The sequence below is a fragment of the Parabacteroides sp. MSK.9.14 genome, from assembly GCF_019041495.1.
GTDB lineage: Bacteria > Bacteroidota > Bacteroidia > Bacteroidales > Tannerellaceae > Parabacteroides > Parabacteroides merdae.
This window is the reverse complement of record NZ_JAHPXO010000040.1, coordinates 1-40,891: the sequence shown is the minus strand read 5'-3', so window position 1 is coordinate 40,891 and position 40,891 is coordinate 1. Positions and strand designations below refer to the sequence as shown.

Annotated in this window: 41 protein-coding genes and 1 pseudogene; 30 read left to right on the top strand and 12 right to left on the bottom strand. The window is 41.8% G+C overall.

Annotation, left to right across the window (positions count from 1 at the left end; translation table 11 throughout):
• A partial coding sequence (locus KTG12_RS21885; protein ID WP_254189047.1) for a DUF4121 family protein occupies positions 1 to 478 on the bottom strand: 478 nt, incomplete at its 3' end.
• 233 nt (positions 479 to 711) lie between these two features.
• Between KTG12_RS21885 and KTG12_RS17840 the strand changes: the two genes are divergently transcribed.
• Positions 712 to 2,010, top strand: a complete 1,299-nt coding sequence (locus KTG12_RS17840) for an ATP-binding protein (RefSeq protein WP_216945501.1) — start codon at positions 712 to 714, stop codon at positions 2,008 to 2,010.
• Between the two features lie 280 nt (positions 2,011 to 2,290).
• Here KTG12_RS17840 and KTG12_RS17835 read toward each other — a convergent pair whose 3' ends face one another.
• Entirely contained in the window at positions 2,291 to 2,593 is a 303-nt protein-coding gene (locus tag KTG12_RS17835; RefSeq protein WP_005828804.1) for a helix-turn-helix domain-containing protein, read from the bottom strand.
• A complete protein-coding gene (locus tag KTG12_RS17830) occupies positions 2,590 to 2,889 on the bottom strand; it encodes a helix-turn-helix domain-containing protein (RefSeq protein ID WP_216945500.1) in 300 nt (99 codons plus the stop codon). Before KTG12_RS17830 ends, KTG12_RS17835 begins: the two co-directional genes overlap by 4 nt.
• A 408-nt stretch (positions 2,890 to 3,297) precedes the next feature.
• Here KTG12_RS17830 and KTG12_RS17825 point away from each other — a divergent pair, with 408 nt between their 5' ends.
• Together KTG12_RS17825 and KTG12_RS17820 are read left to right on the top strand one after the other, a co-directional pair.
• Positions 3,298 to 3,591 (top strand): helix-turn-helix domain-containing protein, encoded by a 294-nt coding sequence (locus KTG12_RS17825; RefSeq protein ID WP_005864565.1) that lies wholly within the window; start codon positions 3,298 to 3,300, stop codon positions 3,589 to 3,591.
• A gap of 56 nt (positions 3,592 to 3,647) precedes the next feature.
• Positions 3,648 to 4,370 (top strand): NYN domain-containing protein, encoded by a 723-nt coding sequence (locus KTG12_RS17820; protein ID WP_216945499.1) that lies wholly within the window; start codon positions 3,648 to 3,650, stop codon positions 4,368 to 4,370.
• Between the two features lie 22 nt (positions 4,371 to 4,392).
• Here the strand turns inward: KTG12_RS17820 and KTG12_RS17815 are convergent, their stop codons facing one another.
• From KTG12_RS17815 to KTG12_RS17775, 9 genes are all read right to left on the bottom strand, one after another.
• A complete protein-coding gene (locus KTG12_RS17815; protein WP_216945498.1) occupies positions 4,393 to 5,184 on the bottom strand; it encodes a PRTRC system ThiF family protein in 792 nt (263 codons plus the stop codon).
• Entirely contained in the window at positions 5,181 to 5,882 is a 702-nt protein-coding gene (locus KTG12_RS17810) for a prokaryotic E2 ligase family D protein (protein WP_216945497.1), read from the bottom strand. Before KTG12_RS17810 ends, KTG12_RS17815 begins: the two co-directional genes overlap by 4 nt.
• A gap of 31 nt (positions 5,883 to 5,913) precedes the next feature.
• Positions 5,914 to 7,041, bottom strand: coding sequence for a hypothetical protein (locus tag KTG12_RS17805; RefSeq protein ID WP_216945496.1), 1,128 nt, complete (start codon positions 7,039 to 7,041; stop codon positions 5,914 to 5,916).
• A gap of 42 nt (positions 7,042 to 7,083) precedes the next feature.
• Positions 7,084 to 7,305 carry a PRTRC system protein C gene (locus KTG12_RS17800; RefSeq protein WP_005828787.1) on the bottom strand — a complete coding sequence of 74 codons (222 nt, stop codon included), beginning with the start codon at positions 7,303 to 7,305 and terminating at the stop codon, positions 7,084 to 7,086.
• A 19-nt stretch (positions 7,306 to 7,324) separates the two neighbouring features.
• Positions 7,325 to 8,395, bottom strand: coding sequence for a PRTRC system protein E (locus tag KTG12_RS17795; protein WP_216945495.1), 1,071 nt, complete (start codon positions 8,393 to 8,395; stop codon positions 7,325 to 7,327).
• 249 nt (positions 8,396 to 8,644) lie between these two features.
• Complete coding sequence (locus KTG12_RS17790; protein ID WP_177796420.1) at positions 8,645 to 8,857, bottom strand: hypothetical protein; 213 nt, start codon at positions 8,855 to 8,857, stop codon at positions 8,645 to 8,647.
• Between the two features lie 311 nt (positions 8,858 to 9,168).
• Positions 9,169 to 10,929 (bottom strand): DNA topoisomerase, encoded by a 1,761-nt coding sequence (locus KTG12_RS17785; protein WP_216945494.1) that lies wholly within the window; start codon positions 10,927 to 10,929, stop codon positions 9,169 to 9,171.
• A 71-nt stretch (positions 10,930 to 11,000) separates the two neighbouring features.
• On the bottom strand, positions 11,001 to 11,276 hold the full coding sequence (locus tag KTG12_RS17780) for a DUF4099 domain-containing protein (protein ID WP_008778582.1): 276 nt from the start codon (positions 11,274 to 11,276) through the stop codon (positions 11,001 to 11,003).
• Positions 11,277 to 11,330: 54 nt separating this feature from the next.
• Positions 11,331 to 13,166: a DUF3945 domain-containing protein gene (locus KTG12_RS17775; protein WP_122141071.1), complete on the bottom strand. Its 1,836-nt coding sequence runs from the start codon at positions 13,164 to 13,166 to the stop codon at positions 11,331 to 11,333.
• 855 nt (positions 13,167 to 14,021) lie between these two features.
• On the opposite strand from KTG12_RS17775, the gene KTG12_RS17770 reads away from it, so the two are divergent.
• The 27 genes and pseudogenes from KTG12_RS17770 to KTG12_RS17640 all read left to right on the top strand — a co-directional run.
• The gene (locus tag KTG12_RS17770) at positions 14,022 to 15,245 is read left to right on the top strand and encodes a site-specific integrase (protein ID WP_007219033.1); all 1,224 of its coding nucleotides are present in this window, start codon (positions 14,022 to 14,024) and stop codon (positions 15,243 to 15,245) included.
• Positions 15,246 to 15,736: 491 nt separating this feature from the next.
• Entirely contained in the window at positions 15,737 to 16,285 is a 549-nt protein-coding gene (locus KTG12_RS17765) for a UpxY family transcription antiterminator (protein WP_034754716.1), read from the top strand.
• Between the two features lie 24 nt (positions 16,286 to 16,309).
• Positions 16,310 to 17,416 carry an MraY family glycosyltransferase gene (locus KTG12_RS17760; RefSeq protein WP_007219035.1) on the top strand — a complete coding sequence of 369 codons (1,107 nt, stop codon included), beginning with the start codon at positions 16,310 to 16,312 and terminating at the stop codon, positions 17,414 to 17,416.
• A gap of 24 nt (positions 17,417 to 17,440) precedes the next feature.
• Positions 17,441 to 18,235, top strand: coding sequence for a polysaccharide biosynthesis/export family protein (locus KTG12_RS17755; protein WP_007219036.1), 795 nt, complete (start codon positions 17,441 to 17,443; stop codon positions 18,233 to 18,235).
• Between the two features lie 41 nt (positions 18,236 to 18,276).
• A complete protein-coding gene (locus tag KTG12_RS17750) occupies positions 18,277 to 20,643 on the top strand; it encodes a polysaccharide biosynthesis tyrosine autokinase (protein ID WP_057256635.1) in 2,367 nt (788 codons plus the stop codon).
• 59 nt (positions 20,644 to 20,702) lie between these two features.
• Positions 20,703 to 21,407, top strand: a complete 705-nt coding sequence (locus KTG12_RS17745) for a tyrosine-protein phosphatase (RefSeq protein WP_007219038.1) — start codon at positions 20,703 to 20,705, stop codon at positions 21,405 to 21,407.
• A 78-nt stretch (positions 21,408 to 21,485) separates the two neighbouring features.
• On the top strand, positions 21,486 to 22,694 hold the full coding sequence (gene wecC, locus KTG12_RS17740; RefSeq protein WP_007219039.1) for a UDP-N-acetyl-D-mannosamine dehydrogenase: 1,209 nt from the start codon (positions 21,486 to 21,488) through the stop codon (positions 22,692 to 22,694).
• Positions 22,695 to 22,746: 52 nt separating this feature from the next.
• A complete protein-coding gene (locus tag KTG12_RS17735; RefSeq protein WP_007219040.1) occupies positions 22,747 to 23,877 on the top strand; it encodes a glycosyltransferase in 1,131 nt (376 codons plus the stop codon).
• Positions 23,859 to 24,863, top strand: a complete 1,005-nt coding sequence (locus KTG12_RS17730) for a glycosyltransferase family 2 protein (RefSeq protein ID WP_007219041.1) — start codon at positions 23,859 to 23,861, stop codon at positions 24,861 to 24,863. The genes KTG12_RS17735 and KTG12_RS17730 overlap by 19 nt, the downstream gene beginning before the upstream one ends.
• The gene (locus KTG12_RS17725) at positions 24,847 to 26,274 is read left to right on the top strand and encodes a lipopolysaccharide biosynthesis protein (RefSeq protein WP_007219042.1); all 1,428 of its coding nucleotides are present in this window, start codon (positions 24,847 to 24,849) and stop codon (positions 26,272 to 26,274) included. The genes KTG12_RS17730 and KTG12_RS17725 overlap by 17 nt, the downstream gene beginning before the upstream one ends.
• Positions 26,271 to 27,215 (top strand): glycosyltransferase family 8 protein, encoded by a 945-nt coding sequence (locus KTG12_RS17720; protein ID WP_007219043.1) that lies wholly within the window; start codon positions 26,271 to 26,273, stop codon positions 27,213 to 27,215. Before KTG12_RS17725 ends, KTG12_RS17720 begins: the two co-directional genes overlap by 4 nt.
• Positions 27,216 to 27,217: 2 nt before the next feature.
• Positions 27,218 to 28,399, top strand: a complete 1,182-nt coding sequence (locus KTG12_RS17715; protein ID WP_057256637.1) for an acyltransferase family protein — start codon at positions 27,218 to 27,220, stop codon at positions 28,397 to 28,399.
• Between the two features lie 16 nt (positions 28,400 to 28,415).
• A complete protein-coding gene (locus KTG12_RS17710) occupies positions 28,416 to 29,717 on the top strand; it encodes an O-antigen ligase family protein (RefSeq protein WP_007219045.1) in 1,302 nt (433 codons plus the stop codon).
• Between the two features lie 2 nt (positions 29,718 to 29,719).
• Positions 29,720 to 30,874, top strand: coding sequence for a hypothetical protein (locus KTG12_RS17705; RefSeq protein ID WP_034754611.1), 1,155 nt, complete (start codon positions 29,720 to 29,722; stop codon positions 30,872 to 30,874).
• A gap of 12 nt (positions 30,875 to 30,886) precedes the next feature.
• On the top strand, positions 30,887 to 31,678 hold the full coding sequence (locus tag KTG12_RS17700) for a polysaccharide deacetylase family protein (protein WP_057256640.1): 792 nt from the start codon (positions 30,887 to 30,889) through the stop codon (positions 31,676 to 31,678).
• Positions 31,679 to 31,860: 182 nt separating this feature from the next.
• Complete coding sequence (locus KTG12_RS17695; protein WP_057256641.1) at positions 31,861 to 32,391, top strand: TIR domain-containing protein; 531 nt, start codon at positions 31,861 to 31,863, stop codon at positions 32,389 to 32,391.
• On the top strand, positions 32,384 to 33,256 hold the full coding sequence (locus KTG12_RS17690; RefSeq protein WP_034754614.1) for a macro domain-containing protein: 873 nt from the start codon (positions 32,384 to 32,386) through the stop codon (positions 33,254 to 33,256). Before KTG12_RS17695 ends, KTG12_RS17690 begins: the two co-directional genes overlap by 8 nt.
• A gap of 3 nt (positions 33,257 to 33,259) precedes the next feature.
• Complete coding sequence (locus tag KTG12_RS17685) at positions 33,260 to 33,790, top strand: TIR domain-containing protein (protein WP_007219050.1); 531 nt, start codon at positions 33,260 to 33,262, stop codon at positions 33,788 to 33,790.
• Between the two features lie 19 nt (positions 33,791 to 33,809).
• Positions 33,810 to 34,868, top strand: a complete 1,059-nt coding sequence (locus KTG12_RS17680; protein ID WP_007219051.1) for a glycosyltransferase family 4 protein — start codon at positions 33,810 to 33,812, stop codon at positions 34,866 to 34,868.
• 50 nt (positions 34,869 to 34,918) lie between these two features.
• A complete protein-coding gene (locus KTG12_RS17675; RefSeq protein WP_172679981.1) occupies positions 34,919 to 35,293 on the top strand; it encodes an acyltransferase in 375 nt (124 codons plus the stop codon).
• Positions 35,294 to 35,297: 4 nt separating this feature from the next.
• Positions 35,298 to 35,795 (top strand): serine O-acetyltransferase, encoded by a 498-nt coding sequence (locus KTG12_RS17670; RefSeq protein ID WP_007219052.1) that lies wholly within the window; start codon positions 35,298 to 35,300, stop codon positions 35,793 to 35,795.
• 346 nt (positions 35,796 to 36,141) lie between these two features.
• Complete coding sequence (locus KTG12_RS22340; RefSeq protein ID WP_005840881.1) at positions 36,142 to 36,264, top strand: hexapeptide transferase family protein; 123 nt, start codon at positions 36,142 to 36,144, stop codon at positions 36,262 to 36,264.
• A 6-nt stretch (positions 36,265 to 36,270) separates the two neighbouring features.
• Positions 36,271 to 37,464 carry a glycoside hydrolase family 88 protein gene (locus KTG12_RS17660; RefSeq protein WP_005636881.1) on the top strand — a complete coding sequence of 398 codons (1,194 nt, stop codon included), beginning with the start codon at positions 36,271 to 36,273 and terminating at the stop codon, positions 37,462 to 37,464.
• A gap of 12 nt (positions 37,465 to 37,476) precedes the next feature.
• Complete coding sequence (locus KTG12_RS17655; protein WP_005656920.1) at positions 37,477 to 38,175, top strand: WecB/TagA/CpsF family glycosyltransferase; 699 nt, start codon at positions 37,477 to 37,479, stop codon at positions 38,173 to 38,175.
• Positions 38,176 to 38,186: 11 nt separating this feature from the next.
• A complete protein-coding gene (gene wecB / locus KTG12_RS17650; RefSeq protein WP_007219053.1) occupies positions 38,187 to 39,347 on the top strand; it encodes a non-hydrolyzing UDP-N-acetylglucosamine 2-epimerase in 1,161 nt (386 codons plus the stop codon).
• Positions 39,348 to 40,242: 895 nt separating this feature from the next.
• Positions 40,243 to 40,551 carry an Arm DNA-binding domain-containing protein gene (locus KTG12_RS17645; protein WP_005636892.1) on the top strand — a complete coding sequence of 103 codons (309 nt, stop codon included), beginning with the start codon at positions 40,243 to 40,245 and terminating at the stop codon, positions 40,549 to 40,551.
• Between the two features lie 24 nt (positions 40,552 to 40,575).
• Positions 40,576 to 40,891, top strand: a pseudogene (locus KTG12_RS17640) (helicase); the annotation flags it as partial.

Here is a 40,891-nt window from a genome sequence, read left to right as displayed (position 1 = left end):
ATTTGATGCCCTTCTTATCCCGGGACACGAATGGGACACGGGAGAAATTCCGGAGCACAATGTTATCTCCATACACGGCATCTACGAAGAACGGCCGGGAACGTTCACCGTATCCAGAAATAAAGAACAGGCTGTCACCTGTACGGGGATATCGGTTGGAACGTGTTTTTTCGATGCGTTCCACCATTGTGTTCACTTTCTCTATGTCTTCCCGGACAAGCCCGTGTATCCGGTCATACCAGTAGTTCAGACGGATGAATGTTTCCTTGCAATACTTGTTTTTTGTTTGAATCATGATCTTTTTTATTTTATGGTTAAACATGCCCGGCTTTGGTAAAGCCGGTATTTCTTTTCTTACATGCATCCGTTTGTCTTTTGCCCTGATTGTGCAAGGCTTGGCGAAAAAATACCGCAGCGAAGCGAGGATGATTTTTTCAGCCAACCAGTCCGAAGGACCGCCTTGCACGATCAGGGGCAAAAGGCTAGTTTTGCAGGTAAGAAATAGAAATGCGGAACATTGCTTGATTCCAAGGTGGAAAAACTTTAACCCGCTAACCTGATATATCGATCAAAAATTCTTTGCTATCCTATGAAAAATGTAATATTCCCCTCGGATTATCATCGAAAAAGTGTGTTATATATTGGTTTATATCCTCGAAAAAATGTATCTTTGCAAGAAACAAGTGAATAATTCTTATTTTAAAGGAATCGATGAAACGGAAGATTATACAACAGTTGAAACTTTGGAAAGATAATCCTGCGAGAAAACCTTTGATACTGTTGGGTGCTCGTCAGGTTGGTAAAACTTGGGTGATGAAACATTTTGGTCTGACTGAGTTTGAGAATGTAGCCTACATCAACTGTGATGTCGAGCCACTGGCCAAGGAGTTATTTGCAGCCGACTATAACATCCCCCGTATTTTGCTGACACTTCAGGCTATCACAGGAACGAAGATTGAAGCAGGAAAAACGTTGATTGTATTCGATGAGTTGCAGGAGGTGGAACGGGGATTGCATAGCTTGAAATATTTTCAGGAAAATGCGCCTGAATATCATGTGATGGCGGCTGGCTCCTTGTTGGGAATTACTTTGGGGAAAGGTCAGTCCTTTCCGGTGGGTAAGGTAAATGTAATGCGTCTATATCCGATGGATTTTGAAGAATTTCTGATGGCTGCCGGTGAAACTGATTTGTGCGATTTGTTGCATCAGCCCGATTGGGAAATTTTAAAGATTCTCAGTTTAAAATATATTGCTTTACTTCGCCAATACTACTATGTAGGTGGCATGCCTGAAGTGGTGGATTGTTTCTTTCAGCATCAAAACTTGCAGGAAGTACGTGACAAACAGACTGAAATCCTTGATGCTTATCGGCGGGACATCTCCAAGCATACGACACCTACTGAAAGTATACGTATCGGACAAGTGCTGCAATCCTTGCCTTCGCAGTTGGCCAAGGAGAACAAGAAATTCATCTATAATGTGTTGAAGAAAGGAGCCAGAGCTACGGAATATGAACTCGCCATTCAGTGGCTGATGGATGCAGGTCTGGTACATAAAGTCAGCCGGATAAAAGAACTGCAGATGCCTGTCAAATTTTACGAAGATCTGGGTGCCTTCAAATTATTCCTGCTTGATTGCGGTCTTTTAGGTTGTATGACCGAGGCGCCCGCCAGCCAGATGCTGGTAGGAGATAATGTATTCAAGGAGTTCAAGGGCGCTTTTACCGAACAGTTTGTCTTGCAGCAATTAGTGGCCCAAGGCTTTTCGCCCTATTATTGGAGCAGTGACAAAACACCTGCGGAGATTGACTTTGTGGTACAGACGGAGCATCGCATGATACCGGTGGAAGTGAAAGCCGAAGAGAATGTACGTGCGCGTTCCATGTCGGAATATATTAAAAATCATCCCGATTATCAGTTGAAAGGACTGCGCGTCTCCATGATGGGGTATCAAGATCAGGAATGGATGGAGAATATTCCGTTATTTGCCATTACGAAGTTCTTTGGATAAATGGCACTTTCATGGATATGAGATACACATATGAAGAACTTTGGAAGTCATGGGTGTATAAAAACAAAAAGCTCGCCAAATCCCTATTCTCGGATTTGGCGAACTCATTTTTTAGGACTCAATCGAAAGGGATCTGAAAAAGTTCTTATTTTTCAGTGCCCTCTCGAAGTGAGGATGATTTTTCTGCAACCGGTCCAAAGGACCGCCTTGCGCAACCGGGGCAAAAGGTGGCCTTTGCGGGTAAGAAATAGGAATATGACACTAGTGGCCACAGACAGGATCATCTATAATCAAAAGCCTCCATCCTGTTTCTTTCCAACAGCACGAGGATATCCTTTTCCTTGTACAATAATTTGCCTCCCACTTTGTAATAAGGCAGTTTACCTGTTATCCTGTACTCGGCCAGTGTCCTCCGTGTCAGTTTCAGGTGTCCGGCCAGCTCGCTGTCGGTCATATAACGTTCGCCGTTCAGAACCGGCCGCATCTTTTCCGCCTGTGTGTCCAGTATTTCGGACAGGCTCTCAATATTCCGGAAAAAGCGTATGATTTCCGGACTTTCCTTGGTCAGCATGGATTGGATCATATCATTCGATTTAGAGGTGTCACCCGATGAATTTCCGCCTCCATAAAGCGGATGATATCCTGCCGTTTGTAATATACTTTACGGTCTATGTAACTGTAGGGGATGGACCCGCTTCTCCGGAGTTGTAACATTTTTCTTGGCGAGACATCCATAAGCGTACATGCCTCCTGGTTGTCGATCCACTCATCCATGCCCTGCGTGCTTCCTCCGCATGTCTCATGTACTCTTCTGGCGATGGCTTCCAGGGCCTCGTTCATTTCCATGAATGTCTTGGCCTCGATACACACAAATTCCATAAGTCTTTCCTTTTTTCGATTTGATACGAAAGTATGGAGAGGGAGACTCATATCCAAAAAGGTGTCCGCAAACGTCATCAGATGTCATCAGATGTCAGATATACATTGGTTTATGATATTTTTAGCCTGTTCCTCGGAAAGATAAGGCATGGCGGTAGCGGATGGCCGGTAATATGTAAAGTTTACAATCCGTATTTTACAGTTTTACACTTTACCTGTTTACACCTGTTACATTCGAAAAGGAAGAAAAATATAATTTATGTCTAATTATCAATATGTTATAATGCTGCTTAAAAGACATAAAGGAGGTATGGCATACATTTTTCATAATAAAATGGTATATACTCTTATAGTGCGCACCGGGGGTATTTCAGTAGTAACCTTTAAAAAATACAGGAGATACATGCCATGATGTATATAGATAATGAAGTGCTCGAGAAAATGATAATGACCATAGTGGAAGGATTTGACCGCATAGAGAAGAAACTGGATAGGATGGGCCGTGTGAAGGAGTTCTTGAACGGTGACGAGCTTCTGGACAACTATGACATAGCCAGGCTGCTCAACGTGTCGCTTCGGACCGTGGCCCGTTACCGGGAAAAAGGACTGATCCGTTATTACCAGACGGATGAGAACGGCAAGAATTTCTACAGGAGTTCGGATATACAGGATTTTTTGCAGAAACGGGGAAAGAAAAACTGAACGGGGCAATGTGGATATGCGGAAGTTATGCTAACTTTGTCTTATAAACGGTTGTTATGAAGACAAATACCAATTCAAAATATCTCATTGCGGTTCTGATTGACGGTGACAACGTGTCCTTTGAGAGGATGGAGGATATCATGGGCTTTGTTTCCCGTTATGGGGATGCCGTTATCAGACGGATATACGGTGACTGGACGAGGAAAGCTCTTTCCGGATGGAAGGAGACCGCCCGGGAATATGGGTTCAGGTTGGTGCAGGCCTCCTCCTATGCTTCAGGAAAGAACACTACGGATATCGCGTTGGTCATAGACGCCATGGACATTCTCCGTGATGGCCGGGTGGACTGTTTCTGTCTGGTCGCCAGTGACGGTGACTACACCCCGTTGGCGCAACGGATACGGGAGGCGGGATTGAAGGTACTGGGATATGGGGAGGGCAAGACTCCCGTATCGCTGATACGTTCCTGTTCCGTATTCCTGTATGCCGACCGTAAGGAAAACAAGACCTTGGAGAACACTCCGGATTTTTTTATCCGAAGGGATATGGAGTTTTTTGACAAGGCTTTCCAGCAGGCGGCTGACGGCAAGGAGGAGGTCTCCCTTTCCCTGATAGGCAGCTCGTTGAAGAAAATGATGCCCAAATTCAAGGTCAAGAGATACGGATGCAAGACATTGGGCAAGCTCTATGAAAGGTTGGAACGGTACGAGCTGGTCATGACGGAAAAGGGAGTGGCGAGTGCCGTACGGATGAAAGGTCGGACCGTACGGCAGGAATGACCGGGAATAAATCCACGTCCGTTTATACCGAAATGGGATTTACCCGTAGCGTGTCAAGGTTGAGATAGGCCCCCCGGTAGAATGTCCTCCCTTCTCTGAACATGCGCCAGAGGATGTCGCAACCGATTTGTGCCAGCATGGAGTTGATGAACAGATCCTGCTTGCGTAACGCCTCCGTGAGTGAGCAACTCGGGCCTGAGTCCTCCTCACGGATGGTGGAGTAGCTGACCTCCTCGGTGATGACATTCATCCTGGGCATGGGAAGGTATTCGCTGGATGCGGGCTGGCTTATTTTGCTCCGGATATTGCCTACCAGGACTTGCCCGGTGGTTTGGGCGTTCCCGAAATCCATCCAGTATATCGGCGCTTTCTCATCGTTATTTTTATATTCCCTGTATTTCTTCAGGAACCGCCACAGATCGAGCCGGGAACGGGTGTTGTCCGTACAGGTGATGATGATGTTCGCCAGCGGGACGTTTTTATCCCCTTCTTTGGTTATGATCGGATAGCGGCATTCCCTGGCCTCCCACGTGTAACCGAAAAAACGGTTGACGCGGGTGACAAGCGCCGTCGCCTTGTTCAACCCCAGTTCCGTCTCGCTGAACAGCTGGCGACCGATGTTTGCTTCCGTGACAGTGTCGGGGTCGAAAGCCGTCAGGTGTAGCCCCGGATGTCCCAGAGCCTGTAATGCCACGCTCATGCGTGCCAGGCTGGTTATTACCTGCGATCCGGTTCCACCCGCCCCGGCTACCAGGACGGTTACGGGGTGATAGGGACTGAGCAGGTTCTTGTCTGTGAAATGGATCTTTCTCATGGCAGGATGTCTTTCAATCGTTTGTTGATCGGTTGGAGTTCGTCGTTGTCGAACGGCTGTTCACGCATCCGCTCAGTAACCAGGACCAGATTGTTTCTTGTCGGGTTCTTCCCTCCTCCAAGATGGGAAAATTCACTGAGCCAGAAACGTTTCTCCCAATATTCCAACAGGGTATGAAAATCCAGGCTCTCCGGTTTCTCCAGTGTGGAGTTTCCCAGGCATACGCTTCCACCGGTCACGTTAAAAAAAGGGGCCAGATAGAGCGGTGTCCTCCCGTCCGGTTTTTTCCCCTTGTAGGCGAAGATGTCCATCCTTTCATTTTTAATGATATAAATGACTCCCGGCACGTGGAACATTCCATCCCCGATGTTCAGGTCGTTCTTGAAAAACATCCGTCGTTTTCCCGGCAGATTATACCACACATAGCTTTCATGCCCCCTGCGGGTATCGCACCACAGCATGTTGGGTGGCAGCAACCCGTGCGGGATACGCCGGTTCCCGTCCGAATAGGATTCCACCAGGGAGTCCATGAATTCATATGTAACCGGAATGCCGGCTTCCATTCTTCCCTTTTTGTTGATAGGGCGTAGTTCCAGGTAGTGACTTCCGCTTGCGTAGTGACCTTCCTGGTACTCATAGGCGATCAGCGCCGCTTTGGGCACCATTATCTCTTGCAGTTGCTTGGTAAGTTCGTTCATATCCTGTATTTTTTTGTTTTCGTTTCTTGATTTATAGGGAAACGGGCACTTTAAAATGCCTGTTTATGCATTGCGTGAACCGTTCCATCCATCCGGACAGTCTCTCCGGATAGTCGTCCATCCGGAACAGTCTGTCCGTCTCAGGTGTCAGGTACATGCTTGTGACCGGGGTGATGGCATACGTCTCCCGGTAGTCCGAGTTGAAATAGCATTCCATGTTCTCCGTGAGGGCGTCATTGTTGGAATATGCCAGCATGATCTGACAGTCCAGGTCGATCGGGGGGAAATCCGGTGATCTTTCATACGCCCAGTCGTAACCGTATTGCATGATGCACGGATTTCCTGGGGTAATCAGTCCCATCCCTTCCCGTATCAGTTCCAAAAGCTTCCGTTCCTCCTTCACTGCCGCCCGGTATTTCCGGACCTTTTCTTCCAGATCGGTACAGAACGGTTTCCCTTCCATTCGTTTAAGTGTTTTTGCGATTTTCCCGGATTGGTAGGATTCCGCCAGGCGTTTGTATTTACGGATTGTCTGAGGGGAAGCCTCGGGATCGCGGTTCTTCCAGTCATCCAGTTCCTCCACCGCCAGCTCATAATACCATGTTTCCGTGACGGCGTTCAACCCGTGGTAACGTACGAACTGCCGTATGAATTCCCGGACGATACGCCGTAACGATACAGGAAGGTTCTCCGTGAAATCGACGGGTAGCCAGAACAGGGTATGGTCCGGCCAGTCATGGAACCTGTACAGGCAGAAATGGAGCCTCCCGGCCCTTTCCTCCAGATTGACATGTTCCGGCAAGGTCTCGTCCAGGGCCTTGTACAAGACGGTGATGTTGATGCGGGGACCGCTCCCTTTCCTCGTGCGGAAAGGAAGCCTGACATTCATGAGATCTGCATATCGCAGGGCGGACCGGTATAGATAGTCAAAGTTTTCGGACGTGGTCAGGTTGACGCATGTCCCTCCCATTTCGTCCTCCACCAGATAGTCCGCCGCGATGGGGAGGAATCTGCCTGTCAAAAAAGCATTACGCTCCCCGGTGGCGGCAGTCTTCTTTTTTCCCGGCCCATCGTACCCCGTCCGATGTACGAGAGGTCGGCGGCTCTGATGATCAATACGGCCAGTCCCGCCATTTGTGATTCTGATAGCGTTTTGCATGTATCCTCCTTTTTTTTGATGGAAATTCTCTTTGCCATATATCTACCCTTTTGTTCCGATGGTCGTCTTGAACCGGTAGACCACGCTGTCATCCTCGCATTCCGGACCGTGTACGCTCGCCGTGGTCAGTTCCGGATAGGTCATGGAATAGAAATCCATCACCTCGTTCGGGGACAGGCTGTTGTCCGGATCGGCCAGCTCTATTTCCGACGAGCCTTTCCTGATTTTGAAAACTCTCTGCAATCCTTTAATTTCTAGTGCCATAATTGTACTTTTATAGGGTTTAACAACATATCATTTCCATTTGTGCCTCGTCTTTCATGCGGTATTCCTCCGGGAAGTCGAGATATTCCGCGTAAGGGTCCTCACGCAGGAGCTCCCTGTCATGCTCGTCATCCTTGTCGAAGCCGTACTGTTCCATGTCCTGCGCTCGTGCCCCGTATTCGCTATCCCCTTTGTTATCGGGAACGGTTTGCGTGGAAGTCGTTTGCGGTTGCGAAGGGACGGGTTGCAGCCATTGACCGTCGTATACCTGTGATTGCGGCATCTGTACCGGTTGGTGGAATTGTATGGTCTGCGGTCGGTTCACGGGCTGCTGACAGCCGGCCGGTGTACCATCCGCTCCTGGTCGTGAAGCCGCCTGTCCATGTGGAACCTGTTGTGGTCGCGTGCCTTGTACCGACTGCGGAATCTGGTGGGGAGATTGGCGGGACGGTTGTTCGGGTGCGAACATCCGTATCTGTTCCCCTCCCTGATATCGGGGGGCATGACCGGGTACCGATTGCGGCGCCACCGGTTGGATAACCTGCGCGGGCTGTGGTTCCGACATTACCGGTTCCGCTCCGAAGAGACTGCCCTCGGACGCTTTTTTCTGTACCTCCGCTATCTTCACGTCAATCTCCTTCTGCTTGTCCGGCATGGCCAGCCGTTTTGCCTGTCTGAGCCAGGTCAACGCCTCGGAATAGCGTTTGCCGCCTGTGGCGTCCTCCGCCTTTTTAAGCAGCTTTTCCATCTTCTCCCGTCTCTCGCGTACCTCTTTTGATTCCTTCTCAGCTACGGACTTGGCCGCCTTGCTTTGTGATACGGCCTGTTCCGCTTGTTTCTCGAATGTTTCCAGGTTGGTAAGGATGCCCTGCGCCTTCTGTACGGGTGCGGTGATCGCTCCCAGGAATTCCATGTCCAGCTCTTCCGGGGTACCGTTCAATACCAGCGGGACGATTTGTTCCCCGGCCTCGTCTTTCAGTCCCGCACGCCGGGGCATGACGGCCACGGTCAGTTTGTCATTCACTTGTCTGATGTTGATACTTAGGTCTGTGCCTGCCGTAATCATTCGGTTGATCGTTTGAAAAAACATAATGGTAAAATATTAATAAGTTATACATAAGTCTCTTGGAAAAACTCTTTCAGTAGTCTCTGCCTGTCGGGATTGGATGCGATGTCCTTTAATGGCTCCAGGTAGTGGCCTATTGTTTTCGGTTCGTCCAATATGCAGGGGAACCGTTTTTTGACAGGTTTTATGCGCTTTGTGACGGGCTATGCGACCGGCATGACCGGGGCTGAGGGGGTGGATGTCGCGGTTCTCATGTTTTTTGTATTTTAGGAGTTATACAAGCATGCCCATGACGGACAGGATAAGGATGACTTTTATCACAAGGAGGAATGCCCTGAAGAAGAATCCTATGATTGTTCCCGATAAAAGGAACAGGACGATCAGGTACACGGGAATGATTCCCTTGCTGTAGAGCAGGCATATTCCCGTAAGTAGGACCAGTGAGACCACTCGCTTGCAGATGTTTTCGATGAGTTGCAGTTTCATATCTTTAAATTTTTAAGAATGAATAATCCCATCGGGATATGTTTTCCCGATTTTATAGGCCTCCGGCCCTTGGATTGCCTTTTTGCGCAAGGCTTGGCAAAAGAAAATACCGCAGCGTAGCGAGGATGATTTTCTTTTGACCAACCAAGCCCCCAAAGGGGGCCGCCTTGCGGCAAAAACGAGGCAATCCAAGACCTTTGCCGGTTAAAAGCGGAAAAACTATCCAATCTCCCATGAAAAAAGGAGTACGGCATTGAAAGCCTGTACTCCCTGCTCTTTTGAGAATCGTCCCGTGCCGGTGGCGTAATATCCTACGGGTTGTTTTTAGCCTGATAGATCCGGAATATCTCACCGGTCACCTCCTTCACCTGTTCCAGTACCCCTCCCAGGAACTCCTCTTGCGTGAGTTTTCCCTGTTCTATCCGTGCCTGTTCCGCTTCCCATCCGGAAGTGAGGGAGGTGTCGGCCACTTTCATTCCACGTACCGTTTCATAGAAGAAAAGCCCTTTTGGGGTGGGGATGACATATTTGCCTGAATAGCGGATATATTTACGCTCCAGCAGTGTGCGGATGATATTGGTACGCGTGGAGACGGTTCCTAATCCGCTCCGGTCCATATAGCCGACTAGCTCCTCATCCGTATAGGGGGATACCGGAAGTGTTCTCTTGCGGACGATATTGCATCCGCTTACCGGTACCAGCTCTCCCGGGGAGAAATCCGGAAGTGCGGAACAGGGCATCCCCCCCCTTGCGATAAGATGTTCCCGCCCGAAGATGCTGAGCCACCCCTTTTTCAGGACGCGGTACGTTTGGACGCTGAACTTCCGTGCGGCACATACTACGTCAATGGTCGTATATTCCACCTGGCAGGATGGTATGAAGGCTTCGAGTGTCCTGCCGAGAATGAGCGTATAGACCAGTTGTTCCTCCTTGTTCAATGTTCCGGGGGGCATGCCGGTGACAATGATCGCGTGGTGATCTGTTGTCTCCTGTGCGCTGATGTCGCTTGGCGGCGCGGCAAAGTCCGTCATTTTGGCGTATTGGCAGAATTCCTTGCGGGAAAGAATCTTTTCCATAACATTGGGCAACGTGTCATATACGTCCCTTGTCAGCAGGCGGCTGGCGGTACGCGGATAGGAGATCAGTTTCTTTTCGTACAGGCCTTGGGTGATATCCTGTACCTGTATGGCTGTCAGGTTGTGGTAGCGGTTCGCGTCCTTCTGAAGTTCGGTCAGATTGTAGGGAGCCGGTGCCCGGATGTCCTCGCTCTTGCGGCTGACCGCCGCGATACGTGCGTTCCGTACCGCCTTGCAGTCACCGTACAGTTCTGACGCGTACCGGTACTCCTGAAAATCTTCCGTGTGGCGCAGTTTTATGATTTGTCGGTCCTTGCAGAGGCTGACGAATACCGGCCAGCTGTCGGCTGGCAGGAAATTCTCCCTCTCCCGGTACCGTCTGCATATCTCCGCCAGTACGGGTGTCTGTACCCTGCCCAGCGAATTGTTCCCGAAGCCTACCGCCTTACAGATGGCATAGCTTGAATTGACCCCTAGGAGCCAGTCCGCCCGGTTACGGCTGTCCGCCGCCAGGAACAGGTTGTCGAACCGGTCACATGGAAGGAGGTTCGCCATACCTTCCGTGATGGCCTCGTCCGTCAGAGACGAGATCCAGAGGCGGAGGCAGGGTTGTTTGCATCCCAGAAAACCGTAAAGATGGCGGAACAGCATCTCTCCTTCCCGGGAAGCGTCGGTTGCTGCGATGATGGTGTCACACGCGTTGAGTACCTTGGCTATTATCTTCAATTGGAGGAGTGCGTTGATGTCGGGATTCCATCCGGTATCCGTCTTCACGTGCCTTACTGTCAGGAAGGAAGGCGGCAACAGGGGAAAGTCTTTCCACTCCACACGGGCTGTCCCTGAATCCTTCGGCATTGCCAGGGAAAGCATGTTGCCATATGTCCATGTCACCATGTAACCGTTCCCGGTCATATAGCCGTTCTCCTTTCTGTCGGCTCCTAACACTCTTGCTATCTCTCTGCCCACGTTGGGCCTGTCAGTCACTATTGCGATCATATTCTTCTTTTTTGATGCCCCGTACCGGATTGGGCGGTACGGGGACAGGTTGAACTTATTTTGTTTTTTTGTTATTTCTTTGGAGATTCCTCCTGACGGATGCCGTTGATTTCCATGATTGGCTTGTTGTTGTCACCGGGTACCAGTTTGAATGTGGCGTCCATGGTCAGGCTGATTACCGGGGTACAGAGTTTCAACGGGATGATTTCTGATTCCTTGCCTTGCAACAACAGGTCAAGGTTGCCGTCCGCTTCCAGTTGCTCCTTGCTAATACCCACGGCCTTCAGACCGGGCCAATCAATATCTTTTACATTATAATTATAAGGGATGTTCCGATTCGTATTCATACGGTTTGGGGATTTGATGTTTGTAAAACTGATTTTGTCTCTCTCTGATCGGGGTTATACCGCTTGTTTTGCCCCTTTCTTTTGTTCCTGCTGCTGGCCTTGGGCGGTATCCGTCTGTGCCGCCTGACGGGAAGTGTCCCTGCGGATATCCGGGTTCTCCTGGAAATACTGCAACTGCCCGGAATAAGGATTCACTTTCAGGTAGGAACTGAACGTTTGCCCGTTGTTTTTCAGTCCTTCGACCAGGAGGGTCTTCCCGTCCTGGAGGTTCGCCTTTTCCTGCGCCGTGAATACATGGCCGTAAACCTCCGCCGGGATACGTGGTGCCTGCTGCTCGTTGAACCCATCCGGCGTGCGTGAGTACATCGTCCTGCCGGTATTCATGTCCAGCTTGACAAATGCGGAGAATTCCTCTCCCTTACGGTTGATCATGTTTTCCAGATAGACGGCCTGCCCCTTGCGCAGGACCTCCTTGTCCTCGGCTGTTAGCTGCACGTTGCAAATTTCCTTTGGAATATAGATTTCTCCGGTTTCCGGATTATGACGGGTGTAATTCGGCCGTCCCGTCGTCTGGTCTATCGTGACAAACGCGGAGAAAGCTCCGTCCCTGTTCTTGAACTTCATGTCCTCGACCAGGATGGTATGTCCCTCGCTGAGCATCTTTATCTGGGTGGGCGAGAGTGGCACGCCCCCGATGGACTTCTCGTTGAATACCTGGTTCTTCGGGAAGATGAACTCCAACCCCCTGCGCTCGGCACTGTATTGAAGCGTGGCGTCAAACTCCTTCCCCGCCTTGGAGATCATCCCCTCCACCTTGACGGGTTGTCCCTCCTTCAGCAGTCTGATCTCCTCGTCCGTAAGTCTTACCCCGCTCACTTCCTGCGGGATGTAGACATGTTCCTGCCGGACGGCGACCAGCTCGTTGGTGTTTTTGTCGATGGAGATCAGGCAGGGGGTGTACTCGCTGCCACGCAGGTTGAGTTCCACCGCACGTCCCATGTTGCCGGTCTCACGCAGGTTCTTCTTGTCTTCCTCGCTAAAGTTAAACCCGAAATAAGGGCGTTCCAGTTGCGGTTCCTTGCGTATACCGTGAACGGCCAGCCCCACCTGCCCGTTCTCTTGCGGTATGAGCGAGAGCCTCGCATCCAGTTTGGCTGTCAGCACGCCGGGAATGTTAAGTGTCAGCGGCACCAGCTTGTTGGTCTTGTAACCTCTCAGCATGGAGTCAAGAAGTCCTTGCTGTTCGAGTGTCGCCTTTGAGATACCGATCTTGTCCAATCCCTCCCAGTCGATCATGTTCTCATTGTAACGATAGCGCGGGCCTTGCGGCTCTTGTGGCACCTGCTGTACCTGCGGTTGCTGTTGTTGCTGGGATGCTTGTTGTACCTCACTCTGTTGCAGGGGTTCCTGCGGTTGCGTTTCTTTTTTTGCCATGGCTGTCTCTTGTTTATTCATGTTTTGTTCCTCTTTGTTCTCTCTCGGACGGATCTCGTAGCGTTTGAGGAACTCCTTCACCACGTCCGTCTTTTTCCCTTCCGCCAGGTCCTTGATCGCTTGCTTGTTCACCTTGTAGTCGTGGAAGGTCATGCGGAGCAGGCGGAAATGGGTCGGTTCCTTGAACTGGCTCCAGAAATTCTTGATGAAGTTTTCGAGTATGCTCGAGTTCTTGTCGAATTTCAGGAATGAGTTTTCATTCTTCTCGTCCGCTGGAACCGTCTTGACCTTCCCGTCCTTGTCGATCTCGCTGACCACTTGTACACCGGCTTTCGGATCGCTCTTGTTATGAATCATCATCAGCTCGGTGATCTGTTCCACCAAAGGGTCATCGTTCATGACCTTCGGTTTCCGGGGCCGTCTAGGCTTTTCGTTCGGGCTCTTTTCTTGTGCCATACCTTTTCTTTTTGGGGTTAATAAATTGCTTTGACACTTCAAAAATATGGGCTAAATCCGAATAAAATACTGATTTTCAAAAAGGTGTCATCAGGTGTCATCAGATGTCATCAAATGTCCGAAAGACTGGTTTTCCGTGAGAGAAACATGCCGTGAAAACAAGGATATGGTATGCAGAGGGGAAGGGCGAAAAAGCCGGCACGGGCGCAAAGGGAGGATTATGCAGAGCAGAGGGAGCTGAAGTCCCTGTCTTCTCATGGGGCGGTGTTTTTTCATAAGACATTGCCAGGTCTGCCCATATATCCCGTACTTCCTGCCGGATTTATTAGGGATATAAAGGAGGCCCTCCTTTTTTCATCAATGACACGGTCATGCGTCGCGTCGGTCGCAGTGAGTCCCTATAATCTTTCCCGAAATCAAAACCATTGTCCGGGCGTTTGTTTCCATGTGTATTTTCCGCGACTTGTCGCAAGGAAAATACTCATGGAAAGCGAAGCCGGAACGCCCGTGACAATACGGTTTTGATTTATCTTTGATTATAGGGAACTCGCTGGTATCCGTCTGTTTTTCACGAATTTCCCAGAAAACATATACAGTCTTGTTGTTTATACGAAAAAAATATTTCTAGACTTGTCCCACGGAAAAAATGTCGCTTTTTATTTTCGGACTTTGATTCTTTACGAGGCTATTCGGACTGTCTTTCAAGATGATTTACAGAGTTTGGCATCGGCAGCAAGTGATATTCGGTGTTCCAAGCGGAGAAGCGGAATCTAGGACTAAATATTTTCTTCCTTCAACAATATAGCCCACGGGTTGTATCTATGTACCTATTATTCATCATAAAACAGACTATATATGGCTACCATTAAATTAAAATTCCGTCCATCGACGGTACAGGGTAAGGCTGGCACACTCTGTTACCAGCTTTGCCACCGTCAGGAGAACAGGCAGATTACCACCGACATGAGGATATTTCCCGAGTGGTGGAATGAGACGAAACGTGAACTTGTCACTGTCCCCGGCAATGAGAGAGTCCTGACCGTCTACCGGAAACGGGCGGAAAAGGAGATGCGGGACATCCGTGAGATTATCCGTGAGCTGGACTGTAGCGGAGAAACATACACCTTGTCGGAAATACTCAACCGCTATCGCTCCCTGCCTTCCGAGTCCGGTTTCCTGTACCACATGAAAAAAGAGATGGAAACGCTTTGGGAGAACGGCCAATACGGTACCTCTCGTAATTACCGGCGTGCACTGAACAGTTTTTCCACTTTCCTGGATGGTAACGACATTCCTTTTTCGTCGTTAGATTCCGCCCTGGCGTGTCGGTATGAGGCATGGTTGTGGCAACAAAGGGTAGCGAGAAACAGCAGCTCGTTCTATATGCGGATTCTGCGTGCCGTTTATAACAAGGCCGTAAAGCAAGGTATTGCGGTGCAGACTTTTCCGTTTCGTGAGGTTTATACAGGAGTGGCTCGCACATCGAAGCGTGCCGTGGATGAGGAAACCATCCTGAAACTTCAAAGGATTGACCTATCGGATTCACCGGCTTTGGCACTTTCCAGAGACATGTTCGTGTTCAGCTATTGTGCCCGTGGCATGGCGTTTGTGGACATGGCATATCTGAAAAAAGAGAATGTGGACAGCGTGCGAATTACCTATTGTCGCCATAAGACAGGCCAATACTTAACATTACATATCGAACCGTGTATGGCGGTGATATTGGAACGATATGGGCAGGTTTGTCCGGAAAGTCCATATCTTTTCCCCATCCTTACCGATGAACAGCCAGATCAGGCTTACCGGCAATATCGGACCGGGTTGAACTACCATAACCGAAAATTGAAACGGTTGGGTAAATTGCTTGGCGAACCATTACCTTTGTCCTCATATACGCCACGCCACAGCTGGGCTACCGCCGCACGCAACCACGACGTACCGATTGCCGTCATCAGTGCGGGGATGGGACACAGCAGCGAAAGGACTACGCTTATTTACTTGGATTCTTTGGACAATGCCGTGATAGATAATGCGAACGAGAAGATTTTGAAGAATTTGAACAGTACCGTCTCTATGTAAGAGAGGGTAGAAATACACCGCAAATGTAATCATTTTCAGCAAAAAAGAAAAATAAAACAGCCATTTAATTCCTTTTATTTTACCCCCCCCATTTGTAAATAAATGATTATCAACTATTTATGGTTATTATTTAAAACAAATTAAAATAATATTGTAATAAGGATGTAAAATGAAAGGAGACTGTCTATTTCTCTTTCGAGCGTATTTTTGAGTTGAGAACTGAGCAGACCGAGTAAAAATGGATTCTTATACAAACATACGCAATTGATTATCAACAATAAAGATGTTTGTACCGTTTCTTACATAGAAACGGTACGAATACGGGGTTACGGTATCCGCTCACTGTAGTCAGGAGCGGCCCGCATTCTGGAAGTCCTATGAAGGAAAAAGCCAGATTAACCTTGATTGCTGTATCTTCCTTATTTGAAAAAACAGAAGGTGCAGGAATGGAAATTATATCCTTTTTATTAACCCAGCAACATTACTTTTTGTTGAACATAGAAACACACACACACGAACATTGGTTCGCCCTAAAAGTATTTTATAACAAAGTTTTCGAGATTGAGGATATATTGAAAAAAGACAAGATCGAGACTTACATTCCTTGTGAGGAAACCTTGATGGAACGTAACGGCATAAAGAAGAAACTCCGTCGTCCGGTCATTAATTCGCTTATGTTCTTCCGTTCAACCGTTTGTCGTGCTTTGGAAGTACAGCGACAATTCACCAATAAGGTAATCCTATATACAAGACAGAAGGGATTGAAAAGACTTCCCCTTGCCATTCCTGATCGGGAAATGAACATTTTCATGCTGGTCACCTCGTCCGGCGAGCAGGGAATGGAATATTTCGGGGAGGACAATTCCAAGTTTCACCAGGGAGAACGTGTACGGGTCATTGACGGAAAGTTCAAGGGAGCGGAAGGGGTTATCTGCCGGATTAGGAAGAATCGCCGTTTGGTGGTCACCGTCCAAGGCGTATGCGCCGTGGCTACTTCCTATATTCCACAAGCCTTTCTACAACGGATAGGGCAAGATTAAGAAAATCATCAAAAGAATCATATAGTGGACATTCTTCATTTTATCGAATTTGCCTTTATAGTCATAGTCGGCTGGACATTGAGTGCGATGGTCCTGCCTCGCATTTCGTTGGTCTCTTTCCGACGTCGCCTGTTCGACTCAGTGGACGAACGTAAGTTGCATACTGCCCATATACCAAGGTTAGGCGGTATCGCCTTTTTCCCTTGTATCACAGTTACGGTTTCGCTTGCCATTATCGGTTACAACCTTTGGCAGGGCTATAACATACTCGACATGGACTTGACGAACCGTCTGCTTTCCATGCTCTGTTGTCTGTTCATACTTTATCTTATAGGTATGATGGATGACCTTATCGGTGTACGTTACCGTTCCAAATTTGTAGTGCAAATACTTTGTGGCATACTGTTGGTGATTTCCGGGTTATGCTTCGACAACCTATACGGGTTGTTCGGTATTTATGTCATACCTTATTACATAGGAGTGCCGTTCACAGTATTCGTCATCGTCTATATCCTGAACGCCATCAATTTGATAGACGGCATTGACGGACTTGCCTCTGGGTTGAGTATTATCTCATTCCTCGCTTTCAGCTGCATGTTCATCCATTTGCAATGGTGGATGTATGCCTTTATCAGTCTAGCTGCTTTCAGTGTGTTATTGCCGTTCTTTTATTATAACGTATACGGTAAGATATATCGGGGACGCAAGATCTTTATGGGTGATACCGGTTCGCTCACTATCGGGATGCTGCTGGCAGTGATGGTCATCCGTCTGAGTATGTCCGATCCAGTGAAAGAGAGTGCCTTTCCCGGTAGCATTGTGATAGCTTTTTCTTTTTTGATTGTACCAATGCTTGATGTGATACGTGTGGTTATTCACCGGTTGCGTAACGGTAAAAATCCATTTCTTCCAGACCGGAATCATATCCACCATAAATTTATAGCCTTAGGAATGTCCCAACGTAAAGCGATGGTAAGCATTGTTATTATGGCAGCTCTTTTTGCATTGGGAAATTGTTTTTTGATTCATTGCCTTTCCGTAACAAACTTGTTTCTGTTGGATGTGGCTGTTTGGACGGTGATTCATTGTTACATAACTATGAAAATCAACCGAAAACATAAAGTAGAATAATTAACTGTACAGAAAAAATAAGGTATGAAATTTCATTTAATTAAATTGTGCTTCTTATGCGTGTTGTTGGTGTCCTGCAATACCTCCAAAGAAATTGTCTATTTTCAAGATATCGTAGTTAATCAGCCCGAAGCGATTATCGGGGCACGGGATATTACCGTGCAACCCAAAGACCAGATTTCCATTATGGTGTCCAGCAAGGATCCGCAATTGGCGGCCCTGTTTAATCTTACACGGGTACAATACCGTGCCGGATCTACCGATTTGCGTACCGGAAGTAACAGTGGTGAAATATCCGGTTATACGTTGGATGATAAGGGAGACATTGATTTTCCTGTTATCGGGACACTGCATATTGCCGGTATGACCAAGAGCCAGATTGCCGCCCTGGTAAAGAAAAGGCTGATGGAAGAGAATCTGGTAAACGACCCGGTGGTCACGGTTGAGTTTATGAACCTTTATTTCTCTGTGTTGGGCGAGGTGAAAACTCCGGGTAAATATGCCATAACAAAAGACCAGATTACTCTTTTGGAAGCCATCAGCGTGGCGGGTGACCTAAGCATCTACGGAAAGCGGGATGCGATATTTGTCATCCGTGAAGAAAACGGCGAGCGTGTAACCCATTGGGTGGATATCCGCTCGAAAGATCTGTTTAATTCACCGGTATATTATCTGAAACAGAATGATGTGGTGTATGTACAGCCCAACAAGGTGCGTGCCGGACAAAGCACCATTAATGAGAACAGCGTGAAATCGGTATCGTTGTGGATCAGTATCGGTTCGTTCCTTTCCTCGTTGGGAGTTTTACTGTTCAAGTAATGTCGTTAATATTATTTCATAAGCTATAAAAGAGAGCCAAAATGATAGAAAATAGAACGAGTGTAGGCAAATCTGCCGAAGACTTTATACGGTTACAAGATTTATGGGGTATGTTTTTCCAGAAATGGTATTGGTTTGCCCTTTCATTATTCGTTGCATTGGCAACGGCATCATTATATTTGTTGAGTACTCCTAATGTCTATACCCGGACAGCAGCCATTTTGGTTAAAGATGACTCCAAGAACAATTCTTCGGCAAGTGCAATGAATGAGTTTGCAGATATGGGTATTTTTAAATCAAACACCAATATCAACAACGAACTGCTCACTTTGAAATCTCCTACGCTGATGACAGAGGTGGTGAAGCGTTTGGGGCTAAATGAGATATATACTGTTCGTAGGGGCTTAAAAAGAATAGAGTTGTATAAATCAAGCCCGATATTGGTGACTTATCTTTTTGATGATAAAAAAAGTGTAAGTTTTGATATAGAAGTTGGTGCACAAAACAAGTTTTATCTTTCAAACTTTATTGTTGCCGGAGAAGAAACAGAGGAACGGTTAGAAGGGATTATAGGAGATTCCATTCAAACATCAGCAGGAACATTGGCCATCAGCTTAACTTCTCAATATGAGAATTCTTTTACAGGCAGCACTATTCGATATAGTAAAGAATCGGCTGATATGATGGCTGACAGCTATACACAGAAATTGCGGGCTGAATTAGGCAACGAAGATGCCACCATTATCAATTTGAGCATTGATGATGCTTCTGTGCAAAAGGCAGAAGATATTTTGAATACACTGATTGAGGTTTATAACGAGAAATGGATCCAGGACAAGAACCAGATAGCAGTAAGTACCTCACGGTTTATCGGTGAACGTTTGGGCGTGATTGAAAACGAATTGGGTCATGTGGATGAGAATATCTCCAACTACAAGAGTGAACATCTGTTGCCGGACGTACAAGCCGCTTCCAGTCTGTATATGAGCCAGTCTGCTGAGAATAAAAAAGAAATTCAGACACTCACCAACCAGCTTGCGACGGCTCAATTTATTCGCCGCGAATTGGGGGGGAAAGAGATGAACCAGCCTTTGCCAACCAACTCCGGTATAGCCAACGTAAATATCGAAAGTCAAATCGGAGAATACAACAAGATGGTGTTGGATCGCAACCGGCTGATAGCCAACAGTAGCGAGAAAAACCCGTTGGTGAAAGATTTAGGGAACTCAATGCAGAGTATGAAACGTACGATTCTTCAATCGGTTGATAATTTGATCGTATCGTTAAATACTCAGATACGCAGTATTCGCCAACAGGAAGCAACAACAACTCAACAGTTGGCTTCTAATCCGAGTCAGGCCAAATACTTGTTATCGGTAGAACGTCAACAAAAAGTAAAGGAAGAGTTATACCTATATTTGCTCCAGAAGCGTGAAGAGAACGAACTGTCACAAGCGTTTACCGCTTATAATACGCGAATGATTACAGCTCCACGTGGCAGTGCTTTACCAACGGCACCGAATAAGAAAAACATTTTATTGGTGGCTCTTGCTCTCGGGCTTTTAGTACCGGCAGTTATTATCTTTATGCAAGAAAACATGAACACCAAGGTTCGGGGTAAGAAAGATTTGGAGAATTTGAGTGTGCCCTATTTGGGTGAAATACCGTTATATTTCCGAAACAAAAAAAAGAAGAATAAATTTTCGGAATATGCAATTGTGGTGGAAGAGGGTAACCGGAATATTATCAACGAAGCTTTTCGTGTGCTTCGCTCCAACGTGGACTTTATGAAAAGCAAGAATACCGAGCAGAAAGTATTTATAGAAACCTCTTTTAATCCGGGTAGTGGAAAAAGTTTTCTGTCCATGAACATCGCCATGAGTTTTGCCATTAAGGGAAAAAAAGTATTGGTGATAGACGGGGACTTGCGACATGGAACGGTTTCGGCTTATGTAGGGTCGCCTAAGAAAGGTTTAAGTGACTACTTGGGAAACAAGGAAGTCGTTTGGAACGAGTTGCTTGTGATAGACAAAAAGTATCCTAATCTGCATATAATTCCAGTAGGAACCATTCCTCCTAATCCGACGGAATTGTTGGAGGATGGAAGTCTGGCAACCTTGATGCAAGACTTACGCGATGAGTATGACTATATCTTTATTGATTGCCCGCCGATTGATATTGTGGCAGATACACAAATAATCGAGCAATATGCCGACCGGACACTCTTTGTGGTACGGGCGGGATTATTGGACCGCTCACTGTTACCTGAATTGGAAAGTATTTATCAAGAAAAGCGGTTCAAAAACCTTTCGGTGATATTGAATGGTACGGAAAGTACAGGTGGACGCTATGGTTACCGCTATGGTTACCACAATGGGTATGACTCTTATTACGGCAACACAAAATAGAGGGGTATTCCAAAATAAACAAGGAAACTGTTTGCTATTATTCCCAACAGTCAACAGAAATGTGTTTTTTCCGACAGAAAAAAGTATTAGCGGAAAGCGGTTTTTTCCGTGGTTTCACTGATTGCCACAGCCATCTTCTTCCCGGGGTAGATGATGGGGTGAAAACGTTGGAAGAGTCGTTGGCGATATTGGAAGAAATGGAACGTTTAGGCGTTCGTAAGGTTTGGCTTACCCCCCATATAATGGAAGACATACCCAATGAAACAGTGGATCTGCAACAGAAGTTCCAAGAATTAAAGCAAATGTATCATGGAAAGATCGAATTGGCTTTGGCAGCGGAATATATGATGGATAACCTTTTTGAGGAACGGTTGGAAAAGGATGACTTGTTACCCTTTGAGGAAGGAAAACATTATCTGTTAGTGGAAACCTCTTATTTCAATCCACCAATGGAGTTACTGTCTATTTTGCAACGCATCCAAAGGAAAGGTTATTATCCTTTGTTGGCCCATCCGGAACGATATGAGTATATGCGGATGAAGGATTATAAAATATTGAAAGATAACCAAATTTCTTTTCAACTAAATATACCGTCATTGGTCGGAATGTATGGTAAGCACATAGAAAAGAAAGCAAAAATATTATTAAAAGCAGGAATGTATGATTTAGGAGGAAATGATGTTCACTCCCTTATTTTTTATGTGACAGCTTGTAAGCACAAAATAGACAATCTGTCTTTCTTGAAGAATGTGTGTAAAATATAGCGTATTTATATTCAGGAAGACTTTGACCTGATATGTTTTTTATGTAAATGAATGATTTAATATTTAATACAAAGATAAATGAAAGCATGTTTCATGGGCTTGGGTTACATCGGACTACCCACAGCCATTATTGCCGCAAAGCACGGTATTCAAATAACAGGAGTTGATATCAATCCCCATGTCGTGGAAATGACTAATGCGGGACATCTGCACATTATTGAACCCGGTATGGAGGAAATGTTACAGGAAGTAGTGAAAGTTGGTATGTTGAAGGCTTCTGTTACACCGGAGGTAAGCGATGCTTATTTTATAGTAGTGCCTACCCCTTTCAAGGGAAACCATGAACCGGATGTGAGCTATGTGGAAGCTGCTACCCGTGCCGTATTGCCGTTGTTGAAAAAAGGGGATCTTTATGTAATAGAATCCACTTCACCTGTAGGAACTACAGAGGCTATGGCACGCATCATTTTTGGTGAACGTCCGGAATTGGAAGGTAAGATTTTCATAGCCTATTGTCCGGAACGTGTACTACCAGGCAATGTCATATATGAATTGGTGCATAACGATCGTGTTATCGGTGGCTTGAATCCTGAATCTACTGACAAGGCCATTGGGTTCTATTCGCAATTTGTACAGGGCACACTTCACAAGACCAACTGTCGCACAGCGGAGATGTGTAAACTGACGGAGAACTCCAGTCGTGATGTACAGATTGCCTTTGCTAATGAACTTTCCTTGATTTGCGATAAGGCGGGTATCAATGTTTGGGAACTTATCAACCTTGCCAACAAGCATCCGCGTGTAAATATCCTGCAACCCGGTTGCGGTGTAGGCGGTCATTGTATTGCGGTAGATCCATACTTTATCACCGCTGATTTCCCGGCAGAAAGCAAGTTAATCAGCGATGCTCGTGATATAAACAACTACAAGAGTTTCTGGTGTGCCGAAAAAGTGAAGAACGCCATGTTGGAGTTTGAGTTGAAGAATCACCGTAAGCCAGTTGTAGCTATGATGGGATTGGCATTCAAACCAAACATTGACGATTTGCGTGAAAGTCCGGCGAAATATATTACCACGAAAGTGATGCAGAGCTGTAATAATGCCGACATTTTGGTTGTAGAACCGAATGTAAAAGAGCATAACGTGTTTAAACTGACTGATTATAAAGAGGCTTACGACAAAGCAGATATAGTGGTATTCTTGACCGCACACACACCGTTCAAAGAGCTGGAATGGCGGGAGGATAAGGTGATATTGGATTTCTGTGGAATTTTCAAAAATAACTAAAGCCCTAATCAAGTGCTGAATTAAAATTTTAATTCAGCACTATTCCTCAATTATGAATATACTATTTATATTACAATACTATAAAATAGGTGGCGTTCAAACCGTTACTCATGTATTGTCAAATAAATTCGTGCAAGAAGGACATAATTGCAATGTTTTAACTCTTACACCATCAAAAGGAGAAGAAATACACCCTATATTAAACTCCAGAATTGGTGTTTCAGTAATAGATTCTCATACATTAAGTACAAAAGAAGCGATAATTCAATTAAGGAACTTTCTGATTGACAAAAATGTTGATGTTATTATTAATCAAAGTGGACATTTATTCAGAACAACAGCTTTGATAAAAAATGCGTCAAAAGATTTAAATATTAAGATTATATCAGTACTGCACAATACTCCAAGTTTTGGATTGAAGTTCAGATATAAACATAATATTACTGGCAAGTTAAAGTATTATAAGAATATTCTAAAACTGGCATACTCTTATCGGAAGGTGTATAAAAATAGCGATTTATATATTCTCTTATCAGAATCCTTTATCTCGGAATTCGAAAAGATATCTAGATTAAAGAATCTTAAAAAAATTAGACTGATATCAAATCCTATTACAATAGCCAATGAGGATTTTATATATAATTTCGAGCGAAAAGAAAAGCAGATAATTTTTGTAGGAAGATTAGAGTATACACAAAAAAGAATCGAAAGAATTTTAAATGTCTGGGGCAAAATACAATCTGAATATAAAGACTGGGAATTAACCATAGTCGGAGATGGTCCTGACATACTAAGACTAAAAAATATTACTGAAAATAAAAATATTCAGTCTGTTAAGTTTGTAGGTTTTCAAAACCCAAAAAGCTTTTATGAGAAAGCCTCAATTTTGTTACTGACATCAGATTATGAAGGTTTCCCACTTACGATAACAGAGAGTATGAACTTTGGTGTTATTCCTATTGTCTATGGTAGTTATAGTGCCGCATACGACATTATATCTGACAACTATTCAGGTATGATATCCAAGCCAAACAATGGATTTGACGAGGAAGACTTTACAAACAAGTTGAAAATGCTTTTGTCATCGGTAACTAAGCGGAAAGATTTTTCTCTAAATGCTCTAAATGACAGTAGGAGATTTTTACTAAACAACATTTACGAAAAATGGGAAAAGATCTTGTGACAGATGAAATAACTGTTATAATGCCGGCATATAATGCTGAAAGATTGCTTCCTGCAACTTTGGATAGCATTTTGTTGCAAACTTATAAAAACTGGCATTTAATAGTAGTGAATGACGGCTCCACAGATAAAACTGCGGATATATTAGATGAATATTCTTCCAAATATAAAAACATTGAATATATTACAATCAAAAATACAGGATCGGCAAGGATTCCAAGATTAAAAGCAGCAAGTTTGAGTAATAGCGAATGGATCTGCAACATTGATTCAGATGACATTATTGAATCAACTTATTTGGAAAAATTAGTAATACAGGCAAAGAAGACAAATTCAGATATAGTTTCTCCAACCATGCATTACACAACTTTTGAAGGTGAAGTCTTTAACCAAGTACCAGATAAAGGGTTTGACTTCAATCAAGTTCTGACAGGAAAAGATGCTGCTTTTCTAACCTTTAAACAAGGTTCTGGTTCTATGATTGCATGCAATGGAATGCTTTGCAGAAAGGAATTGTATGATGAACTTCTAAAAGATGTAACCTCATCTTCCTATGTATATCAAGATGAAGTGGATTTTTTTTTTATATTACTCAGAGCCAATCGTGTTGCGTTCAGTGACGCAAAATATACATATTTTAAAAATGACAATAGTGTAACCCATACTCCCCGAGTCAAAACTTATGATAAGTTACTGACGGAAATTAAATATAACCAATTAATAAAAAGAGAATATACTGACAATTCAATTATTCGTTTGGGAAATGCTCGTTTTCTTCAAACTCTGTTTGCAAGAAGAATTAAATATTTGAAAGAAAAACATCAATTTAATAAGACTCAACAGGAAGAAATAAATCAGATGTTTAGGATGGCTTTTCATCACATAGACTTAAATGCACGCTATCCTTTGATGAAAAAAATAATGTTTTCATTTGGTTTCCAATTCTTTAAATTAAGTGTAGGCATAATTCATGGCATCAAGCGTTAGTTCAAAAAAACAAAAAAGCGCATTAATATGGAATGCAGTTGAAAGATTTTCAACTCAAGCTATTCATTTAATATTAAGTATAATCATAGCACGTCTATTAAATCCTTCAGATTATGGCTTGGTTGCTATGGTGTCAATTTTTATGGCAATAGCGCAAACTCTGATAGATAGTGGTTTCTCGAATGCTCTTATACAAAAACAAAATCGTACGGAAGTTGACTTCTCAACAATATTCCATTTTAATAATTTTGCATCATTATTTCTCTATATTGTTTTATATTTTGGTTCAATTCCAATTTCAAAATTCTACGATTCTTCTGAACTGATACCGGTTCTTAGACTATTTGCTTTCAATCTTATAATTCAAGGATTATCTATCATACAACAGACCCAATTGATAATAGAACTTAGATTTAAAGATAAAGCTAAAATATCCCTTGTTGCGGTTATTATCAGTGGAATATGCGGCATAATAATGGCTTATAATGATTTCGGACCATATGCGTTGGTTTGGCAGATTATAATAATGAATGCTATTACAACGATTGGGATATGGATAATGAAACCATGGAAACCGATGCTGGTATTCTCCTTAAGTTCATTTAGAACGTTATTCAAATTCAGTTCCAAAATTATGATAGGAGGATTGTTGCACAGTGTATATACTAACATTTATTCTCTTATAATCGGAAAAATATACAATAGCGCAGCATTGGGGCTTTACACAAAGGCAAATAATTTAAGTAAAACACCTTCTTTACAAATTGCAACCATTATCGATCAGGTTTCATATCCTGTATTATGCGGATTACAAAACGATAGTGTTCAACTTAAAACAATGTTTTTTAAATATTTACGCCTATCATCATTTATTATAACCCCAATAATGATTCTTTTATGCTGCCTGGCAAGACCTTTGGTTATTATACTGTTAGGTACTAAATGGGAAGCAATGATAATTTTTCTACAAGTTCTAAGTTTGGCTTACATATTGGAACCTGTTCAGAAATTTAATTGGCAATTGTTGAATGTTCATGGTCGTTCTGACTTGTCTCTTAAGTCTGAAGTAGTAAAAAAAATAATCAGTATATCTCTTCTGCTAATAGCTATTCAATTTGATGCGATTTATGTCGCACTGTCTTTATTGATATATTCGGTTTGTGATGTAATTATCATTATATATTTTGTGAGACAAATAACAGATATCAGCTACAAGGAAGAAATTAGGCAATTAAAGCCTTTTTATATTGGGGGACTCCTAATGTGTTTGTTGATATATTTAACAATTTGTCTTATCAGTAATGTATATATATCATTTATTGTCGGTCTATTAGTAGGCTTGGTAACGTATGCCATTATTTGTAGACTATTTAATTGTCCTGAACTTAAACACATATCTAAAAAATTATGATTCATATAGTATGTGGAATTGACGACAAATTTGTAATGCCATGTGGAGTTCTTATGTCTTCCGTTTTTGAAAATAACAAGAATGAGCAAATTGAATTTCATGTTATTACGGCAGGACTGAAAAACGAAAGTACCAACAGCTTGCAAAAGATTGCAGACAACTATAACCAAAGGCTTTCGTTTGTAGTTGTTGATGAAGTTGTTTTTAAAGATTGTCCCACAAACACGTATATAAGCGCAGCGGCATACAACAGGATTCTTGCAGCAAACATTCTACCCCCAGATATGAAAAGATGCCTTTATCTGGATGCAGATATGATTGTAACCAGAAATGTAAGAGATTTATATAATGTCAATATGGATAATGCGGCAGTAGGAGTTGTAATTGACCAATCCGGTGATGACATAAGACACTTTAACAGATTGGGTTATAGTAGAGAAAAAGGTTATTTTAACTCTGGACTGCTTTTAATGGATTTGGAAGTATGGAGAGAAAAAGAATTACCCAATAAGGTACTTGAATATATCGATTCGCATAAAGGCAATTTGCAATTCCATGACCAGGATGCATTGAATGCGGTTCTATATGACGATACCTATTATCTTCCTATGAAATATAATTCGCAATTCTCATTCCTATACAAAAATCCATATATTGACAAATCACGCTGGCAAGATATGTACGAGGCAGCGGAACACCCGGTAATCATACATTACACAAATAAAATCAAACCTTGGCATAGAGAGTGTATACACCCTTATAAAGATATCTGGTTTGAATACTATAAGAAAACTGAATGGGGAAAGAATAAATTAAGGGTATATTCTAAAAAGGGATATATGAAGATTCTCATTAAAGAGTTTCTAAACAAATGCGGAATAAGAAAACTTAATCCACCAACTATGCTTAGAGAAGAATTTTATAAATTTTATCAACATTAGAAATGGACAATATAAATACATCTTTGATTGTTAAGTGGTTGAGATTACCAATGGCTTTGTTGGTAATCTTTATTCACATGACACCCCATTTAAATCCACATTTCACCCCTGTTTATAGCATAGACTGGCAATCTTTATCACCAGATAACATATACTCAATTATCGGAATATTTTTCAATAATCTATGCACTGTTGCTGTCCCTTTCTTCTTTTTTACGGCAGTATATTACTTTTTCTTTAACACAGAAAAATTTGATAAAGATACATATAAATCAAAAATAAAAAAACGGATAAAAACGCTATTAGTTCCTTATGTGTTATGGATTATTATAACAATCATTCTGCGCATCTTGTACGGTCTGTACAAAATGTACGTACTTAAACTATCTATTTCAGAACTTCCATCTGATTGTTTAACAATAGATGAAATAACAACACTTTCAAACATTCTAAGTTTTTTTTGGAACTATTTCATAATCAACGAAAATAATACTTTAAATCCATTAGGGCTTTCATCTTATTTAGCAGCTCCTATCAATATCCCATTATGGTTTTTAAGAGACCTGATTATTTTAACTGCAATTTCTCCGTTGCTATATAAAGGTATAAAATATTTAAAAAAATGGGGTATTGCTATATTATTGGCTGCTTTTATCTTAAATATAGAAACCCTACCAGGTATACATGTCAAAGGACTTTTCTTTTTTGTGTTTGGAAGCTATCTGGCTGTTAATAAACTTGATATTCTGGATACTTTCAAAAGTTACAAGTGGCTTATTCCATTATCTATAGCATTACTAATAATGCTTGTCCCTGCCGACAACATGCCTATATCTACGAGTATACGGCATATATATCAAGTAACTGGCATCATTGCTGTTTTCCTTTTAGCCAATACAATGATAAAAAAACTCAAGTATATAAATCAATTTATTTTTAAACACTCGAATGCTTCCTTTTTTATCTACGTTGTACATACTATTCCCATAGTTGTCGCATCTCCTCGGGGTTTTACAAGTTTATTAATTGATAAAACTCTATATATTAGTGGTTTATATAAGCACTCAGGGGGGATAAGTTACTTCTTAACTCCGTTTGTATGTCTTTTCGTATGCATAATAATGTATAATATATTGAAGCGTTTTATACCTAAAACAATGGAAGCACTTATAGGTGGAAGATAAAATTTCCTCTAATAATATGACAGATTTAAATACAACAAATACATTAAGTAATCCGCTCAACCGCTGGATAACATACGGTATATGGTTAATGATAACCCTAATTTATATACCTATTCCTGCAGTTCCTGGTACGCTTATTACATTTACGCTATTTATACTTTCATTATACTCAATGAATAATGAAACTAGAGGTTTTGCTCTTATGTGTTTTGCTGCCCCTGTGTTAGGTGCTTTATTCTTTGTTTTGCATATTCCTTTAACGGCTTATTTTATATGTTTATTCTTAGGATTGGTATTTCTAAGGAATTATATAAAATCCAGCCTGAATATAAATGAAGAGTTTATCTATTTTGGATTACTAGTGATTATTTTCCTAATTGCATACCTATATGGACCACAGCATTCTTACAGCAATTTTAAACTGATTTATATCATTTCGATTGGATTTTGTTCTATTATATACTGGAAAGTTTATTGCCAATCACCAAAACTACAATCTTTAGTACTTGCTCAGTTTTTATGCCTGATAAGTTTACTGTTTATATATATTGCTTTTGACTTTTATCCGTTTAAACATCCTGCACATATTTTTGATTTGGATTTCTTTAGGAGTTCATTTTCTTTTATAAAGAAAAGCACAGATATGGTTTTGACTTACCATTCTGTTGGAATACCTGCAATGATGGGGATTGCTTTGATTTTAAGTTCTTTTGAACTATCTAAACTACGAAAAAGGAATGTTGTAACACTATTGCTACCTCTTATAATTTTATTATTGATAGCACAAGCACGGCAGGCAATATTTGGAACTTTCATAATCTTGTTTATCCGCTTGATTATAGATACCAGAATATCACTTGATAAAAAAATTTGGTTTTCTGTAATATTGGCTTTTGCTTCTTTACTTATTCTTACAAATCTAAAGTCTAAAGCTATTGAGGGTTCTATGAATGCAACTACGCTTAGCCAAAGTCTTAATAGAGACTATGATAATGCTTTCAAGATATTAGAGACAGACTTCATTTTAGGAAAAGGGTTGGGTGGCTTTAGTACAAACGGAGCCAGAGCATATCCACATAATCTGTTTCTGGAATTATTTTGCGAATTGGGTATGGTTGGAACTCTTTTGATTGTTATGATTGTATTTGTGCCATTAGTGGTAAAACCAGATCGATTTCGTTTATTGACTATATCCAACTTTTATGCTCTTCCTTTAATAGTAGCCATATTTATTAGGTCGATGATGAGTTCTGATCTAATTGACAGTATCACTCTCATTACAGCGATTATAGTAATATCAAAAACTCAAACAAACTAATTATGATGAAAAAGCTAATCTATATAGCAGGTGGAAATGTTTCTGTTTTGGAGTCCCAAGTATTGGAACTGCTTAAGTTTTATCACATCAAAGGTATTCCTTTGGCATTGATAATGGGATATCGTAATACCAATGAAAAAGGGGAAATTGAAAAGAAACTATCCAATTATTCATTTTTGGATGTCGTATGGTTTAAATCATATCCTACATATCAAATATTCGAATTTCTGACTATCCGAAATATTTTTTCGGCTGTAAAGAAAGTAAAAGATTGGGAAAATTCATTTTTTCATGTAAGAAGCGAGCATCTTGGCTACCTTATAAAAAAAATGGTTATAGATCAAAGACTTAATAATCGAATTTTAATCGATATCAGGGGGGTAGTTTATCGGGAAATCGAATTTAAGTATATGCGGTGTTCCGGTATTCGCAAGTTATTGCTGAAAGTTCAAGCTAATTATTATCAATTTTTCTACAAAAGACTGTTTGACAGTAGAATCGTTAGCCAAATTGTCATTTCTTCAGTTTCAACACCAATCAATGAGTATATCCGGAAAAACTATTCAAATTGTAAATACAGATTATGTGTTCACCCCAATATTGCAGGAAAAGTGATGGAATTCTCTGTTTCCTATAGAAATGAAATAAGGAACAGATATGATATTAAAGATAATGAATTGCTTGCAATTTGCCTAAGTGGAGGAGATTCGCTTTGGCAACAAGATAAAAGTAACATCGACACCCTAATATCTAAAGGCATTAGGGTTATCTCCTTATCTAAAAAGGTTTTTGACAATGAGAAGTGCATTAGCCTTTTCGTGCCATTCCAAGACGTTCCAAAATATCTTTCCGCAGCTGACATAGGAATACTTTGGAGAGATAGAACATTTATAAATTATTCTGCCTCACCATCTAAATTAAGTGAATTCGCTGCTTCCGGATTATTTATAATCCATAACGGCAGTGTCAATATTGCAGAAGAATATATTGAAAAATATGGCGCAGGGGTGATTATAGAAGATATGAGTAATTTAAATACCAATCAAATAGAACTGATCAAACAGCAAAACAGAATCAAAAATGCAATATCAGGGCAAAATATGTTTGGTGTAAATGCTATAGGAAACTCATACATCAACCTTTATAAAACTTTTTAAAAATCAAGAATAATGATTCGTCCATTATATTTTCACAATCCAAATCAGGAAGGGTTTGAGGCAATTATTAAACATTTACATTCAAAGAACTATAAATTCATCAGTATTGAAGAACTTTATAGCCGATTGGAAAAGAATGATACCAAAGGAAAATTGGCATATATATCATTCGATGATGGCTGGCAAGGTAATTTAAAGTTGATTCCAATTATAGAGAAGTACAATGTTCATATAACAATATTTATTGCCGTTAATCCGATAATGTCAGGCAACTTTTGGTGGGAATTCGTTGCAAAAAAAGTTGGTTATACACAAATGCAAAATTTTAAAAATCTTCCCCACGATGAGTTTGAAAGTCAACTTAAAAAAATAAAAACAGAAGTTGCTGATTTACAACGATCAACAATGACGATTGATGAGCTTGAGACGATTACAAAACACCCTTTGATATCAATTCAGTCACATACTATAAATCATCCGATTCTTACCAAATTGCCAGATGATCTGTTGGATTTTGAACTTAGTGAATCTCAAAAACAATTAGAAAAAATCACGGGTAAGAGCATTTTCGCTTTTAGCTATCCCAACGGGTCCATTTCTCATAGAGAAATCAACGCTGCAAAAAAATATTATAAAATTGCATTTTCAACAAAGCCGAATAATATCTCGGCAAGTGCAGATTTGTATACCTTACCACGCTATGCACTGACAGGTGATTATATGCGTGATTTGCTTAAGATGTATGGCATCTGGAAATATATAAAGGGATGTTGTGAAAAAATCACAAGAACTTTCAAAGCTTAAATTATAACATATACATACCAAGCAATGAAAATTTTAGTCAATACTCCCAGTTTGAAATTAATGGGAGGAATTGCGAATCATTACAAAGGATTGCGTGCTTTTTGGACGGAAAATGTAATATACAATACTATAGGGAACCGCCTAGTGACGGGTTTTGAACTATACGTCAAAATTGGACACTAATGAATATACGGGCTTTAAAAAACAAGACTAAAACTTATCTTGCCGGAGACTGGTCTGGTGATAAGGCTGCCATTGATAAATTGCACGAATGGAATGAGGGAAATCGTTGGAGTCTTCATTTCATTGATGTACACAACTTGACACAATCTAGAGATAACAGTAACAACTGCAATATAAAAACTTCACTGAGAATGAGAATGGGAATTTCAAAGACTTTCGTTCTTATTATTGGTGAACATACTAAATCTCTGAGGAGTGGTGCTTGTTATTTATGTAAATGGTATAGGGAAAATTCTTGTTTGTTGAGACATTCTGTAGATAATCGTAGTTATGTGGACTATGAGTGCGATATGGCGATTAAAGAAAATGCTAAGATTGTGATACTTTATAATTCTATCATTGTAGACCGAAACAAATGTCCAGAAATGCTACGGAACAAAGGAATCTATAAGCCTATGAAGAAATTTAACTTTAATACTTGGAATGTGGAGTGGGATTATCAGACTGTGAAATCTGCAATCAATGATTAATGATATGCTTAATAATGTAAAAATATTTATGCTGAGTAACTACAATTTCTTTCTTAAGCAAGTAGCGTTGGCAATGGGTACCATTTCTTGTATCCTGACAATCTTTATCGGTATATGGCCGCGATTTAATTGTAGTTGTATGTGGGGGTGCTGCCTATTTGCTTCTATTGCTTGGGGCTTCAGTTCAATAATACCAGGAAAAGAAATCAGGATAGATTTTATTCGCAGACGTAGAATTCGTGTGAAGGTGGGTGATCTATTTGATACAGAATGTGGAAGTATCGTGGTCATTCCGGTGAATAACTATTTAGACACTCAGTTGCAACATGATGTGATAGGTCCGCGTACTGTTCATGGACTGTTTATACAGCATTATCGTGATAAATATCCGAGAAAGAATTTAGATGATGAAATAACCAATGCAATATCAAGAGATGGTATCCTCTCATCGGGAAGCGTTGCGTCTCGTAGAAATGTAAGTGGCAAACTTAATAAATATCCGTTAGGAACAGTTGTCCGTTTGTTTGAGGAAGACAAACAGTACTATCTTGTGGTGGCGACAGAGTTTGATGAAAACAACCATGTGATTTATCAGCCAGAGAAATATACTTATATGCTGCTTACTATGATGGAGAAGATAAACACCTATAATAGCGGTCATCCTATCTATATGCCTATTATTGGTTCCGGACAGACCGGGCTAAATCTTTCCAAACAAAAAACATTATGTCATATTTTGCAATGTTTCAGTTTGGTGGACCATTATGTAACTATGGGTGGAACTACCATTGTAGTTCATAAAAGTGATACGAAATTTATATCCTTAAATAAGGTAAAGTATGAGTTTAACAATTTAGGAACATAAAATATGGGAACTTATAGAAATGGCACATACGTGGCCTTTGATGGACAGGGAGAAGTAAATCCTGTCAATAGCGACTTGCATAATTTTGAATTGCTAAAAGCATGGCAAGCAAATGACAATGTTCGTTTTAATTTTGTAAATAGTCATGAGAAAACTTATAGTGTGAGAGACTCAAGTAGTTTGGAAACATTGAAAGCGAGATTGAAAGAACGAATGGCTAATTCTAAGAATATGTTGGTTATAGTTTCTTCTCAAACAAATAAAAACAGAGGGTTGTTGAATTGGGAGATACAGCAAGCTGTTGAAGTTTATAAATTACCGATTATCGTGGCGTATGTAGGTTTACAGTCTTTAAATAGTTTTAGTCTAAACCTTTACTATAACTGGTTACCTTCTAAGTTGCGTGAGTACGTTAATAGCAACACTGCAAAAGTAGCACATACCCTCTTTACACAATTCAAGATTGGAGGAGCAATTAATTACTATTCTGTAGTAACTCCAACGATGCCTATAAATAGTATGGAGATATATTGATATAAACATTCTGTTTGTCATGAAAATTCTAATAAATACATCCTCCTTAAAATTAATGGGCGGAGTTGCGAGTCATTACAAAGGATTGCGTGCTTTTTGGACGGAAAATGTAATGTATAATACCATCGGAAAACGTAATGCAACAAAATGTGGCAGTGGAAAATATTGGTTACTTTGGGACTGTTTGAAATTTATATTCCGGTTGTTGACATTTCGTCCGGATGTCGTATTAGTTAATCCATCTTTAGGAACTTCTGCATTAAAACGTGATTTTTTTTTCTTAAATGTTGCTCATGCTCTTGGCTTTAAGGTAGTCGTGTTTATTCATGGTTTTAATTGGGATTATGCGAAGACTATCAATAAGAAATGGGTGGTACGTCATTTTAATAAAGCCTCACTGATTTTTGTGTTGGCAAATGCCTTTAAAGAGGAAATGATGTCATGGGGGGTTACTTCGCCAATAAGTCTTACAACAACTAAAGTTGATGATGCCTTGCTCGAAAATTTCAACCCTATGAAGGATAAGACTTTCAGCAGCAAAAACATCTTGTTCTTGTCAAGAATAGAAAAAGCAAAAGGAGTTTATGAAGCTGTAGATGCCTTTGCCATTTTAAAACAAAAGTACAGCGACTTGACTCTGACTTTCGTTGGTGATGGATCGGAACTTAAACCTCTGAAAAAATATGTTGCTGACAAAGATTTGTCTGATGTAATATTTACGGGCAGACTGGCTGGTGAAGCCCTTAAGAATGAGTATAAAAACGCATTATTATTATTATTAACGACTCATGGAGAAGGAATGCCAACGGTAGTTCTTGAAGCAATGGCTTTCGGCTTGCCGATCTTGACAAGGAATGTCGGCGGTCTTGTTGACTTTTTCCAAAACGACAAAATGGGATTTATAACGGACTCCCTTGAACCGAAAGATTTTGCCGATGCAATGGTTCCGTACATAAAGGACAAGGAGTTGGCACGAAAGGTCGGCGCATATAATGCACAATACGCCAAAGAACATTTTATGGCGTCAAGCGTTGCAAGGCAAATTGAAAACACAATAAAAGAAACTATAAGACTATGAAACTGTCAAGAATTAAGAAACTTGTCTTCCTTCATTTACAGCATTTGCCAATGAAGTCAAGGGGTTGGAGACCAACGCTTTGTAAATGGGGGGGGGTAAACATCAAATGCCCTAAAAAGACCTTCATCGGAGAGGACGTTATTTTCGACACAAATTATCCCGAAGATATTGTCATTGAAGAGGGCGTGCGCCTGACTGTCGGCGTCCGGATTGTAACGCATTTCATGAACCCGAAGACAGGCAGTTATGACCGCGGTCAAGTGCATGTTGGCAAAGGAGCCTACATTGGCATGGGAACAATGGTTGTCAAGCCGGTCACAATCGGAGAAGGGGCAATCGTAGGCGCCGGGGCAATAGTGACGAAAGATATACCGTCAAACGAAGTATGGGCAGGAAACCCCGCCCGCTTTATCAGAAAACGATAAAATTATGCCAAACGCAATATTTTTTTACAGAATACAGAGGTGGTTATACTTACACCACATTCCATTTTTACCTAAATTAATTCAACTATTAATTTTTCTGATTTACAACACTAAAATTACTGCTGATTCAAAAATCGGTAAAGGATCTTATTTTGTTTGTAAAGGAATTAGCACTGTACTAATCCCAGGAACGGAAATTGGAGAAAACTGCGTATTAGGTTTACGATTCTCAACAGTAAGAAAATTTCCATATAAAAACGTTCCTAAAATTGGCAATAACGTTTTTATCGGTCCAAACGTTGTAATCTGTGGACCAGTAGAAATTGGTGATAACTGTATTGTTGCAGCTAATTCGTTTGTTGATAAATCATTAAGGGGGGGGGTAATTGTTGCAGGCTCTCCTGCTAAAATAATCGGATATACTAAAGACTTAAACTATAATATTTCTTCAAATCAAAAAGATTTAGATGGAATAGCACCATATCTGCAACCAAAAGAGTAAATCAAAAGTTGCAATCGGATATAGTTTTAAAAGGATAAAACTATGTTGAATGCAATCTCTTTTTATCGGGTATCAAGGTGGCTGTACTTGCACCACATTCCTGTACTGCCAAAATTGATAACATTGCTTATTTTCCTAATTTACAACAGCAAGATTCCATACCAGGCAAAGATTGGCAGAGGGTCAACTTTTGGATACGGAGGTATGGGTGTTGTTATCCATTCTAAATCAATTATAGGGGTAAACTGCACTATATGTCAGCAAGTTTCCATAGGGGGGTAATTCAAGATTTCCGGAAGTACCAGTGATAGGTAATAATGTTTATATTGCGAAAGGTTCTATCGTTATGGGTGGTATAACAATCGGAAACAATGTTACAATAGGAGCAAACGCAGTCGTAACCAAACCAATTCCCGATAATGCTATCGTTGCAGGCGTACCCACCAAAATTCTAAGGACTAAAGAATAACATAATATGCATAAAGTTATCAACTCTTTTCGCTTGCTGAAGGAGTATTGCGAGAATGAGGGGTTCAAGGGTTGGGATCCCTATGACGGACTTAACTCGAAGGTTTTTCAGGCGTTGCCGTTCCTGAAGAAGTCGGCAATCTGCCGCCTGGTTGTTATCCAAGGATTTAAGCGCTGCCCAGTCAATCTCCGCAGGCTTGCGCTTGTCCCCAAGGAATATAATGCCAAGGGCATCGGGCTTTTCCTTTCCGGTTACTGCAACCTATATAATGCGGTTAAGGCAAACCCCAAACTTGCGGAAAGCCTCGGCTCTCCCGATTCCCTGAAATCACGGATTAACGAACTGGCTGAACTGTTGATCTCTCTACAATCAAAAGGTTACAGCGGTGCTTGCTGGGGATATAACTTTGACTGGCAGGCTCGCAGACTTTTCCTTTTCCCAAAGTTTACTCCAACCGTTGTTGCGAGCAATTTCTGTGCAACCGCTCTTATGGAAGCATACGAAATTACCAGAGAGAAAAGGTTTCTTGAAATCGCTCTCAGTGCGGCACATTTCGTTATCAACGACCTTCACCGCACGGAATATAAGGACGGATTCCTATTCTCTTACAGCCCGTTGCAGGGAAACGACACTGTCTTTAACGCCTCACTGCTCGGCTCAAGGCTGCTTAGTTTTTGCTACAAGTACACAGGCAACGAGGAATACTGCGAACTTGCAGAGCAAAGCATAAAGGCATGCTGCTCAGGTCAAAAGCCAAACGGTGCATGGGTATATGGCATGCTACCCGTTCAGAGTTGGGTTGACAGTTTTCATACAGGCTATAACCTTGATGCGCTTATTGCATATCAGGAGCTGACAGGCGACAATAAGTATCGCAAATATATTGAGAAGGGCTTTGAATATTATATTCAAAACTTCTTTGAAGCCAACGGAATGCCAAAATACTACGACAACCGCACTTATCCCATCGACATTCACTGCCCGGGGCAGTTGCTCGTAACGCTCGCAAGGTTGCACAAGATCGAAGAATACAAGGAAATTGCAGAAAAGGTCATTGATTGGACTATCCGCAATATGCAAGACCGGAAAGGCTATTTCTACTACCAGTTAAAGCCGGGGATAAGTTCAAAAATATCATATATGCGTTGGAGCAATGCGTTTATATTTAATGCTATGAGCCATTATTTACTTGCCGAATAATATTTTAATCTTATGGATAAAGTTTCATTAAACGGGGTCGAAATATTCCCTTTCGACTCCGAACAGCAACTATTGCATTATGTGGACACGCATAAGGGCATATTGGTAGCGATCAATGCAGAAAAGATATTGCATGCCACGGAACAGACACGTGCCATTATCAATCGAAATATTGGGTATTGTGATGGAGCCGGTGCACAAATGGCTTTAAAGCAGAAAGGTTATAAAGATGCCTGTAAGATTCCCGGATGTGAACTATGGCTAAAGATTATTACTCGCTTTTACAAGGAAAAGACATTCTATCTGGTTGGTGGAAAACCGCAAATCGTAAATGAGACCGTAGAGAAACTGTGTTCTGAATATCAGGATATCCGAATAGTGGGTTATCGTAACGGCTATATCAAGACGGATGAAGAGAAACGACGATTGATAGACGATATTGTGGAGAAGAAACCGGATGTGGTATTCGTGGCTATGGGGTCGCCAAAGCAGGAATTGCTGATGGAGGAGATACAGCAACGGCATCGCGCTATCTTCCAAGGATTGGGTGGCAGTTTCGATGTCTATACAGGTCATGTGCAGCGCGCACCGAAATGGTGGGTGGAGCATAATCTGGAATTTGCTTATCGCTTGATAAAAGAACCCAAAAGAATTAAACGTCAGATCCACTTGGTGAAGTATGCTTGGTGGCTGATGAAGAAAAAATTATAAACAGAGGAAATATGAAGAAAGTGATGTTGGTCTTCGGCACCCGTCCGGAGGCAATCAAGATGGCTCCGCTGGTGAAAGAATTCCAGAAACAGCCAAAACGGGTAGAGACTGTGGTGTGCGTAACCGGACAGCATCGGGAAATGCTGGATCAGGTGTTGAAGATATTCGACATCAAACCGGATTATGATTTGAATATCATGAAGCAGGGACAGGATCTGTATGATGTGACCGCTCGTGTGCTAACCGGTATGCGTGATGTACTGAAAGAGGTAAAGCCCGATGTGGTATTGGTACATGGGGATACTACCACTTCTACAGCTGCAGCTTTGGCTGCTTTTTATCAACAGATACCGGTGGGACATGTGGAAGCTGGTTTGCGTACACATAATATTTATAGCCCATGGCCGGAGGAGATGAATCGGTTGTTGACGGGGCGTCTGGCGACCTATCATTTTTCTCCCACTCCGTTAAGTCGTAATAATCTGATTAAAGAGAGCGTTGATGACCGCAATATCATTATAACTGGTAACACAGTGATTGATGCACTTTATTGGGTAGTGGATAAAATCAAGAACAACAAGGAGCTAGATAATGAATTGGAAGATATATTGAGCAAAGCGGGTTATGATGTAAACCGCTTGAACAATGGCAAGAAGCTGGTATTGATTACAGGGCATCGTCGTGAGAATTTTGGTGACGGATTTATCAATATGTGTACAGCTATTAAAGATTTGACGGTTAAATATCCAGATTTGGATTTTGTTTATCCTATGCACTTGAATCCTAATGTACGCAAGCCGATTCATGAGGTGTTCGGGGAGAATCTGTCCGGCTTAAAAAATATGTTCTTCATTGAACCATTGGAGTATTTGAGTTTTGTGTATCTAATGGAGAAGAGCAGCATCGTATTGACAGATAGCGGTGGCATTCAAGAGGAAGCTCCGGGACTGGGTAAACCGGTATTGGTGATGCGTGATACCACGGAGCGACCAGAAGCATTAGATGCCGGAACGGTGAAACTGGTAGGTACGGACTATAATAAGATTGTAAACGAAGTATCATCTTTGATTGATGATAAAGCAGCTTATGAAAAAATGAGTAAGGCTGTAAATCCGTACGGTGACGGATTAGCCTGCGGACGTATTGTAAATGCATTGTTATATAGGATATAAGCTGAGCTATGAAGCTGATACTGAAAAATATTTTTACAAATCGAAATACTTGTTATTACTTATGGTTTGCATTACCAAGAGCTAATAAACTTAAAGTGAAAGTTTTTTCTGGAGTTGAACTTCATTATCGGGACTTGTTTCATGGTAAGATATACGAATTGTTGCAAAACCTAACATCGGGTATAAAATGAAGAATGATAAACGAAAAAAAGAAATTTTTCGGTGGATATTCCTCGGAGGACTTTTGTTGTTTGTGACTTTTCCTGTTTTTACGCAGTAAATACAAGAATGAGTGGATTGATTTATGTGCCGAGCACGGACATAGATGATGGAGGAAAAACTCGCATAGGTGGTCACTTTTTCAGAAAAGAGTTCCTGCCCGATGTCAGCTTGAATTCGTTAGGAAAGTGGATGTATCATACAGGCAATCATTTTTTGAGCATCATTCCTTTTTCATAGATTGAGCTGGAATTATTTGTACTATACAGAAAAAATTAAAAGACAGCAATATAGATAATATGGATTTTGATCACAAGAATTGATATTTATCTAAAAGAATCAGGCCTATCAAAGAAAACGAATGATGATCATGTATTGCTATTGGAAGTAATGATCACATTACGACGAGTGACAAGGTGAAAAGAGATGATTGGCCGGATAGTAGAAGAACCATATTGGGGAACTATTATGTTGCTGCCACTAAATATACGAAAAAAAAACATATCATAGGTTTCTATGTCACCTACCGAAAATGAAAACGTGATTACAATTAAATGGAATGGAGTGGCAGACTGTATGACTTATCAGTCCTCTTTGCAAAACGGGAAATATTCTTCGGAAGGTATATGCTTTTACATCAACCTACTGTAAAATACTAATCAAGAAAATAATAAGGATGCCTACAGTCGTTGTCCGTTTTGAGACTTGTAAGAAAGCCATAGGGTACGGTACGGTTTATTACCGTATCTACAAAGGACATAACCGACGTATGGAATTTTCTTCCCACCTTCACCTACCAACTTCTTCTTGGGATGAAACCACAAAGACAATCCGGGGAGAGCATCCCAAAGCCTGTCTCTTTCGTGCTCAGATGGAAGCGGATCTTCGGCTTTTGAACCGGATTATAACGGAAGATGTTACCGGTCGACTGACAATGGGCGATATGATAGCCATCTTTAAACATCAAAGGACAATAATCAAATGAACTTTTGACTTGTAAGTCAATAGGATGGTACCGTCTTTGACAGATTGCTATCACCGTCTAGGTTTTCAGGTAACAGAATCCGAAGATGGATTACGGATAGGCTTCAAACCGGGAATGGCACATGCTATCGTGAAGGAGATTTGGAACGAGCAGCCTTTGACCCGTTCGGATGTTGAAAGGTTTTATGAAAAGCTTTCTTCACTGAACAAAGGATATCGAAATCTCTATTTCAGGATCGTGGCGCACGGTGGATTCCTGCCGGAGGCATTGGACTTTGAACTGCACGGGCTGACCGTTTCGGATGAAAGCTATATTGAAAGCCTCTTGTCCGGAAGACATG

Coding starts and splice junctions, on each gene's coding strand:
- wecC (WP_007219039.1), top strand. CDS start 21,486: ATGAAAGCATGTTTCATGGGCTTGGGTTACATCGGACTACCCACAGCC.
- wecB (WP_007219053.1), top strand. CDS start 38,187: ATGAAGAAAGTGATGTTGGTCTTCGGCACCCGTCCGGAGGCAATCAAG.
- KTG12_RS17645 (WP_005636892.1), top strand. CDS start 40,243: ATGCCTACAGTCGTTGTCCGTTTTGAGACTTGTAAGAAAGCCATAGGG.
- KTG12_RS17815 (WP_216945498.1), bottom strand. CDS start 5,184: ATGAGAAAGATCCATTTCACAGACAAGAACCTGCTCAGTCCCTATCAC.
- KTG12_RS17700 (WP_057256640.1), top strand. CDS start 30,887: ATGATTCGTCCATTATATTTTCACAATCCAAATCAGGAAGGGTTTGAG.
- KTG12_RS17800 (WP_005828787.1), bottom strand. CDS start 7,305: ATGGCACTAGAAATTAAAGGATTGCAGAGAGTTTTCAAAATCAGGAAA.
- KTG12_RS17680 (WP_007219051.1), top strand. CDS start 33,810: ATGAAAATTCTAATAAATACATCCTCCTTAAAATTAATGGGCGGAGTT.
- KTG12_RS17805 (WP_216945496.1), bottom strand. CDS start 7,041: ATGCAAAACGCTATCAGAATCACAAATGGCGGGACTGGCCGTATTGAT.
- KTG12_RS17660 (WP_005636881.1), top strand. CDS start 36,271: ATGCATAAAGTTATCAACTCTTTTCGCTTGCTGAAGGAGTATTGCGAG.
- KTG12_RS17745 (WP_007219038.1), top strand. CDS start 20,703: ATGTGTTTTTTCCGACAGAAAAAAGTATTAGCGGAAAGCGGTTTTTTC.
- KTG12_RS17690 (WP_034754614.1), top strand. CDS start 32,384: ATGATTAATGATATGCTTAATAATGTAAAAATATTTATGCTGAGTAAC.
- KTG12_RS17730 (WP_007219041.1), top strand. CDS start 23,859: ATGGGAAAAGATCTTGTGACAGATGAAATAACTGTTATAATGCCGGCA.
- KTG12_RS17675 (WP_172679981.1), top strand. CDS start 34,919: ATGAAGTCAAGGGGTTGGAGACCAACGCTTTGTAAATGGGGGGGGGTA.
- KTG12_RS17655 (WP_005656920.1), top strand. CDS start 37,477: ATGGATAAAGTTTCATTAAACGGGGTCGAAATATTCCCTTTCGACTCC.
- KTG12_RS17835 (WP_005828804.1), bottom strand. CDS start 2,593: ATGATCCAATCCATGCTGACCAAGGAAAGTCCGGAAATCATACGCTTT.
- KTG12_RS17840 (WP_216945501.1), top strand. CDS start 712: ATGAAACGGAAGATTATACAACAGTTGAAACTTTGGAAAGATAATCCT.
- KTG12_RS17755 (WP_007219036.1), top strand. CDS start 17,441: ATGAAATTTCATTTAATTAAATTGTGCTTCTTATGCGTGTTGTTGGTG.
- KTG12_RS17750 (WP_057256635.1), top strand. CDS start 18,277: ATGATAGAAAATAGAACGAGTGTAGGCAAATCTGCCGAAGACTTTATA.
- KTG12_RS17720 (WP_007219043.1), top strand. CDS start 26,271: ATGATTCATATAGTATGTGGAATTGACGACAAATTTGTAATGCCATGT.
- KTG12_RS17735 (WP_007219040.1), top strand. CDS start 22,747: ATGAATATACTATTTATATTACAATACTATAAAATAGGTGGCGTTCAA.
- KTG12_RS17795 (WP_216945495.1), bottom strand. CDS start 8,395: ATGTTTTTTCAAACGATCAACCGAATGATTACGGCAGGCACAGACCTA.
- KTG12_RS17710 (WP_007219045.1), top strand. CDS start 28,416: ATGACAGATTTAAATACAACAAATACATTAAGTAATCCGCTCAACCGC.
- KTG12_RS17715 (WP_057256637.1), top strand. CDS start 27,218: ATGGACAATATAAATACATCTTTGATTGTTAAGTGGTTGAGATTACCA.
- KTG12_RS17775 (WP_122141071.1), bottom strand. CDS start 13,166: ATGGCACAAGAAAAGAGCCCGAACGAAAAGCCTAGACGGCCCCGGAAA.
- KTG12_RS17830 (WP_216945500.1), bottom strand. CDS start 2,889: ATGGAATTTGTGTGTATCGAGGCCAAGACATTCATGGAAATGAACGAG.
- KTG12_RS17705 (WP_034754611.1), top strand. CDS start 29,720: ATGATGAAAAAGCTAATCTATATAGCAGGTGGAAATGTTTCTGTTTTG.
- KTG12_RS17770 (WP_007219033.1), top strand. CDS start 14,022: ATGGCTACCATTAAATTAAAATTCCGTCCATCGACGGTACAGGGTAAG.
- KTG12_RS17780 (WP_008778582.1), bottom strand. CDS start 11,276: ATGAATACGAATCGGAACATCCCTTATAATTATAATGTAAAAGATATT.
- KTG12_RS17695 (WP_057256641.1), top strand. CDS start 31,861: ATGAATATACGGGCTTTAAAAAACAAGACTAAAACTTATCTTGCCGGA.
- KTG12_RS17825 (WP_005864565.1), top strand. CDS start 3,298: ATGATGTATATAGATAATGAAGTGCTCGAGAAAATGATAATGACCATA.
- KTG12_RS17725 (WP_007219042.1), top strand. CDS start 24,847: ATGGCATCAAGCGTTAGTTCAAAAAAACAAAAAAGCGCATTAATATGG.
- KTG12_RS17685 (WP_007219050.1), top strand. CDS start 33,260: ATGGGAACTTATAGAAATGGCACATACGTGGCCTTTGATGGACAGGGA.
- KTG12_RS17785 (WP_216945494.1), bottom strand. CDS start 10,929: ATGATCGCAATAGTGACTGACAGGCCCAACGTGGGCAGAGAGATAGCA.
- KTG12_RS17670 (WP_007219052.1), top strand. CDS start 35,298: ATGCCAAACGCAATATTTTTTTACAGAATACAGAGGTGGTTATACTTA.
- KTG12_RS17790 (WP_177796420.1), bottom strand. CDS start 8,857: ATGAAACTGCAACTCATCGAAAACATCTGCAAGCGAGTGGTCTCACTG.
- KTG12_RS17820 (WP_216945499.1), top strand. CDS start 3,648: ATGAAGACAAATACCAATTCAAAATATCTCATTGCGGTTCTGATTGAC.
- KTG12_RS17810 (WP_216945497.1), bottom strand. CDS start 5,882: ATGAACGAACTTACCAAGCAACTGCAAGAGATAATGGTGCCCAAAGCG.
- KTG12_RS22340 (WP_005840881.1), top strand. CDS start 36,142: ATGGGTGGTATAACAATCGGAAACAATGTTACAATAGGAGCAAACGCA.